The organism is Desulfovibrio sp. SGI.133 (assembly GCF_050313955.1).
Lineage (GTDB): Bacteria > Desulfobacterota > Desulfovibrionia > Desulfovibrionales > Desulfovibrionaceae > Desulfovibrio.
The window spans coordinates 115,344-162,862 of record NZ_JBNPMK010000005.1; the positions used below are offsets into that span (position 1 = coordinate 115,344).

Here is a 47,519-nt window from a genome sequence, read left to right on the forward strand (position 1 = left end):
TGCCTGCTCCGTGATCCTCGACGGCAAGGTCACCCGCGCCTGCATCGTCAAGATGCGTCGCGTGCCCGATCAGGCCCAGATCACCACCCTCGAAGGCGTGGGCACCCCCGCCAAACTGCATCCCCTCCAGGAATCCTGGATGTTCCACGGTGCGGCGCAGTGCGGCTTCTGCACGCCCGGCTTCATCGTGTCCGCCAAGGCCCTGCTGGACTCCAATCCCGCCCCCAGCCGTGAAGAAGTGCGCGACTGGTTCCAGAAACATCACAATATTTGCCGCTGCACCGGTTACAAGCCCCTGGTGGACGCCGTCATGGACGCCGCCGCCGTCATGCGCGGTGACAAGGATATCGAAGAGCTGCGCTACAAGCTGCCCGCCGACGGCCGCGCCTTCGGTTCGCGCCTGCCCCGTCCCAGCGCCCTGGTCAAGGTGACCGGTCTGGCCGAATACGGCGCCGACGCCGCCGTGCACATGCCACCCGACACCCTGCACCTGGCCCTGGCCCAGGCCAAGGTCTCCCATGCCATCATCAAGGGCATCGACACCTCCGAAGCCGAAAAGATGCCCGGCGTGGTCCGCGTGCTGACCCACAAGGACGTCAAGGGCAAAAACCGCATCACCGGCCTCATCACCTTTGCCGACAACAAGGGCGACGGCTGGGATCGTCCCATCCTCAACGACACCAAGGTGTTCCAGTACGGTGACGCCCTGGCCATCGTCTGCGCCGACAGCGAGGCCCACGCCCGCGCCGCCGCCGACAAGGTCAAGTTCGACCTGGAACTGCTGCCCGAATACATGAGCGCGCCCGAAGCCATGGCTCCCGACGCCATCGAGATCCATCCCGGCACGCCCAACATCTACTATGAGCCCCACATCGAAAAGGGCGAGGACACCAAGCCCTTCTTCGACGATCCCGAAAACGTGGTGGTGGAAGACAGCTTCTACACCCAGCGTCAGCCGCACCTGAACATCGAACCCGACGTGGGTTACGGCTACCTGAACGAGCAGGGCCAGCTGGTGATCCACTCCAAGTCCATCGGCCTGCACCTGCATGCCCTGATGATCGCCCCCGGTCTGGGCGTGAAATTCCCCGAAGAGCTGGTCATGGTGCAGAACACCACCGGCGGCACCTTCGGCTACAAGTTCAGCCCCACCATGGAAGCCCTCATTGGCGTGGCCGTGCTGGCCACCGGCCGTCCCTGCCACCTGCGCTACAACTACCAGCAGCAACAGCAGTACACCGGCAAGCGTTCGCCCTTCTGGACCAAGGTGCGCATGGCTGCCAACAAGAAGACCGGCAAGATCGTGGCCATGGAGACCGACTGGACCTGCGACCACGGTCCGTACTCCGAATTCGGCGACCTGCTGACCCTGCGCGGCGCCCAGTTCATCGGCGCCGGTTACGGCATCCCCAACATCCGTGGTGACGGCCGCACCGTGGCCACCAACCACGCCTGGGGCGCGGCTTTCCGCGGTTACGGCGGCCCCGAATCGGAATTCCCCTCCGAAGTGCTGATGGACGAACTGGCCGAAAAGCTGGGCATGGATCCCTTCGATCTGCGCGAGCTCAACTGCTACAAGGAAGGCGACACCACGCCTACCGGCCAGAAGCCCGAGGTCATGAACCTGCCCACCATGTTCAAGGCCCTGCGTCCCAAGTATGAGGCCGCCAAAGCCAAGGCCAAGGCGGAATCCACCGATGCCGTCAAGCGCGGCGTGGGCCTGGCCCTTGCCGTGTACGGTGCCGGTCTGGACGGCCCCGACTCCTCCGAAGCCTGGGCCGAGCTGAACCCCGACGGCTCCGTGACCATCGGCAGCTCCTGGGAAGATCACGGCCAGGGCGCCGACTCCGGCGCGCAGTGCACCGCCCATGAGGCCCTGCGTCCCATCGGCCTGCCTGTGGAAAAGATCCGCCTGGTCATGAACGACACCAGCAAGACCCCCAACTCCGGTCCTGCCGGCGGTTCCCGCTCCCAGGTGATGACCGGCAACGCCATCCGCGTGGCCTGCGAACAGCTGGTGGAAGCCATGCGCAAGCCTGACGGCGGCTTCTACACCTATGACGAAATGAAGGCCGAAGGCCGCGCCGTGCATCAGGACGGCAAGTGGACCGCCCCGGCCCGCGACTGCGGCAAGAACTGCCAGGGCGAACCCTTCTGCTGCTACATGTACGGTCTGTTCATGGCCGAAGTGGCCGTGGACGTGGCCACCGGCAAGACCAAGGTGGAAAAGATGACCATGGTGGCCGACATCGGCAAGGTGGTCAACCGCCTGCTCACCGACGGCCAGCTCTATGGCGGCCTTGCCCAGGGCATCGGTCTGGCCCTTACCGAAGACTACGAGGACATCAAGAAGCACAGCACCATGGCCGGTGCCGGTATCCCCACCATCAAGGATATCCCGGATGACATCGAGCTCATCTATGTGGAGACCCCGCGTCCTGACGGCCCCTTCGGCGCCTCCGGCACGGGCGAGATCCCGCTGTGCGGCCCGCATCCGGCCATCATCAACGCCATCTACAACGCCTGCGGCGCTCGCGTGACCCATCTGCCCGCGTACCCCGAAAAGGTGTTGGCGGCCATGCCCAAGAAGTAAATGGAACAATGACTGTCCGGGGGACCGGTTCGCCGGTCCCCCGTCAGATGCAGACAAGGCTGACGGCATCCTGCTGGAGGGATGCCGTCTTGCCCTGCACCGTTTTTTCTTCCCCGCCCGCCGCAGGCGTGCCGTGTGCCGTATCCGTTGCCTGCCTCCCTCATGGGGCATGACGATGCGGGGCCCCTGCCCGCTGGCATCCCGAGGTCCCCATGAGCATTTCCATGAACAGCCAGAGCGCCCTGCATGAAGTGGAATCCCGCTGCACGCAGGAGCGCCCGCCCCGTTGCCAGTCCCTGTGTCCGCTGGGGCTGGACGCGCGCGCCTTCCTCGGCCATGCCGCCGAAGGCCGCTGGAGCGACGCCCGCAAACAGCTGGAACGTTATCTGCCCCTGCCGGGCCTGCTGGCCCGCGTCTGCGACCATCCCTGCGAACAGGGCTGCCTGCGCGGCGATCTGGGGGGCGCCGTCAACCTGCACGGGCTGGAGATCTTCTGCACGGAACATCTGGGCGTGCAGACCCGTTCCCTGCCCATGCCGCGCAAACAAAAGCGTATCGCCGTCATCGGTGCCGGTCTGGCCGGTCTGGTCTGTGCCTGGGATCTGGCCGGCAAGGGCTATCCCGTGACCGTCTTCCATGAAGGCGATCCCAAAGCGCAACTGCTGTCCTGCTGGCCCGTGCTGGCCGGGGCAGGGGCCGCGGCCCTGGATGCCGAATGGGAGGCCCTGGGCCGCCGGGGCGTGCGCTTTGAGCAGGCCTCCACGGATGCGGCCTGCCTGCAACAGGCTGCCGGGGAGTACGACGGCGTCCTGCTGGATGCCGGTGCCCTGCCGGAGCTGGCGCCCGCCGAAGACGGCATGGACGCGCAGATCCTGCACTGGCGGGACAACATCTGCTGCGCGGGCTGGGCCAGCGTCACGCCCACGGGCCACCGTTTCGCATCCGCGTCGCGGCAGGCCGGGCAGGGCAGGAGTGCGGCCCGGACCCTGGAGCGGCTGGTGGCCGGCGTGTCCCTGACCGCGGCCCGCGATACGGACGAGCGCAGCCTGTTCACCGAGCTGGACGGCATCGCGCCGGTGGAGCGGGTCCTGCCCGTCGCGGAAGTCTATTCCGAGGCGGAGGCCCGGCAGGAGGCCGGACGCTGCCTGCAATGCCAATGCCTGGTCTGCGTCAAGGCCTGCGTCTATCTGCAAAAATACAAGGGTTATCCTCGCGTCTACGCCCGTCAGATGTACAACAATGCGGCCATCGTCAAAGGCCTGCATCTGGCCAACAACCTCATCAACGGTTGCGCCCTGTGCGGACAGTGTGAGGAATTGTGCCCCGAGAATTTCTCCATGGCCGAGCTTTGCCTGAGCGCGCGGCAGGATATGGTGGAGCGCGGCGTTATGCCGCCTTCGGCCCATGAATTTGCGCTGGAGGACATGGAAGCCGCCAGCGGCCCGGAATGCGCCCTGAGCATCAAGGGAGGGGAGGGCGGCTGGCTATTCTTCCCCGGCTGCCAGCTGGCGGCCTCGCGCGGGGAGCAGGTGGAAGCCCTCTATGCCTGGCTGCGTGACGCTCTGGCCGGGCAGGGTGAGTTCGCTCCCGGTCTGGAGCGCGGGCCAGTAAGTCTGTTGCTGCGCTGTTGCGGCATCCCGGCACGCTGGGGCGGCCGCGAAGAGCTTTTTGCCCAACAGGCGCAGGAGTTGCGGCAGCAATGGGAAGGACTGGGCAGGCCGCGGATCATGGCCGCCTGTTCGTCCTGCCTCTCCGTCCTGCGCGAGGTCCTGCCCGAGGCGCGGGCCCTTTCCCTCTGGGAGGTGCTGGATGCCCTGCCATGGCCCGAAGGCGCTCCCGGCGGTGCGGACAGGGGCACCCTGCTGACCATGCAGGATCCCTGCACGGCCCGGCATGATACGGCATGGCAGGACGCCGTGCGTTCGCTGGCGCGCAAGGCCGGCATGATCCCGGAAGAGCCGCCGCAGGGGCGCGACAGGACGGCCTGCTGCGGGTATGGCGGTCTGGTCTGGTGTGCCCAGCCGGAACTGGCAGATGCCATGGCCGGTCACCGGGCCGGAGGATTGCCGCATGCGGCCCTCAGTTCCTGCATCATGTGCCGTGACCGTCTGGCGGGCAGCGGCAAGCCCGGTCTGCATCTGCTGGACCTGCTGCCGCAGCTGGCCCCGCTGGCCCACGGTCTGGAGCCGGAAAAGGGCCCCGGCCTTTCGGAACGGCGTGCCCGTCGTGCGGCCTTGCGCCGTCGTCTGGCTCGTGTCTGGCTGGGGCAGGAGCCGGCCGAACCGGCCGCCGGACGGCTGGATCTTGTTCCCGGCCTGCTGGAAGAGCTTGAGCGTCGCCATATCCTGCTGGAGGACGTGGACGGGGCCGTGGCGGCCGTGGAAGCGGAAAAGGCTTATTTCGTGGATGCGGAGAGCGGTCATCGTCTGGGCGCGTGGCGGCCGCGCAACGTGACCTTCTGGGTGGAATACACGGAAGAAGACGGGCGCTGGCTGCTGCATGATGCCTGGTGCCACCGGATGCGCGTGCCGGGCAGCGGCGGCGTGCAGGAAAACGGCTGCTGCGGGGAGGCGTAAGATGAGTATCGGTCCCAATTATGAACCGGATGGCGGCAGCTGGACATGCGGCCGCTGCGGCTGCCCGCTGGAACAGGGCAAGGTGCAGGTCTTTTACCTCAACAGCGCTTTTGACGTCATGCTGCCGCGCTGTCCGCAATGCGGGCTGACCATGGTGCCCAAGTCACTGGCCGAGGGCAAGATGCTGGAAGTGGAAGCCCTGCTGGAAGACAAGTGAGCCAGCTCTACACACGGCCGGAATTCAGGCGCATCGCGGGCGAACACTGGCGGCCCGGCGGGACGGAGATCACGGACAGGCTTCTGGTCCTGGGGCGGCGCTGGCATGATGCCGGACCTGAGGCCCGCATCCTGGACGTGGGCTGCGGGCCCGGCGGCAGTGTTCGCCATCTGCGGCAGCAGGGGCGGCAGGTCTGGGGCCTGGATACCGTGCTGCGTCCCCAGTGGCGGACGAAAGTTCCGTCTGAGGCCGGGGAACGGCCGTATCTGGTGGCCGATGCCTGCGCCGGCCTGCCCCTGCGGGACGGCGTGCTGGATATGATATTGTGTGAATGCGTGCTGTCCGTATTGCCGGACCCCGCCGCCTTTCTGCAGGAGGCCCGGCGCGTCTTGCGGCCGGGCGGTCTGCTGGCGTGCAGTGATCTGTACCGGCGTGGAGAAGAGAGCGTCCTTGCGCCGCAGCCTTCCGGCTGTGCAGACGGGGCCCGCTCCCGTGTGGGCTGGACCGCGCTGTGCGAAGGGGCGGGCTTTACGGTCCGGCATTTCGAGGATGCCAGCCCGGCCCTGGCCCGTCTGGCCGCGGCGCTGGTCTGGTATGGCGACAAGCAGAGCCTGCGGGAATGGGGCCTGTGCGGTCCCGGCTGCGGCGGGGCGACGGCCCGGCCCGGTTATGCGCTCTGGATCGCGCAAAAGGAGGAATGATGCATCCCCTGATGATGGATCTTTTGCCGCTGGTGCGGCAGGGCTATTGTTGCAGCCAGCTGCTGGTACAGCTGCTGGTGCAGGCCCAGGGAAGGGAAGTGCCGGATCTGGTGCGGGCCCTGCACGGCCTTTGTCACGGCATCGGCCAGTCCGGCGGGCCCTGCGGCCTGCTTACGGGCGGTGCCTGTGTGCTGGCCCTGCTGGCGGGTAAGGGCGCGGAAGGCGAGGAGCCCCATCCCATGCTAACCCCTCTGCTCAATGACTACGCCGGCTGGTTCTATGAGCGCACGGCGGCCTACGGCGGCCACTCCTGCGAACAGGTGGCGCTGGGGCTGGGAGCGCGCACGGCAGAGAGCGCGGAGCCCGATCCCGTGGCCTGTGGGGACTTGCTGGCCGAATGCTGGGAAAAGATTTTGGAGCTGATCCAGAACTACGATCTGGATTTCATGGCCCATGCCTGAGGTGGACGTGGAGATATTGCACGAGACCCAGAGCCTGTGCCCTGTCTGCCTGCGACGGCTGGATGCCCGGTATGTGCGGCGGGGGCAGAGCATCCTGCTGGAACGTACCTGCCCGGAACACGGCACCTTTGCCGTGGACATCTGGCACGAACAGACGGAAGAGGGCGTCACGCCGCCGCGCTTCAACGGCTGGTCACGACCCAAAACGCCGTCGTACCCGCGTGAGCCGCGCACAGCTGTCCGGCACGGCTGCCCCTATGATTGTGGCCTGTGCCCGGCCCATGCCCAGCATACCTGCACGGGCCTGGTGGAAGTGACCCTGCGCTGCAACATGGCTTGTCCCATCTGCTATGCGGCAGCCGGCGGGGCCGTGCCCGACGATCCTTCGCCGGAGACCGTGGCCTTCCAGCTGGACAGCCTGCGCCGGGCCTCGCCGGGCTGCAATGTCCAGCTTTCCGGCGGCGAGCCTACCGTGCGCGACGATCTGCCCGCCATCATCCGTATGGCGCGGGAACGGGGCTTCGGCCTGTTGCAGGTCAACAGCAACGGTCTGCGCCTGGGCCTGGAAGCGGGATATGCCCGAAAGCTGCGCGAAGCCGGGCTGGATTCCGTCTACCTGCAATGGGACAGTCCCGATCTGGAGGGCTGTCTGCCTTTGCGGGGGACCGTGGCCCTGCCCGATGGGCTGGATCTGCTGGCGGTCAAGCGCCGGGCCGTGGAGCAGTGCACGGCCGCCGGTCTGGGCGTGGTGCTGGTGGCCACCGTGGCCCGGGGCGTCAATGATGACCGTCTGGGGGCCCTGCTGCGTCTGGCGCTGGAGCTGGGCCCCGGCGTGCGCGGCCTGCATATCCAGCCCGTGGCCCGTTTCGGCCGTTATCCCGGACGGCTGGAAGACGGCCTTCGCTTCACCCTCAGCGATGTGATGGCCGCCCTGTGCCGTCAGGTCCCGCAGTGGCTGCGCATGGAGCATTTCCACCCGCCGGGCTGCGAGCATTCCCTTTGCTCCTTCAGTTCGCTCTACGCGCGGGAAAAGGCGGCGGACGGCAGCCCCTCCCTGCGCTGGCTGCCTGATGCGGCCCGCTCCTGCTGCGGTCCTGCCGTGGATAAGGTGCCGGTCCCGGCGGCCGAAGGGGCGCGTAAATCCCGGCAGTTCGTGGCCAGTCACTGGCGCGGTGACGACAGCCCCCGGGACGAAGGCAAGGCGGCGCTGGCCGATGACTTCGGCCGCTTTCTGGCCCGTGCCGGGGCCGAACAGCGCTTCACCCTTTCCTGCATGGCCTTTCAGGATGCGCTCTCTCTGGACGTGGAGCGGGTGCGCGGCTGCTGCATTCATGTGGTGCGCCCCGATGGGCGCATGATCCCCTTCTGTCTCCATAACCTCACGTCCACGGAAGGTCGGATGCTCTACCCGCAGCGTCTGGCTTGCGGGGAGGAAGGTCATGACGGCATCTGACCCGCGTTCTCCGGCAACGGCACGGAGTATGAGGCAAGAGCCGTCGCTCCTGCCCCCGGCTGTCCGGCAGGCCCTGGAACATCCCGGGCCTTTCGCGCTGGGGCTGGATGCCTGGCTGGCGGCGGAATGCGGCGCGACGCGCCCCCAAGAACTGGCCGCCGCCGTGCGGGCACGCCAGCTGGAGCTGCTTAATGCCGATCTTTGCCACATGGCGCTGCACAGCCCCCTGTACCGGCAGCGTCTGGCCGGAGTCGGGCGCTGGTCCGCGGCGGGCCTGCGTCCTTTGCATGATCTTTCCGAACTGGCGGAACTGCCGTTCACCACGGCCGATGATCTGCGCCCCGGCGAGGCCCTGCTCTGTGTCTCGCGTGACGAGGTGGCGCGCATGGTCACGGTGAGCACCTCCGGCAGTACGGGTACGCCCAAGCGGCTGGCCTTCAGCGATGCCGAGCTGGCGCGCACGCGGGACTTTTTTGCCGTGGGCATGGCCCAGATGGTCACGGCAGGGCAGCACGTGGCCGTGCTGTTGCCGGGTGCCCACCGCCCGCGGGGCATCACGGATCTGCTGGCCGGGAGCCTGGCGCCGCAGGGCGTGCGCGTGACGGCCTGCATGGACCTGGCCGACCTGCTGCTGTGCGTACCGGAGCAGGCCCCGGAAGGGGCGGCGGTCCGTCTGGCGGCTGTCCGTGCCGCCTGGCAGGCGCTTGCGGCCACCGCTCCCGCAGGTCTGGGGCTCGTGCTGCTGCCCCGCCAGATGGAGTGCCTGTGGCGGGCCTTTCCCCAGACGCCGCCCGGTTTGTGCGCCGCCCTGTGCGCTGCCGACTGGCTGGATCCCGGTCTGCGCCGTCAGGTGGAGCAGGGCTGGGATTGCCTTGTGCTGGATCATTACGGCTCCACGGAGAGCGCCTTTGCCGGGGCCGTGCAGTGCCGCTGCCGTGAAGGGCGGCATGTGCGGGCCCTGGACCTGCTGCTGGAGATAGTCCATCCTGTGACGGGCAAGGTCCTGCCGGCGGGCGAGACCGGGGAGCTGGTCATCACCACCTTGCAGCGGCGGGCCATGCCCTTGTTGCGCTACCGTACGGGCGACATGGCCAGCCTGCTGGACGGGCCCTGTGCCTGCGGCAGCCCGTTGCCGCGTCTGGGGCCGGTGCTGGGGCGCATCGAGTATGCCGGACAGGGATTTCGAGTGACGCATCCCCGCAAAGGGGGAAGCGAGGAGAGGAGGTCATGCACCATTACGCTTTGATACTGGCTGCCGGTGCGGCGTCCCGCATGGGGCGGTGCAAGGCCCTGCTGCCGCTGCCCTTCCCGGACGGGGAGTGCTGTGCTCTGGAGCGTCTGGCCCGGATGTACGCTTTTTGCGGGCAGCGCTTCGTGGTCACCGGGCACCATGCGGGGTTGCTGGAGCCGGTGGCTCCCGGCTGGGGCCTGCGCGCTGTCCGTAATCCCCGCCCGGAAGACGGCATGTTTTCTTCCATCTGCGCGGGGCTCCAGGCCGTGCTGGAACGGGCCCGGGCGGATGACGTGGCACCGGAGCAGGGCGGCGTGTTCGTCCACCCTGTGGACGTGCCCCTGACCCGGCGCCTGACCCTGCTGGCCCTGCTGCGGACTGCGGACGCCGTGCCGGGGACAGCCCTGCAGGCGGCCTTCTGTGGCGAGCCGGGACATCCCGTCTATCTGCCCCTTTCCCTCGTGCCCGCCATCCTTGCCCATGACGGCCGTGAAGGCCTGCGTGGTGCGCTGGCGGCTGTTCCCTGCCGTCAGGTGCCGGTGGCCGATGCCGCCATGCTGCTGGATATGGATACTCCCGAACAGTACGCGGATCTGCAGGAGAGGGCAGCCTGTCACGATGCCCTGACGCGGGACGAGGCCGAAGGCCTGCTGCTCCAGGCCGGTGTACCGGAGCGGGGGCTGCGCCATGCGCTGGCCGTGGGCCGGGTGGCGGAAGCCCTGTGCGCGGCCCTGGCGGAGGCCCGGGGCGAGGCGGCTCCCGTGGAAACGGCGTTGGCGCTGGCCTCCGGGCTGACGCACGATATCTGCAAGGGCGTGCATGGCCATGAGGCCGCCGGAGGGCGGCTGCTGGCTCGTCTGGGGCTGGCCCGTATGGCTGCCATCGTGGCGGCCCACAGGGATCAGAGCGTCCCGGCGGAAAAAAAGCTGGGTGCGCACGAGCTGGTCTATCTGGCGGACAAATACTGCCGGGGCGGGATCTGGGTGCCGGTGGCGCAGCGTTTTGCCCAGAAACTGGAGGAGTTCGGTGCTGATCCGGGTGCCCGGGCCGGTATCGAGGGGCGGCGCGACCGGGCACTGGCCTTGGAACGGCGGCTGGCCGTGGAGCTGGGCCGTGACCCCGCCCGGCTGGTACGGGAAGTGCTGGATACGGCGGACATCGGTACGCGCGCGCAGATGCTGGATGCCCGGCGCGATCACTGGACGCCGCTGTGTCCGCTGGGAGAGGATGCCTGACATGGTCGGGCTCTGGCTGTTGCGTCACGGTTCTTTGCCGCCCAATCCTGAGCGGCGTTTCGTGGGCGCGCGCGACATCGCCCTGACCGCTGCGGGACGGGAGCAGATACGGCAGTCCGCCCGGGCCCTGCTGGCGGAATGCGGTGCGGCAAACGGACTGCCGCCCTCTGTTGCCGCAGCCACCGGGCAGGGCAGCCATGCGCGGACGGCAATGGCAGGGGCAGCGGAGAGAGGGGCGTTACGGGAAGGGGAGAGCGGCCGGTATGGGCCCTTCCTGCCCCGGCATATCATCTGTTCGGATCTGGGGCGCTGCCGCGAAAGCGCACGGCTGGTGCAGGAAGTTTTCCATGCCCGGGGCCATGCCATAGATATTTTCCCCGATGCGGGATTGCGCGAGATCTCGCTGGGGCTGTGGGAAGGGCTGACCGTGGCCGAAGTGGAAAGCCGCTGGCCTGGCAGCCATGCGGCACGCGGAGCAGACATGGCGGGCTTTGCGCCGCCGCAGGGAGAGAGCTTCGCCGCCGTGCAGGCCCGTGCCGTGGCCTGTGTGGAACGCTGGCAGGCCCGGTATCCTGATGAATGTTTGCTGCTGGTCAGCCACGCGGGCGTGCTGCGTAGCCTGTTGTGCCATTGGCTGGCCCTGCCGCTGGCCGAAGTGATGCGCGTCCCCCAGCACTATGCCTGCCGTATCTGGCTACCGGGGCAGGAATGTTAAGCGCGCGGGGCCCCCTGAAAGAAGCCCCGGTATGCCTTCCTAATCCAGGGTCAGGATGACGGACAGGGCCTTGAAGATGACCCAGACGCTGCTGCCCACCGGCGGGATGGGGCTTTCACCGCGCACATGAAGGGCGCAGGCCTGGCTGCCGTCAGGCAGGTTGACCAGGATCTCGGCCAGCATCTCGTCCTGGCGCACGCGTTCCACCGTGCCCCGGAAGCAGTTGCGTGTGGCCACGGGGGGCTTGTCCTGGCCCTGGTCGGGCTCGATGATGATCCAGGGGGCCTTGATGCTGGCGGTGACCAGCATGTCCTTGGAAAGCCCCAGGCTCTTGCAGCTTTCGTCCGTGATCATGGCCGTGACGCGCAGGCCGCCCGCCGTGCACAGGATCACGGTGACGATGATGCCCGAGGCCCGCAAGTGTTCGATGCGGCCGTGGAAGACGTTTCGGGCGCTGGTACGCAGGCCGCTGGTGCGCTGGACATGTTCACGCAGCAGGGTCTGCGCGGCCTTGAGGTTGTAGCGGATGCTGCCGGACTGCTGACGGCGGTTACGCCCGGCGAACATGTCGGCCACAGGGGCGGGCAGGCCCTGGCGGACCAGCTCGAGGATGCGGGTCTGGCGCAGGCTGCGGGCACTGAGCAGGCCCGCGGGCAGGCCGCAGGCATTGCCGCACTGTTGCAGGCTGCGGCGCACATAGCTGGCATCACAGTGGAGCAGGGCGCCGCTGGGCGTGAACAGGGCGGGGTCTTCCATCATCTGGCGCAGACGGCGGCAATGGGTGGCGGGCAGGGGGACCTGCCGGGCATGTTCCCCCTGGATGTGGATGATCCCGGCGCCCCAGTCCATGTGCCCGAGTTCCAGGGCAAGGGCCTCCACCAGGCGCAGACCGCCATAGCGCAAGAGCATGAAGATGCACCACAGGCGGGCATGGGCCCGGCGTGCCCGCATGCTGGTCGATTCGGCGTACTGCTGCCAGTACCAGGATTCGGCGGCCAGCAGTTCCTGATCGCTCAGGCCTTTTTCGTCACGCAGCAGGCTGGCAGTGTCCTGGCGCATGAGCTTCTGCTGCAGCCATTTCCTGTCTTCCGTCTCCAGACTGTGCAGTAAAGTGCTAAGTTTTTCACGTTTTTGCGCGGAAACCATAGAAAACCTCCCTGAAGCTTCCCTAAAATAACTTGTATCATAAGATGTTACAAGTTGTCGCGCTTTTTATATAATCCGTGTCTGCCTTGCCCCGCTCCTGAAGGCGCGTAAAGTGCATCATGACAAGAACATAAAAAAGCCAAGGAGGCTTGTATGTTGTTTGAACGAGTGCTTTCCGCCTGTATCAAAAGCGTGTCCCTGGCCGTGGCCGCCCTTGTCCTCGCCCTCGGCTGCGGGCAGGCCGTGACGGCGTCCGCCGGGGAGATGACCGTTTCCGCGGCGGCCAGCCTGACCAATGCCTTTGCCGAACTCAAGACCGCGTTTGAAAAGTCCCATCAGGGCCTGACCGTGCATACCAATTTTGCCGCCTCCAACCCGCTGCTCAAGCAGATGCAGGAAGGGGCCCCGGTGGACGTGTTCGCCTCCGCCGACCAGGAGACCATGGACAAGGCCCAGAAAGCCCAGCTCATCAAGCCTGAAAGCCGCAAGAATTTTGTCAGCAATACTGTGGTCCTCATCGTGCCCGCCCAGGGCAAGAAGTTCGGCAGCCTTGCCGAACTGAAGAAGGCCCAGCGCATCGCCGTGGGTTCGCCCGAAAGCGTGCCGGTGGGCCGTTATACGCGTGATGCCCTGAAGAGCGCCGGGCTCTGGGAGACCCTCCAGCCTTCCTTCATCTACGGCAACAGCGTGCGGCAGGTCCTGGATTATGTGGCCCGTGGTGAAGTCGATGCCGGCATCGTCTACGCCACTGACGCCAAGCAGCGCGCCGACAAGGTCGATGTCTGCCTGACGCTCACGGGCCATAAGCCTGTCACCTATCCCATTGCCGTAGCCACCACCGGCAGCAATGCTGCCATGGGCCAGGCTTTCGTGGATTTCGCCCTTTCCCCCGAAGGGCAGGCGATCCTGGCCCGTTACGGCTTTTCCAAGCCGTAGGATTCTGCTAGCGGCGGCGTTGCGGGCGCTGCCGCCCTGTTCCCACCGGGCCCGGACATGTCCCGACTCCTGCATGTCCGGGTCCGGCATCTTGCGCTGCATGTCTCCGGTCCGGCGGTATCGCCGACGGCCGGAGCCCAGGATGCTTCCCCCTGCCGGCGGTCGGGCTTGGTCCCCCGCCGGTATCGTTGCCCGGATACCGCATGGAATACCTTGTCCCTACCGATCTTGCCCGGCCGCTCCTTCTCTCGCTGCGGGTGGCGGGCATCGCGACAGCGCTCTCTTTTCTGGCCGCGCTTTTCGTGGCCTGGCGTCTGGCTCGTCGCCGCGGCCCCCTGCCGGCCCTGCTGGATGCCCTGTGCACGCTGCCCCTTGTTCTGCCGCCCACGGTGCTGGGCTATTACCTGATCCTCGTCGTAGGCCGTAACGGCCTGCTGGGCCCGGCGCTGCGGGATCTTGGCCTGCAGCTCATCTTTTCCTGGCAGGGGGCGGTGGTGGCCGCCACCGTGGTGGTCTTCCCGCTGCTCTACAAGTCCGCGCGGGCGGCCCTGGAACAGGTGGACCCGCATCTGGAGAACGCCGCACGCACTCTGGGCGCCTCGGAGCTGCGCATCCTGCTGACCGTTTCCCTGCCGCTGGCCTGGAAGGGCATCTTTGCCGGGCTCATGCTGGCCTTTGCCCGCGGCATGGGCGAGTTCGGCGCGACCCTGATGGTGGCGGGCAACATTCCCGGCAAGACGCAGACCCTGGCCCTGGCCATCTACGATGCCTTCCAGGCGGGCAACGACGCCCTGGCCACCCTGCTGGTGCTGGTAACGTCCGGGTTGTGCGTGACCCTGCTCATGGCCGCCGAAGTGCTGGTCAAATACAAAAGAAGGCGGCGCAGCGCATGATCTCTCTGGATATAAAAAAATCATTCGACGATCCCGGCAGGGAAGCCCCCTTCCATCTGGGCATCCATCTGGAGATGCCGGAGGACAGCCGGACCCTCGTTTTGTTCGGTGCTTCCGGTTCGGGCAAGACCCTGACCCTGCATTGCCTTGCCGGGCTGGTCCGGCCCGATGCCGGGCGCATCGTGGTGGACGGCAACGTCCTTTATGACAGCGAGCAGGGCCTTTGTGTGCCTGCCCGGCGGCGGCGCATCGGCTACATGTTCCAGGATTACGCCCTGTTCCCGCATCTGAGCGTGCTGCATAACGTGGCCTATGCCGGTTCGGGCCTGCTGCCCTGGCGCCTGAACAGGGAGCAGCGCGCTTGGGCCATGGATCTGCTGGAACGCCTGGGCATCGCCCATCTGGCCCGTCTGTACCCGGGCAACCTCTCCGGCGGGCAGAAGCAGCGTGTGGCGCTGGCACGGGCCCTGGGGACACGGCCGTCACTCCTTTTGCTGGACGAGCCCTTTTCCGCGCTCGATCCCCTGCTGCGTGAGCGTCTGCGCGGTGAGATACAGGAGATCCTTGCCGCATTCGCCATCCCGGCCGTCATCATCAGCCATGACCCGGAAGACGTGGATGCCTTTGCCGGGACCCTGGTCACCTACCACCGGGGACGGGCCCGCATGATCGCGGATTATGCTTCCCTGCGCCGGGAGTACGCATCGGCGGGTGACTGTTTGCGCCATCTGCAGCAGGAGATGCAGGCAGAGAGCGCCCGGGCCGCAGGGCGGTAGCCCGGGCGGGCCATCACGCAACGGCAGGATCCCCTACGTTTTTGCGACCTGGGCCCCGGTACTTGAGGTAACGGCCTGCCTGCATAGGAGACTTCTTGCTTGCCGCCATCCAGAAAAGAGGGACAGGACCTTGATGAAAAGCCTCCTTCGGGGGGCTTTTTTTGTTGCAGTACTGCATCCAAAGAGAGGTGGAAGGATGCAGGACTGCGCCACAGAAAAAGGGGAGGGAAGAATTTCTGCAAACTTGTCGCATGTTCTGCCGAAGGTACGGATTTTGCTTGTCATTTGCGAAAGATTTCTTTTGAATAGCCGTGGCGTCAGCCTGTGACGCCGGGGAGAAAAGATGACGGATACGGAACGATCCATACCGGGGACAGGGTCTGCGGCACGCCGCGTCTGGCAGAAGGGGCTGCCGCTGGCGCTTCTGACCCTGTTGTGCATGACCCTTTTTGCCCTCAATTCCATCCTGTGCCGCCTTGCCCTGCTGCATCACGGCATGGACCCGGTCAGTTATACGGCCATCCGCATGACGTCCGGCGCTTTGATGCTCTTTGCCCTGCACAGGTGGCGCCAGCGGCGTCACGGGCAGGTGCCGGACTGGCGGGGGCAGGGCAGCTGGGGCGCGGCTCTGGCGCTGTTCACCTACATGCTGGCGTTTTCCGTCGCCTATGTGAGCATGCCTACTGCGGCCGGGGCCCTGGTCATCGCCGTGGCCGTGCAGACCAGCATGATCGGTTACGGCATCCATGCGGGGCAGCGTCCCAATCTGGGGCAGACTCTGGGGATAGGTATGGCCATGGCCGGGCTCGTGGTCCTGCTGCTGCCCGGTCTGGAAGCGCCGCCCCTGCCGGCCGCCTGCGTGATGTTCGTGTCCGGCTCCGCCTGGGGGGCCTACAGCCTGTGCGGCCGCAAGTTCCGTCATGCGGCGGAGGCCACCACCGACAACTTCATCCGCTGCGTCCCCCTGGTCCTGGTGCTGATGCTGGCCCTGTGGTGGCGGCTCTCCCTGCCGGTGCAAGGGGTGGCGCTGGCCCTGTGCGCCGGGGCCCTGGCCTCCGCCCTGGGCTATATCCTCTGGTATGCGCTGGTGCCCTGCTACAGTATCGCGGCCGCTGCCGCCGCCCAGCTGAGCGTGCCCGTGATCACGGCCCTGGGGGCGGTGGTCTTCGTGGGCGAGGCCATCACTCTGCGCCTTGTCCTGTGTTCGGCCGCCATCCTCGGCGGTATCTTCATCGTGGCTTTGTGGGGGCAGCGTCACGCCGTGCCCCGGCCTGACGGCAACAGATGCGGACAATCGGCGGATACCGCCCCAAGGAGATGATCATGATGCAAGGACTGGAACTTTCCCGGCGTTATTTCGAGGCCTGCCTGCCCCTGTTGCAGGAACAGGCGGGCGACATCCTGCCCCTGTGCGCCGTGGGCCTGGCAGGGGAGGGCTCGGAATGCCTGGGCTTCGATGATGCCACGTCCCGGGATCACGACTGGGGACCGGGCTTCTGCATCTGGCTTTCGCGGGAAGACCTGGCTCGGCACAGACAGCGGCTGGAAGACGTCCTGCGCCTGCTGCCCGGGACCTTCGAGGGCTTTCCCTGCCGCATGACGCCGGAGCGGCGCATGGGGCGGACAGGGCCCATGGCCATGGAAGATTTTTATGCCCGCTTCACCGGCCGGGACACGCCGCCTTCCGACTGGCGTCACTGGCTGGGCATGCAGGAATGGGGACTGGCCACCTGCACCAATGGCGAGGTCTTTTTCGACGGGCCCGGCCGTTTCAGTGCCTGGCGCACGACCCTGCTGGATTATTTTCCCCGTGACCTGCATCTGAAAAAAATGGCCACGCGCTGCATGCAGATGGCGCAGGCCGGTCAGTACAACTTGCCGCGCTGCCTTGAGCGTGGGGACAGCATCGGCGCCATGCTGGCCCTGGGGCGCTTCAGCGAGGCGGCCCTTTCCCTGGCCTGCCTGCTGAACCGGCGGTATCTGCCGTTTTACAAATGGGCCTGGCGTACCGTGCAGGGCCTGCCCCGCCTGGGCGCCGATATGTGTGCGGCCCTGCAACAGGCCGCAGCGGCCCCCTTGACGACCGAGGAAGGCGGGCAGAAAGCCGTGGCGGCCGTGGAAGACATCAGCGCTCTTGTGGCAGCGGAGCTGCGGCGTCAGGGGCTGAGCGATGAGCAGGACAGCTGGCTGTGGCTGCACGGGCCGATAGTGATGCGGCAGGTGCGCACGGTGGAGATCCTGCGCATGGACCTGCTGCGGGATTAACGGGCAGGCCACAGCCGGAACAGCGGGCAGACGGTTGCGACCGGCTGCCCGTTTTGGCAACATGGGGCCAGCATGGCCGGACGTCTGCGCACACAGCCCGGCAGAAGAGATCTTTTCAGGAGTACGAACATGGATGCGAAAAGCTGGATCCAGGAGATCCGTGCCGCCGGCAAGCTGATGGCTGCCGGGGATCTTACCGGTGCTGAGAGCCGGTATCGCCAATTGCTGGACAAGGGGACGGACAATCCTCTGCACAAGGCTCTGGCCCTGGACGGGCTGGGGCGTGCCGTCTTCGAGCAGGGCCGTCAGGCCGAAGCCATCGAAGCCATTGAGGCGGCCGTGAGCCTGCTGCGTGAACGGCAGGGCGTGCAGGATCCCGCTACCTGTGGCGCCCTGCAGAATCTGGGGCGCCTGTACCTTGCTGCCGGACAGGTGGAAAAAAGCATCGCCGTGAGCCGCGAAGCCGTGGACGGCCTGCGTGCCGGTTTTGGGGAAGACCATCCGCTGGTGGCCGGGGCCATGATGCGCCTTTCGGCCTGCCTGTACATGCAGCGGGATCTGGATGGCGCCGAGGAGCTGCTGCTCAAGGCCCGGGACGTGTTCGAGAAGCAGAGCGGCGACGAGGCTCGCATGGATGTCTCCACCTGCCTGAACAATCTGGGACGTATCCACGAAGAGCGCGGTGATCTGGAACAGGGCATCGCCCTGCACCGCCAGGCCGTGGCCATCCGCAAGGAGCTGCTGGGCGACCATACGGAAACGGCCTTCTCCCTGGGCAACCTCGGCGTGGCCCTGGCAACGGCCGGCCAGTGGCAGGAAGCCGTGGATACCCTGCAGGAAGCCCTGGACTGCTATGCCCGTGCCGGACATACCACCGGGCCGGACATCGAAGGCTACCGCAAGAATCTTGAGATCTGCCGCCACGCCCTGAAGATGGTGGCTCCGGGGACGACGCCCCAGGTCAGCGACGACTAGCCGTCCGCATCTTTTTGAGGACGACATGAAACGGCAACGGGGAAATGCCTCATGGCATTTCCCCGTTTTTTTGCACAGGAAGGAAAGCTGTCGTAATGAGCCGATGTTTGCGCCTGACGGACAGCAGGTGACGGCACGAAGATGCAGACAGTGCTCCCGACGCGGCAGGGCGGGAGACCGCCTGACAGCTCCGGAGCCTTGGCGAAATTTGCCCGGCAGGGGCAAGTGCCTCAGCGGCGGCGCAGGGCAAAGGCCAGCACGAGGATGGCCAGGGCCAGGCCGCCGGCAGCCACGGGCAGGGCCTCCATGGCGTCCAGACTGTCGCCATACTGCTGCCGGACCAGGGCGGCCCCGGCAAAGATGACACCGGCAAGGATGGCCTTGAGCCCCACACCGCGCCATTGCCTCCGGCGCAGGGCCGTCCGGCTCCGGTACAGGCTGTCGCCGTGGCGCGCTTCATAGGCGGTCAGATCGAGGCCGCGGCGGGCCAGCTCCGCATCGAAAAGCTCGCGGGCCTGTTCGGTCAGCTTGTGGCGTTCCAGCGCGCACAGGCTTTCGTCATCCAGTTCCGCGTAGCGCTGTTGCAGCAAAGTCTTTTTTTCGTCGTTCGTCATGGCTGTACGGGAAGGGACGGTGTCGGGGCCTGCGGAGAGACCATTTCCGGCAGGAAGGTGATGCGCGGCAGGCCCCGTCCTTCCAGCGCACCGCGGACGCGCTGTTCAAACAGCTCCCTGCCCATGACCGGGCCGTCTTCCTGGCCGTCGAGCGTGACATGGGCTTCCAGCAGGGCCGGGCCGTAACTGTCCGGGGCCGTCTGGTAGCCGCTGGCTGTAGTGACGCTCAGCGGCGCGTGCATGAAATCGAGGCTCTGCATGAAGACCCGGAAGCGTACTTCGCTGGCGTTGTCGGGGCCTTCCCACAATTCCATGGCCAGGATAGTGCCGGGCGGCAGGGCATTGGGCGGAAAACCCGAAGCCTGCCAGTCGATGCCCAGCAGCGAGCCGATGGCCGCCAGGTTGTTGTCGTTGCCCACAAAGACGGCGCACCGGGCCTCGTTGAGGCGCGGGTCGGCATGCTGACTGTAAAGGGCAAGGGCCATGTCCCGCAGCAGGGGGCCGCCGTAGATGCCGGCGACCAGCGGCGTACGGTGCAGGGCATTGAAGATCTCGCTGCGGATGGGCAGGAGCTTGCGCAGGGCCGCGGCGTTGGCCTGGCCCCAGGCGGCATCCTGCTGCGGCCACTGGGCGTATTCCTGCACCAGCAGGTCCACCAGGGTCGATCCCAGACCAAGGCCGCCCCGTATCTCCACACGGCGGCCCATGTCCATGATGGAGATGGAGGGGACCATGTCGGACAGGCGGCAGCCGCCGGGCAGGTTGATGCTGTTGCAGGCTTCGGAGGACAGGGGGCCCGTGAGCTGATCCAGCAGGGACATGGGCTCGCCCAGGCTTTCCCAAAACTGGGAAAAGTCCCCATTGATGTGGTCCAGGACGGACAGGGCCGTCTCGGCCGGGTCGAAGATGGCCAGACCGGCCTGGACAGGCTCAAAGAGGGGATCAGGATCCAGGTTCACCACGGCATAGGAAGGCAGGGTGCCCGGCGTCAGGCCCCGCAACAGGGCCTCGGCACTGCCGCGGCTGCGCGGGGTGTTGTCCGCACGCACGAAGACCCGGGATTCGGTTTTTTGCACCGGCAGCAGGCCTGCCTCAAGATACAGGGCACGCAGGGAGGCCCACTGGGCCGTCAACAGCTGGGCGCCGCGCGGGGAGAGCTGGCCGGGCCCCACAGGCCATTGCGGCCAGGCTTTGCCGGTGATCCGGGGCAGCTGGTTATCGTCGGCCGGTGCCGCGACACCGTGACGTGTCAGCATGACGACCTTGCTGAGGTGATACGCGGATGGGGCAGCAGACACCGGACAGGGTATCAGGCCCAGGAGCAGGGCGAGCAATCCGGCGAGGCATGTCCAGGTTCGCATGAGGATCTCCTTTCTTGGTGGAAGCATAAGCGTAAACGATGCCGGGGGCAATGTCTTGCGCAGATGTGTCCGCAACCCCTCTGCGCGCGGATGTGACGTTCATGTTACAGGCGTTCGGGCATGGACAAAGCGGCCCGGCGCTGCTAGATTCCTGCTTTCCACCTGTAGAGGAACACGGCCTGAGGACAGGCCGACAGCCGCCGGGCGGCGCAGGCGGAGAGAGTTTCAGCAACGACCCGAAAGGGTGGAGCATGGCATGAGCAGACTGACCAATCGAGATTTTTTGAAGGAAACGGACTTTACTTCCGAAGACCTGATCTACTTGCTGGATCTGGCCGCCGCACTGAAAAAAGCCAAGCAGGAAAAGCGCGAGCCCAAGTTCCTGCTGGACAAGAATATCGTGCTATTGTTTGAGAAGGATTCCACCCGGACCCGTTGCTCTTTTGAAGTGGCGGCCCATGACCAGGGTGCCCACACCACCTATCTGGGTCCCTCCGGTTCCCAGATCGGCAAAAAGGAATCCATGGCCGATACGGCCCGCGTGCTGTCCGGCTTCTATGACGGCATCGAATATCGCGGCTTTGGCCAGAGCATCGTGGAAGAACTGGCCCGCTATGCCAGCGTGCCGGTATGGAACGGCCTGACCAATGAATGGCACCCCACCCAGATCCTGGCGGACTTTTTGACCATGCGCGAGCATTGCGACAAGCCCTACAAGGACCAGACCATGGCGTATATCGGTGATGCCCGTTACAATATGGGCAACTCCCTGATGATCGCCTCGGCCATGCTGGGCCTGGACTTCCGCAGCGTGGCGCCCCGGGCCCTGTGGACCTCCGACGAGATCTACGAACAGGCCTGCGCCATCGCCGAACGGACCGGTGCCCGCATCACCCGCACGGAAGATGTGGACAGCGGCGTCAAGGGCTGCGACTTCCTGTATTCCGACGTCTGGGTCTCCATGGGCGAGCCGGAAGATGTCTGGCAGGAACGCATCAACCTGCTGACCCCCTACCGCATCGACAGCGAGATGATGCGCAAGACCGGCAATGAGCGCTGCGCTTTCCTGCACTGCCTGCCCAGCTTCCACAACCGTGACACCATCATCGGTGAAAAGATGTACCAGCGTTTCGGTCTGGAATGCATGGAAGTGAGTGACGAAGTCTTCGAATCGCCCAACAGCCTCGTGTTTGCCGAGGCCGCCAACCGTATGCACACCATCAAGGCCGTCATGGTGGCCACGCTGGCCGACGTGCCGGACGATTTCGTGAAGCAGGGCAGCCTGTAGGTCGACCGCAGCGGCCCGAAGCTTTTCCGCCGTCATGTGAAAGCCCCTTTCTTTTCCGGGGCGCAGAGCTGGCGGGTCCGGTAGGGGCCGGACAACGACCTTGTTCACAAAAAGAGCGTGTATCCTGTCATGGATGCACGCTCTTTTATTTTTATGCGGCAACGACTGTTCCGTCATCCTGCGGGAGGAGTGCCGGCTCCTGCGGACGCAGGCCCGCAGGGCAGCAACGCTGTCCCATCCCGCGCCACATCGTCACTTTCCTAAATCATTTTGCCGGGTAGACCACGTCGTCCTTATGCTGTCTGTCCTGCACTCGGGGCATCTGGCTGCCGGGCCGGAATTTGAGGGGGGCTCCGCATAGTGCCCCCTCATCCGCAGCGGGGGACGGGAAGACGGGGCTGTCCTGTGCGCGCCATAAGTGTCACAGGGATCATGCAGCGGTTTTTGAAGGGTGAGGGGGAAAGGGGGAGAGGGGGACTTTTTTCCGCTGGAAAAAGTCCCCCTCTCCCCTGAAAATATGGATCGAAACTTCTGCGGCTAGCGGTATTCGCGACCGGACCAGAGCACGCGGCCGATGACGCGGAACTGTTCGGCGCAGTCGCCGCTCAGGTCAAGGGTCACGGGAGGATAGGCGGGGTTGGTGCTGTGCAGGACGATCTGGCCGGGCAGCAGGTCGATGCGCTTGATGTAGATGGCATCCTCAAAGCCGATGGCATAGAGGCGGCCGGAGACGATCTCGGTCTGGCCCTGATCCAGCAGGACGAGGTCGTTGTCCTGGATCTCGGGCACCATGCTGTCGCCCGAGACACGCATCAGCACCATGCGGCGGGGATTGCCCTTGCGGTGCAAAAAGTCGCTGCGGAAGGCATAGCCGCCTTCCTGTTCGCTGCTGACTTCCAGACTGCCGGAACCGGCGGACAGGCGGGCCACCACCAGGGGCACGGTGATCATGTCCACATCGTCGTCCACGTCTTCCAGCATGAGGCAGGCGGGCATGGCACCGGACTCCACCAGCGGGAGGCGCATGGGGCCACGGCCGAAGAAGAGCCAGTCGGCATTGCAGCCTGTTTCCGCGGCGCAGATGCGGACCCATTCGTCCGGGATCTGGCCTTTGTCCAGAGCCTGTTCCACATCCGCCACGGGCAAGCCCAGGGCCCGGGCCAGTTCAACAGCGGTATCCGCCTCCAGCGCCTGCATGAGGCGTTGCACGATTGTCGGATCGGAACGGGAATCGGTCATGGATGGTCTCCTCGGCACAGTATGGAAAACGCCATCATGCTAGCAGCAGGGCAGGGGGAAGGCAAGCAGCGGCAAGGCCCGGCGGGCGGAAACGACGGCACGGAAGGGGCGCCGGCCTGAGCGAAGGGGGAGGGATAAAGGCACGCTCCCGTGCAGACCGTGGTCCCCGGCTGCAGGCATCGGCATACCGGAAAAGGGACTGCCCGATCGGAGGCCGGACGCAGGACATGAAAAAAGCCCCGCCGGAGCGGGGCTTGCAAGACGATGTGCCGGATTAGGCAAGCAGTCCCTTGGAAGCCAGAACGCCCTTGAGGCGTTCCAGATGTTCGTCGGTCAGCGGACAGAGCGGCAGACGCATCTCGTCGGTCATGCGGCCCATGAGAGCCAGGGCGGTCTTGACCGGGATGGGGTTGCTTTCCATGAACATGGCCTGATGCAGGACGAAGAGGTCATGGTGGATGCCCATGGCGGTGGCGATATCGCCCTTGGCGAAGGCATTGTACATGGCAGCCACCTTGCCGGGGACGATATTGGAGGTCACGGAGATGACGCCGCTGCCGCCGATGGACATCAGAGGCAGGGCGGTGAAGTCGTCACCGGAAAGCAGGCTGAAGCCCTTGGGGCACTGTTCCATGATCAGGCTGCACTGACTCATGTCGCCGGTGGCTTCCTTCACGCCCACGATATTGGGGAACTCATGGGCCAGACGGCTGAGGGTGGCAGGCAGCAGGTTGGTGCCGGTACGGCCAGGAACGTTGTAGGGGACCAGAGGCATGTCGACAGCTTCGGCGATGGCTTTGAAGTGACGATACAGACCTTCCTGGGTGGGCTTGTTGTAGTAGGGGGTGATCAACAGCGCACCGTCGGCCCCGGCCTTCTGGGCGAAGCGGGTCAGGCGGATGGCTTCGATGGTATTGTTGGAACCGGCACCGGCCAGGACGGGCACACGTCCCTTGACCTGGTCGATACAGATCTCGATGACACGTTCATGCTCTTCGTGGGAGAGCGTGGCCGATTCGCCGGTGGTGCCGCAAGGCACAAGGCCGTGGATTCCCTCACTGATCTGGAATTCAATGAATTCGCGATAGGCGGCTTCATCAACGGCGCCGTTTTTGAACGGCGTGACGAGGGCGGTCAGGGCACCGAAAAATTGCATGGTCCACTCCTTGGAACTGAGCTAAATGGGACTGCGGTTACTGGTTGATATATTCCTTGAGCTCCTTCCCGGCACGGAAGAAGGGCAGGCGTTTGGGCACGACGGAGACGCTTTCGCCGGTTTTGGGATTACGTCCGGCATAGCCGCTGTATTCCTTGATCTTGAAGCTCCCGAATCCCCTGATCTCGATACGGTCGCCAGCGATGAGCGAATCCTTCATCGCATCAATGAAAGTGTTCACCACCAAGGACGCATCATCGAACGGAAGATTGCTTTCTTCTGCCAAGGCCTTGATGAGTTCGCTCTTGTTCATCGTTCCTCCTCGTCGGTGAAAGGAGAGCGTGGGTAAAAAGGATGCCAGTCGTTATGATAAGGAATCCTATCCTTTTTGCCGGACGAGGTAAAGTTGCAGGGCAGAAAATGGCAGGGAAATATGCCCGGAAAAGTGCGGAGCATGCCTGTTTTGCGGGGCAGGCGCACCTTTCCGGGCCGTGAAGACGCTCTTAGCGCTGCTGTTCGTGCCTGTAGAGCAGGTAGTCGTGCTGGAACTGGTCGATCTGGCCATCCAGGACGGCTTCCACGTCGCCGCATTCGCTGTTGGTCCGGTGGTCCTTGACCAGACGGTACGGCTGGAGGGTATAGGTGCGGATCTGGCTGCCGAAGGCGATGGCGTCCTTGCCCGCATACTGGGCGGCGCGCTCGGCTTCGCGCTTTTGCAGCTCAAGGTTGTACAGACGGGCCTTGAGGATGCACAGGGCCGCTTCCTTGTTGTGGTGCTGGGACTTCTCGTTCTGGCACTGGGCCGAGATGCCCGTGGGGATGTGGGTCACGCGCACGGCGGAGCTGGTGGTGTTCACGCTCTGGCCGCCGGGGCCGCTGGAGCGGAAGGTATCGAAGCGCAGATCCGTTTCCTTGATGTCCAGCTGGATGTCGTCGCCCACGTCGGGCATGACGTCCACGGAGGCGAAGGACGTATGGCGGCGGCCGGAAGCATCGAAGGGCGAGATGCGGATCAGGCGGTGGATGCCGCGTTCGCTCTTCAGGAAGCCGAAGGCGTGCGGGCCCGAGATGCGCAGGGTCACGCTCTTGATGCCGGCTTCATCACCGGGAAGATAGTCCAGCTCCTCCACGGTGAAGTGGCGCCGGGCAGCCCAGCGGGTGTACATGCGCAGCAGCATCTCCGCCCAGTCCTGGGATTCCGTGCCGCCCGCACCGGGGTGGATCTCCAGGATGGCGTCCTGGTTGTCCTCCTCGCCGGAAAGCAGCATGACCAGTTCCGTCTCGTCCAGCAGGGCGTCCAGGCTGTCCTGCTGTTTCGCCAGGGATTCCAGGGCCTCGTCCTCGCCGCTTTCCACAGCCAGTTCCAGCCACTCGTGCATGTCGTCATGGCAGGTCTTGAGGGCATTGAGGCGGGAGACCTCATCCTCCAGCTGGCGCTTTTCGCGCAGCAGGGGGGTCAGGGCCTCAGGATTATCCCAGGCATTGGGGCGGGAAAGTTCCGTTTCGATGGCGGCAAGACGCTGTTCGCTGGCCGCGACGTCAAAGACGCCCCCAAAGGTTGTCGAAACGCTGGTCGAGGGGCTGGCAACGGGCACGAAGATCACTGAGTTGCAACATGAGAACTATCGAGGGGTTGAAGGTGAGGGGCGACGCGTGCCCCAAAAAATGCCGAGCCAGAGCAGTCCGGCGGCCAGCGGCAGCCAGAGCCCAAGCTTGTGATAGATGGTGGCCCCCTGTTGCAGGCGCACACGCCCCCAGAGGGTATTTTCTTCGAACTGGCCCCCGCGGACGGTCACGCGGCCACGGGCGTCGATGATGGCGGAGATGCCGGTATTGGTGCCCCGCAGCAGCCAGCGCCCCTGTTCCACGGCGCGCAGGGAGGCGAGGTACAGATGCTGGAGCGCCGCTGGCGAGCGGCCGAACCAGCCGTCGTTGCTGATGTCCACCAGCACGTTGGCGCCGTGCTCCACGCGGGCCTGCGCCAGCCAGGGGAAGACGGCCTCGTAGCAGATGAGCATGCCCAGGCGAAGGTCTTCGTGCACCAGGGGCGCGGCGGAGCGGCCGGGGGTATAGACGCCCACTTCCTGGAGCAGGTCGGCAAGGAAGTTCCAGTTGAGCCACTCCGGCACATATTCGCCGAAGGGCACGAGATGTTCCTTGTCATAATGGCCCGCCGTGTTGCCCGAGGGATCGAGGAGCAGGGCTCGGTTGAAGACCTGCAGGTTGCCTGCCGCATCATACTGGAAGCCGGGCACGCCGGTCAGCAGGGGGCTCTGGGCCTGGCGGGCCAGATTGCGCACCAGTGTGGACAGGATGCCGTTGTTGTCGAAATTGAAGGGCAGGGCCGTTTCGGGCCAGACGATGAGGGGCTTTTCGCCGGGATGGCGCGCCAGCTCCGCCTGTGTCAGGCGCAGATAGGTCTCCACCGTGCGGCGCTGGTAGGCAGGCACCCACTTCTGGTTCTGGTCGATGTTGCCTTCGGCAAAAAGGACGGCCACGCTGTCCTCACCGCGGGGATCGTCCTCCAGCGGCGTGGTGTGCAGGCGCCAGGCACCGTAGCCCAGCAGCAGGGCGGCCAGCAGCAGCCCGGTGCACACGCAGGCAGGCCGGCGCCAGTGCCGCAGGCAAAGGATCACCGTGACCCACAGGCCGGCCAGCAGATAGGCGCCCGTCACGTCGGCAGCCTGTATCCACAGGGGCCAGGCCGCCAAGGCGCCCCCCAGGGGCAGCCAGGGAAAACCCGCCACCAGCGCGTAGACGTATTCCAGAAAATACCAGGCAAGGCCCAGCAGCCAGGCCTGTGCCAGCGGGCCGCGCCCGCGCAGGGCATGGGCCAGCAGGCTGAACAAGCCGCCGGCGCTGGCCAGACAGGTGGCCACCAACACGGCACAGACTGCCGCCAGGGCCATGGGCAGGTTGCCCACGGTGGCCATGGGGATGGTCAGCCAATAGAGCACGGCCGCCATGCCCACGATGGAGCTCAGCCAGCCGCGACGCAGGGCCGCGCCCGCCGAGGGCGCCGAATCGCCCAGCAGGGCCAGGCACAGGGGCAGCAGCAAGGCCAGCGGCGGCAGGGAGATCCAGCCGTTGGGGAACGCCAGCCACAACGCGGCAGCCCCCGCCAGGCCGAGGCCCAGGGGGGAGGAACGCAACCAGGCGTCACGCATTTCAGTCTTCCGTTTCAGAGGCGTCGGGCGTGTTTTCCCGGGCCGGTTCCATGCGCAGGTGGCGGATGAGCTTCTTGTCCGCATCCAGCACTTCGAAGCGCCAGCCGCGCAGGATGAAGACCTCGCCGGGAGCGGGCACATGGCCGGCTTCCATGCTCAGGTAGCCGCCGATGGTGTCTACTTCGTCGGAGCTGAGGTCCACGCCCAGTTCTTCAAGGTCTTCCAGCAGGGCACGGCCCGTGAGTTCATAGACATGGGCCCCCAGGGGACGGATGTCTTCCTCGCGGGGAGCGTCGTGTTCGTCCTCGATGTCGCCCACGATCTCTTCCAGCAGGTCTTCGATGGTGATCAGGCCCGAGGTGCCGCCGTATTCATCCAGCGCGATGGCGATGTGCTGCTTGCTGGCGCGGAATTCCTGCAGGAGGTTGCGGATGGGCTTGGTCTCGGGCACGAAGAACGGTTCGCGCATGATGGCACTGGCAGGCTGGTCAGCCATCTTGGGGTCCAGCAGGCAGCTCAGGATATCCTTGGCGTGGAGCATGCCGACCATGTTGTCTCGGGTGTCGCGGAAGACAGGGATGCGGGAATGGCCCGACTCCACGATGACCCTGGCCACTTCGGGCAGGAGCATGTCTTCGGGGACACAGTCGATGTCGGTGCGGGGCGTCATGGTGTCCTGCACCTGCAGGTCGTTGAAGCGCAGGATGCCCAGGAGCATGGACTCCTCGTCGGGCTCCACTTCGCCGTCGGCGCGGGCTTCGATGATGGCTTTTTCCAGGGATTCATCGTCTTCGCGTCCGAAAAAGCGGGTCAGACGCGACCAGATGGTGCCATTGCTACTATGACAGTCGGAACCACCGTCCAAAACAGCCTCCTAGAAGGGCTTTGCCTGCGCGCCGCACCGGCGCCGGGCAAAGGCATGTTGCCGTGCCGGGGCACGGGCTGGGGTGAGGGGGACGTCGCCGGGAACGCAGCCCACGAAGGCGGCGGGATGTGCAACCTTGTCGTGGATACGTCCGGGCGGACGCAGGAGCGGATGCCGCGTCCGGGGCAGGAAAACGCGGTCTGCCGCCGTGTGCGCAGCGTGGCCTCAAGGCTCACGCGTACAAAAGGCACCCGTCCTCTCAGGATAACGGGGAACATTCCCCAACGTCAACAGCGCATCCTCCTTTTGTCAGGCAAAGATGCGCGGCACAAAAAGGGGACCCGCGGCTGGGCCGCAGGTCCCGGGAAAGACATCAGAGGGACTGCCGCTTGCCGCGTAGCAGGCCCAGCTTGTGCAGGTGGATCTCCAGACAGCCTACGGCCGCCGGAGTCACGCCGGAGATGCGTCCGGCCTGGCCGAGGTTGCGGGGCCGCACGCGGTCCAGTTTTTCTTCCACCTCGCGGGAAAGGCCCGCCACTTGCCGGTAATCCAGATCGGCGGGCAGCTCCACGGATTCCAGACGCGCGGCACGGGCGATGAGCTCGCGCTGACGCTCCAGATAGCCCGCGTATTTGACGTCCACCTGGACGGTCTCCAGATCGCGCAGGTCGCGATCGGCCAGGGCCTCGGACAATGGGGCCGAGATGCGGGCCAGACGTTCCAGATCCATGTCGGGACGGCGCAGGGCCTCTTCCAGCGTCCGGCCGCGCAGCGCGGTACGCAGTTCCGTCTCTTCGGGAGATGCCGGAGCGGTCTGCGCCGCTTCGTCGCCGTCGGTCAGCTGGACGCGCACCTGCTGCAGCAGGCGGCGCACCGCATGGCCGTGTTCCATCTTGTCGTTGAAGAGACGCCACTGCTCCTCGCCCACCAGACCGATCTTGCGGCCCAGCGGGGTCAGGCGCACGTCGGCATTGTCCTCGCGCAGCAGCAGACGATGCTCCGCCCGCGAGGTGAACATGCGGTAGGGCTCCTCGGTGCCGGAGGTGACCAGGTCGTCCACCAGCACGGCCATGTACGAGGAGTCGCGTCCGGGCACGAAGGGATCGAGCTCCTTCTCCCGGCAGGCGATGTTCAGGGCCGCCCACAGTCCCTGGGCCGCGGCCTCTTCGTAACCGGAGGTGCCGTTGATCTGGCCCGCCAGCCACAGACCGGGCAGGGCCTTGGTCTCCAGCGTGCCGTGCAGCTGCACCGGGTTGGCGTAGTCATATTCGATGGCATAGCCGGGACGCACCATGACGGCATGTTCCAGACCGGGGATGGCGTGGATCATGGCCTGCTGCACGTCCAGCGGCAGGCTGGTGGAGATGCCGTTGGCGTAGACCTCCGGGCTGTCCAGGCCTTCGGGCTCCAGGAAGATCTGGTGCCGTTCGCGCTCGGGGAAGCGCGCCACCTTGTCCTCGATGGAGGGGCAGTAGCGGGCGCCCGTGCCCTGGATGACCCCGGTGAACAGGGGCGAGCGGTCGAAGCCGGAACGGATGGCCGCATGGGCGGCCTCGTTGGTCCAGGTGATGTGGCAGGGCACCTGCGGCAGCACCGGGCCGGGACCACGGAAGCTGAAGCGCGGCGGCGGGGTATCGCCGGGCTGTTCCTCCAGCTTGGAAAAGTCGATGGACGCCCGCAGCAGGCGCGGCGTGGTGCCGGTCTTGAGACGGCCCAGCGTGAGGCCCAGACGACGCAGGCTGTCGGAAAGGCCCGTGGCCGGGGCATCACCCAGACGGCCGCCGGGCAGATGCGTGAGGCCGATGTGGATGAGGCCGGCCAGGAACGTGCCGGTGGTGAGCAGCACATGCCGGGCATGGAAGGTCAGTCCCTGGGCCGTGCGCACGCCGGAGGCATGACCGTTCTCTTCCAGCACCTCGGTCACGGAATCCTGCCAGATGCGCAGGCCGGGCGTGGAGAACAGGGTCTTCTTGAGGACCTTCTGATAGGCCTCGCGGTCGATCTGGGCGCGGGTGGCGCGCACGGCCGGGCCCTTGCTCATGTTGAGGGTGCGGAACTGGATGCCCCCGGCATCGGCCCACAGGCCCATCATACCGCCCAGGGCGTCGATCTCGCGCACCATGTGGCCCTTGGCCAGGCCACCGATGGCAGGGTTGCAGGACAGGTAGCCCAGACGGTCCACATTGCCGGAGATCAGCAGCACGCTCAGGCCCAGACGGGCCAGGGCCACGGCGGCTTCGGAACCGGCATGGCCGCCGCCTGTCACGATACAGTCAAAACGGTTCTCAGCGCTGCATGAGCACATGGGCAAACACCTGGGCGTCCTTGAGGGTGGCGGTGATGGAAGAATGTTCGTCGGGCTGGTGGCAGGTGCTGTCGATGCAGCTCCACACGGCGGCGGGCAGGCCCTGCTGGCGCAGCAGGGCGGCCACGGTGGCGCCGCCGATGCCCACGGGACGGGCCTCCACCTGATAGATGTCCGTGACGGCACGGCGCAGGGCCGCGACCACGGGGCTGTCCGCAGCCGTTTCCGAGGCGCGCTGGCAGTGCTCGATGGCCACGTCGATGCGCACCCCGTGATGTTCGGCCACGGCCGTCAGGCGACGGCGGGCGGCGTCCAGCACATGTTCGGGCTCCACGCCGGGCAGCAAACGGCAGTCCACATAAAAAGTGTCATGCCCGGGCAGGATGTTGACGCTGGGCACGTTGGCATCGTGACGGCTGGGCACGAAGGTGGAGCAGGCCGGGTCGAACAGGGCGTCGCGACGGGGGAAATCCTTGTGCAGCTCCATGCAGGCCAGCACGGCGGCGGCTCCGGCCACGAAGGCGTTGCGGCCCTTGTGGGGCGTGGAGGCATGGCACTGCACGCCGCTGACGTCGACCTTGAGCCAGCACAGGCACTTTTCGGCCACTTCGATGTCTGCGCCCGTGGGGGAACCGGAGTCCGGCACGATGTAGAAATCATCGGCACGCAGGAAACGCTGCTCTTCGGGCAGAGCGGCGTGGCGTTCCAGCACATGGGCCAGGCCGTAGTCGTTGCCGCATTCCTCGTCGGCCATGAACACCAGGCCCAGGCTGAGTTCGGGGGTGATGTCGCAGGCATGCAGGGCTTCGGCCAGCAGCAGCATGCTCACCAGGCCCTGCTGGTTGTCCTCCACACCGCGCCCGACGAGCATGTCGCCCTGCCGGACCACCTGCCAGGGATCGGAATGCCACAGGGCCGGGTCACCGGGCGGTACCACGTCCATGTGGGCAAAAAGCCAGAGCGTCCGGGAGGAACGGCCGGGGATGCGGGCCACCACGTTGGGGCGCAGCCCGGAGTGCACGCGCGGATCGGCGGCATCCAGACGGCGGATGTCGCTCACCCCGCAGGCGCGCAGGCAGTCTTCGATATACAGGGCCTTGGCCAGCTCGCCCTCGCCGCCGTTTTCCGGGCCCAGGGCACGGAAGGCGGTCAGGTCGCCCTGAAGGGTCGCCACACGGTCCTGGCGCTGATCCAGCCAGCGCAGGAGGGGGGACAGGGCGCTGTCCTGCGAACTTGTGTTCATGCTGTTTTTCCTTGAAGCCGCCCGGGCCTGGAGGACCCTGCGGACAAATGACAAAAGGGAGGCTGTCGCGACAGCCTCCCCTGTGCAATGTGCCAGAAAATTGCAATCGGTGCGGGATGTTCGCGCCGGGCGCGTCCCGCATGCCGCGTATGGTCTAGCGACCCTTGGCGGCGCGCTTGGACGCCTTCAGGGGGTTGACCTTGGCAGCGGCGGCGACCTGCACCTTCACATGGGTAGCGAAGTTGCAGCGGCCACCGGACCACTTGCTGGCGGGGCTGGCGTAGCTGGAGCAGAAGTTTTCGCCTTCAAACTCGCGAATGCGGTCACAGCCTTCGCACTTGTCAATGATGGGGGAAACCACAAAACCGTTCACAACCACGCCTTCGGCGGTTTTCACGGCATTAAGCAGAGCAGCCATAACGATACCTCCATGCGCCGAAGCGCTTTCGTTTCAGTCTGAATGGGGCACTATAGACCAAAAAACAATGGTGTCAAGTCCCCCCGTGCAAGGGAACCCCGCCCGGACGGCTTTTCCGTTGCCGCAAGGGGGCCGTTCCGGCCCCGGCAGGCGCGGCCGTGACGGGAAGGGCTCCGGCTCAGGCCACCTGTTCGGGCAGGCCCAGACGGCGCAGGACGAAGCGCCGCATCTCGCGCACTTCCGCGCACAGGGCCGGGTAGTCAAAGCGGGTGAAGCGGCCGTCACGATACAGGACTTCGCCCGCCACCATGGTCAGGGCCACTTCCATGCCCGTGGCCGCATAGACGGCGTGGGAGGCCGCGTTGAACAGGGGTTGCATGTTGGGCGCGGAAAGATCCAGCGCGATGCAGTCCGCGGGACGTCCCACGGCAAGGACACCGCCGTCACTGGCCATGGCCGCCGCACCGCCGCGGGTGGCCATGTCGAGCACGGTCCGGGCGGGCATGGTCTCGGGATCGCCCGCCGCCTTGTGCAGCAGGGCGGCACGGCCCATCTCCGTGAACATGTTGAGGCGGTTGTTGCTGGCGGCGCCGTCGCTGCCCAGGGCCAGCCGTACGCCGGCATCCAGCATGGCGGGCACCGGGGCCACCCCGGAGGCCAGCTTCATGTTGGACGAGGGATTGTGGACCACGCTCACGCCGCGGCGGGCCAGCAGGGCGATCTCGTCAGCATCCACGTCCACCACATGGGCCAGGATGGTCCCGGGACGCAGCAAGCCCAGGCGGTCGGCATGGGCCACGGGACGCAGGCCGTGCTGTTCCAGGCTCAGGGCCGTTTCCTGACGGGTCTCGGCCAGATGGATATGCAGCGGCAGACCCATCTCGTCGGCCAGTTCGCGGCAGGCCGTGAGCTGCGCCGCCGTAGTGGTGTAGACGCTGTGGGGCATGACGGCCACATGCAGACGGTCATGACCGGCCCAGCGCTGCGCCATCTCCCGGGTGCAGGCCAGGGCCGCGTCGGCATCCGGGCAGCAGGCCGAGGGGAAATTGAACACGCCCTCACCGGCCAGGCAGCGCAGACCGGCCTTGTCCGCCGCTTCCAGCACGGCGGCTTCGAAGATGTACATATCCACGCAGGACGTGGTCCCGGTGCGCAGCATCTCGGCAAAGCCCAGCAGGCTGCCCAGGCGCACCAGATCGGGCGTCAGGCCCTGCTCCACGGGAAAGATCTTCTGCTGCAGCCAGTCCATGAGCGGCATGTCGTCGGCCAGGCCCCTCAGGAAGGTCATAGCCGCGTGGGTGTGGGCGTTGACAAGGCCGGGCATGACGAGCATGCCGGAAAGGTCGAGGATTTCACGTGCCTGCCATGCGGCTGTCACATCCTGGCTGTAGCCCAGGGCGACGATGCGCCCGCCATCAATGGCCAGGGCGGCGTTTTCGAGGACGCGCCGGTCATCGTCCTGGGTCAGCAGGACACCGGCGTGGAGAAGCGTGTCGCAGGTTTGCATGGATGCTCCTGACGGGTTAAGGTCTGCGGACGGGAAAAACAGGCGTAGTTGTATCCTCATGCTTCGGGGAGGGCAAGAATGGACGCGCTGCTGCTGCACGGTCTGGGGGGAGGGCCCGCTGATATGGATTCGCTGGCGCAAGGGCTGGCGACGATGGGCGTGGCGTGCCATGCGCCCTGTCTGCCGGGGCATGGCACCGGCTGGGAGGCGTTTGTGCACAGCCACTGGAACCAGTGGAGCGCGGCGGCCCATGAGGCCTACGCCGCCCTTGCGGGCCAAAGCCCGGAGCCGCCCCTGCTGGCGGGCTACTCCCTGGGCGGCCTGCTGGCTCTGGATACGCTTTTCTGGGCCCGGGAGAAAGGCCTGCCCGCGCCCCGCTGCCTGCTGGTCTTCGCCGCGCCGCTCTACTGGTCGTCCCGCCCCGGCCGTCTGGGCGAACGGGCCCTGCGCTGGCGGCTGGCCTGGAAAGCCTGGCGCCAGCCTGTGGAGATCTGCTCCCCGCGCAGTGAGGCCGCCCGGGAGACCGCGCCCTGGCAGGGACACGAGCGGGTGGTCTGCTGGCGGCATATGGCCGAGATCGCCCATGAGCAGCCCCGGCTGCGGGCCCTGCTGCCCGCCTGCGATGTCCCGGTTTGTTACGCCCAGCTCTGGCATGACAGCAGCTGCCCGCGCCGCAATGCCGTGGAATGGATCTGCACGGCGTCCCGCAGGGCCGAGACCCATGTGCTGCGCACGGTCAGCCGTCACGGCGGGCATCTGCCCCTGTCGCACAGGGAAAGCCGGGACGAGGTGGTGCGCATCGCCTGCAATTTCGCACGGGCCGTGCTGGAAAGCTGAGGTCCGTTCCGTACAAAGAGCCTTTTCGGGATACCGGGACTGCTCCCCAATGGTGGGGAAGGGGATGCTTCTTTCTTCTCTCCAGGCGGGTGGAGCAGAGGAGGGGCGATCCTTTCCGGAGGGCGCTTCGCAGGAACTTCGCTTTTGCGCCTGTCGTCTCTGTGCAGGACCTTCCCGGGCGGGATGGGGCGCAGGTACCGGGCTTTCCTTCTATTAAAGAAGCTGCCTCAGTCCCTGGTCGTTCAAATCGGCTCTGCAGCGGCGATTTTTTCTGAACGAAGAGCTCCTACTGTCATATTTTTTTATCGTCATCCCTGCCGCGCGGAGGACGTTTTTCCCGCTCAGGAGAAGGGCTTGCAAGTTTTTTTGCGGCAGGATATGCTTATGCGCTGAAAATTTGTTACCCCGGGCATCCCGCATAGAAAGCGGTCTGCCTACAGCATCCCTTTGGAGGTTCGTCTTGTTGTTTGAATCCGTTGCTTTCGCCATGGGTACCCCCCAGGCCGGCGGCGCCGCCCCCAGCGGCGGCGACATGCTGATGCAGTTTGTTCCCCTGATCCTGATGTTCGCCATCTTCTGGTTCCTGCTGATCCGTCCCCAGCAGAAGCGCGCCAAGGCCCACAAGCAGATGCTGGCCGAACTGAAGCGCGGTGACCACGTGATGACCAGCAGCGGCCTGATCGGTCGCATCATGGAAATCAGCGAAGAAGAAGTGGTCATCGAATGTGGCGATGCCAAGCTGCGCATGAGCCGCGGCGCCATCGGCGGCCTGATCGGCAAGAGCGCCGAAAAGGCTGAAGCCAAGGCCGAAGAAAAGAAGTAACATTCCGTTCTTGTTTCGGAATCGGTAATGGTTGCGGCTCCGGTGCCGCCCTGTTTGCAGGGAGGCGCCGGGCCGTGTCGGGCGGTTCTGGCTCCGGCCGGCCGCCTCTTTCCGTTTTTACGGACATCTCCATCAAGTGCGGAAGGTATCCCAATGATTGGTTTGCGCTCGCGCTTGGCCGTGGCCCTGCTCGTGTTCGGCCTGTGCCTTGTCTACGCGTTGCCCAGCGTGCCCTATATCGGGACGGCGCTGGAAAACGTCCTACCATCCAAAAAAATCAACCTTGGCCTGGACCTGAAGGGCGGCATCCACCTGACCCTGGGCGTTGACGTGGCCAAGGCTGTCAGCAACTCGCTGGCGCTGGCCGGGCAGGATATCCGCCGCCTTGCCAAGGACGAGAAGATCGTCGTGCTGCATCCCCGCGTGGTGGGCAATGACAAACTGGAATTTGCCCTGCCCCGTGTGGAGGATGAAGCCAAACTGCAGGAGATCCTGCAAAAGAATTTCCCCCAGCTGAATGTGGGCGAGCCCCGCCGTACGGAAGCCGGTCTGCGCTATGTGGCCGAGTTCCGTCCCGAAGAGATCAGCCGTATCGAGGACATGGCGCTGGATCAGGCCCTGCGGACCATCCGCAACCGTATCGACCAGTTCGGTGTGGCCGAGCCCGACATCCGCAAGCAGGAAGGTAACCGCATCCAGGTGCAGCTGCCCGGCCTTTCCGACCCGCGCCGTGCCGTGCAGATCCTGGGCCAGACCGCCCATCTGGAATTCCACCTTGTCCGTGACGACGTGGATCCCAACAAGGCCGTGCTGCCCAGCGGCGTCATGGCCCTGCCCCTGCTGGAAAAAGGCCACGACGGCAGCGAGACCGCCACGCGCCTGATCGCGGTGGAAAAGGACGCCATGCTCTCCGGTGAGGACGTGGCCGATGCCCAGCCCACCTTCGAGAAGAACCGTGCCAGCGTCAGCCTGAACTTCAACAGCCGCGGTGCCACCCTGTTCGAGAACGTCACCGGTGAAAACGTGGGCCGCCGCATGGCCATCGTGCTGGACGACAAGGTCTATTCCGCACCTGTGATCCAGCAGCGCATCGCCGGTGGCCGCGCCGTCATCACCGGCCAGTTCACCACGCAGGAGGCCACGGACCTGGCCATCGTGCTGCGTGCCGGTTCGCTGCCCGCGCCCGTGTCGGTGCTGGAAGAACGCACCGTCGGCCCTTCCCTGGGCCAGGAATCCATCGACAGCGGCATCAACGCCGCTCTGGTGGGTGCCGCCGCTGTGGTCGTGTTTATGGCCATCTACTACGGCATGAGCGGTGTCATCGCCGACGTCATGCTCTGCTTCACCATGCTCATCGTCATGGCGGGCATGGCCGGCTTCGGTGCCACCCTGACCCTGCCCGGCATCGCCGGTATCGTGCTGACCATCGGTATGGCCGTGGACGCCAACGTGCTGATCTACGAACGCATACGCGAGGAACTGCATCTGGGCCTCTCGCCCCTGGCGGCCGTCAAGGCCGGTTTCGAGCGCGCCACCATTTCCATCACCGACTCGAACCTGACCACCATCATCGCCACGGTGATCCTGTACCAGTTCGGTACGGGCCCCATCCGCGGTTTTGCGGTCACTCTGTCGCTGGGTATCGTGGCCTCCATGTTCACGGCCATTTTTGTGTCGCGGGCCATCTTTGAATACTGGGCGCGCAAGTGCGGCCCCAAGGGCATCAGCATCTAGGCTGGCCGGGAGAGAATCATGGCTTTCGCATTCATCAAGCATGACACCAAGATAGATTTTATCGGCAAGCGCCATATCGCCTACGCCATCTCGATCCTGCTGCTTCTGGTGGGTCTGGGCTCGGCGCTGTGGGGCAATGGCCTGCGCATGGGCATCGACTTCGCCGGCGGCGTCATCGTGCAGGTGCAGTTCGCCCAGCCTGTGGAAGACGAAGTACTGAAGAAGAGCCTGGATGTGCCCGAACTGCCGGGCATCAGCACCCAGCGCTTCGGTGAGGGCACGCGCGACTACCTGCTGCGCTTCTCCTCTGCCGAGAATACCGATGCCGCGGCGCTGCGCACCAACGTGCTGGCCGCTCTGGCCAAGGCCTTCCCCGGCAATGACGTGGAGATCCAGCGCCTTGAGATGGTGGGCCCCAAGGTCGGTGACGACCTGACCAACAAGGCCCTGGGCGCCCTGTATTACGCGACCCTGCTCATCGCCGTGTACATCTCCGGCCGCTTCGAACAGCGCTGGATGGCCGGTGTGGCCATGGCTGCCGTGCTTTGGGGCGGCATGTACCTGGCCGGCCTCACGGGGCTGAGCATGGGCTGGCTGGTGCTGGTGGCCCTGGGCATCACCCTGGTGGTCTGCTTTGTCCTCAAGCTCAACTTCGCTCTGGGCGCCCTGGTGGGCCTCATCCATGACGTTTTCATCACGGTGGGCTTGCTGTCGCTCATGGGCGTGGAGATCGACCTTAACGTCATGGCGGCCCTGCTGACCCTGGTGGGTTACTCGCTCAACGACACCATCATCGTCTATGACCGTCTGCGCGAAAACCTGCGTGCCGCGCCCAAGCTGCCCTTGGCCGCCCTCATCAACCGCAGCGTCAACCAGACCCTGTCCCGTACCATCCTGACCAGTGGTACCACCTTTGTGGCAACCCTGGCCCTGTACCTGCTGGGTGGCGGCGTGATCCACGACTTTGCCCTGACCATGCTCATCGGTGTGTTCGTGGGTACGGCGTCGTCCATCTATGTGTCCTCGGCCGTTCTGCTGGCCCTGGGCGACACGGAATTCTACGTGCACCAGCAGGAGCGCCCCGTGTACGAAAAGCCCGGTGAGCACGGCATCGTCTAGTTGCTCCAGCCACACCGGATGGTGATTCACGGCCGGGAGGGACGTTGGTCCTTCCCGGCTTTTTTTGTGCCTTCCGGCTGCCGGGCCTCGCCGCGAGACCACGGCCGGTCTGCACAGGAAGGCCCGTGCCGGACATGGCCCCGACCGTCTGGGACCTGGCCTTGTGCTGCGGGGCCGGGCAGGCCGCTGTGCCCCGGCCGGCCTGGCGCAGCGCCGAAGAATTTTTTGTGTGACGGTTTCTTGACGCCGGGCAAGGACGTCTTACCTATTGGCAAGAAGACCCGATTGGGGGAGAGCATCATGGCAGTAGAATACAAGGATTATTACAAACTTCTGGGCGTGGAGCGTTCCGCCGGTGCGGACGAGATCGCCAGAGCCTACAAGAAGCTGGCCCGCAAGTATCATCCGGACCTGAACCCGGGCAACAAGCAGGCCGAAGACAAATTCAAGGATATCAACGAAGCCTACGAAGTGCTCAAAGACCCTGAAAAGCGGCGTATGTACGATCAGCTCGGCCCCAACTGGCAGCATGGCCAGCAGTTCCAGGGCGCTCCGGGCTTTGAAAATATGCACTTCAACTTCAATGGCCAGAACTTCGACGGCGCGGGCTTCTCGGATTTTTTCGAGACCCTGTTCGGCGGGCGCGGCAGCCGTTTCGGCGGCGACCCGTTCGGCGGTTTCCGCCAGCAGCAGCCGCGTCGAGGCCGTGACGTGGAGGCCGAACTGCCTCTGACGCTGGAAGAGGTGGCCCGTGGCGGCCGCCGCAGCGTGAGCCTGCAGACGGCCTTTGGCCCCAAGACGCTGGAAGTGAACGTGCCTTCCGGCATCCGCGAAGGCGCCAAGCTGCGTCTGGGCGGACAGGGCGAGCCTGCTCCCGGCGGTGCGCCCGGCGACCTGTTCCTGCGGGTGCGCTATCTGCCGCATGCCGTGTTCAAGGTGGATGGCGACAACCTGCAATGCGACGTGATCCTGGCCCCGTGGGAAGCGGCCCTGGGCGCCCGTGTGCCCGTGCCCACCCTGGAAGGGCAGGTGGAGATGAACATCCCCGCCGGCTCGTCCTCGGGGCGCAAGTTCCGCCTGCGCGGCAAGGGGCTTGGTTCGGCACAGCATCGCGGCGATCTGCTGGCCCGCGTGATGATCCGGGTGCCTGAGCAGCTCTCGGATGAAGAGAAGGCCCTGTGGCAGCGGCTGGCGGACACGTCGTCCTTCCGGGCCCGCGGCTAGGATGGAGGTTGTGATATGAGCACGTCTGACAGAGACGACATGACCACCGTGGTCATGGCGTGCGAAGAATTCATGGCAAGCACCGGCATCGCGCCCGAGCGGCTGCGTGAGCTGCTGGCCCTGGGCTGGCTGGAAAGCCGCACGGAAGGCTCCGACCAGTTCTTCCGGGATGCGGACATCTACCGTGTGCGCAAACTGGAACGCATCTGCTGCGACTTTGAGCTGCCCGTGGTGGGCGGCACCATCATCGTGGACCTTCTGGAGCGCATCGACGCTCTGGAGCACAAGGTGCGCGAACTGCAGGGATTGGAAGACTGATCCCCTGTGCCGGGAAGCCCGCGGATACGGATCCGTCGCGGCGGCCCGCAGACCCCACCCGGCCTTGCGCCGCCGCCCGGACACTCCGGGTCCTCCGGAGCCCGCCTCCGTCCGCCTGCGCAGCCCGCGCACAAAAAAATCGATTTTGCTTACCTTCCGCCGTGGGGCGGCCCGTGTGCGCACGGGCCCCGTCCATAGCGGCATCGTGGAGGATATATGGACATCAACAAATTCACGGAAAAAGCCCGCGAGGCCGTGACCCAGGCGCAAAGCATCGCCGTGGGCATGGGCCATCAGGATATCGACAGCGAGCATCTGGCGCTGGCCCTGATCCGTCAGGAACAGGGCATCGTGCCCCGCATCCTGGATCAGATGGGCGTGCAGACCGCCGCTCTGGCCGTAGCCGTGGAGGAAAAACTGCGCAAGCGTCCCTCCGTCTCCGGCGGCGGCATGGACCCCAACCGCATCTCCATCACCCAGCGTCTGGCCAAGGTGCTAGGCGACGCCGAGAACGAATCCCGGCGCATGAAGGACGAATACGTCAGCGTGGACCATCTGTTCGCCGCGCTGGCCGAGAACGCGCCCGGCACGCCGCTGGGCGAGGTTTTCAAGGAATACAACATCAGCCGTGCCAGCTTCGGCCAGGCCATGGAGAGCCTGCGCGCCGGTGCGCGGGTGACCAGTCCCAACCCCGAAGACACGGTGGAGGCCCTGAGCAAGTACGCCCGCGACCTGGTGGAAGCCGCCCGTCAGGGCAAGATGGACCCGGTCATCGGCCGTGATGCCGAGATCCGCCGTGTGGTGCGCATCCTGTCCCGTCGTACCAAGAACAACCCCGTGCTCATCGGTGAGGCCGGGGTGGGCAAGACGGCCATCGTGGAAGGCCTGGCCTTCCGTATCGTCAAGGGCGACGTGCCCGAGGGCCTGCGCGGTCACAAGCTCTACGCCCTGGACATGGGCGCGCTGATCGCCGGTGCCAAGTACCGCGGCGAGTTCGAGGAACGCCTCAAGGCCGTGCTCAATGAAGTGGAGAAGAGCGAAGGCAAGATCATCCTCTTCATCGACGAGCTGCACACCATCGTGGGCGCTGGCAAGACCGAAGGCTCCATGGACGCGGGCAACCTGCTCAAGCCCATGCTGGCCCGTGGCGAACTGCACTGCATCGGCGCCACCACCCTGGACGAGTACCGCAAGTACATCGAAAAGGACCCGGCTCTGGAACGCCGTTTCCAGCCCGTGCTGGTGGACGAGCCCACGGTGGAGGACGCCATCTCCATCCTGCGTGGCCTGAAGGAACGCTTTGAGGTCCACCACGGCGTGCGTATCAGCGACTCCGCCATCGTGGAGGCCGTGACCCTGTCGCATCGCTACATCACGGACCGTCAGCTGCCGGACAAGGCCATCGACCTCATCGACGAGGCCGCGGCCCTGATCCGCACCGAGATCGACTCCCTGCCGTCCGACCTGGACGAAGTGAACCGCAAGGTCATGCAGCTGGAGATCGAGCGCGAGGCCCTGCGCCGCGAGACCGACGCCGCCTCCCGTGACCGCCTGGAAAAGCTGGAAAGCGAACTGGGCGAGCTGCGGGTGCAGCAGGGCGAATTGCGCCAGCAGTGGGAAAAGGAAAAGAATGCCATCGACAGCGTGCGCGGCATCAAGGAGAAGATCGAGCAGACCAAGCTGGCCATCGAGCAGGCCGAACGGGCCTATGACCTCAACAAGGCCGCCGAGCTCAAGTACTCCACCTTGCTGGCCCTGGAAAAGCAGCTGGCCGATGCTTCCGCTGCCGCCGGTGCCGACGGGCCGCGCCTGCTCAAGGAAGAAGTGCGTCCCGACGACGTGGCCGAGATCGTGGCCAAGTGGACCGGCATCCCGGTGACCCGGCTCATGGAATCCGAACGCGAAAAGCTGCTGCACCTGGCCGATCAGCTGCACAAGCGTGTGGTGGGCCAGGACGAAGCCGTGCAGGCCGTGGCCGATGCCGTGCTGCGTGCCCGTGCCGGTCTGTCCGACCCCTCGCGTCCCACGGGTTCGTTCATCTTCCTGGGCCCCACGGGCGTGGGCAAGACCGAGCTGTGCAAGACCCTGGCCGAGGCCCTGTTCGATACCGAGGACAACATGGTGCGTCTGGACATGAGCGAGTACATGGAAAAGCACTCCGTGTCCCGCCTCATCGGTGCGCCTCCAGGATATGTGGGGTATGACGAAGGCGGTCAGCTCACCGAGGCCGTGCGCCGCAAGCCGTACTCCGTGGTGCTGTTCGACGAGATCGAAAAGGCCCATCCCGACGTCTTCAACACCCTGCTGCAGCTGCTGGACGATGGCCGTCTGACCGACAGCCAGGGCCGTACCGTGGACTTCCGCAACTGCATCGTCATCATGACGTCCAACATCGGTTCGCCGCATCTGCTGGACGGCATCGGCGAGGACGGCAGCCTGAAGGAAGGCGCCCGTGATGCGGTGATGGAAGAGCTGCGCCGCCACTTCCGGCCGGAATTCCTGAACCGTGTGGACGAGACCGTGCTCTTCCTGCCCCTGCGGCGTGACCAGGTGACGCGCATCGTGGACCTGCAGATGGATCGCCTGCGCAAGCGTCTGGAAGAACGCAAGATCACGCTGGGCATCACGGATGCCGCTCGCGAGTTCATCGCCGGCGAAGCCTACGATCCCGTGTACGGCGCCCGTCCGCTCAAGCGCTACGTGCAGCAGTACGTGGAAACGCCTCTGGCCCGCGAGCTGGTCAGCGGCCGCATCCTGGATGGTCAGGCCGTCCAGATCGATGTGCGCGATGGCGAACTGGTCTTCCAGAACGCCTGAGCCTGAAAAAACTGCTCCGGCATGGCTGCCTGCCAGCCTGCCGGGATGATCCCGCACAGCAAAGGCGGCCCTTCGGGGCCGCCTTTTTCGTATCCTGCCCGGCTGTATGATCCACTAGGATGCCTCCAACGGGTCAGTGCTTCCTCCAAAGCATTGTCACACAATCAGCATAGCAACCTTCCTGCCGGGGGACCTGCGCCGCGTGTTTGCTTCTGGCCCTATCCCGTCTGCCATCCTCCAGAATAAAAGTTTTCGGGTAGGGAAGGGGGAGCACGAGGGGGAAGGGAAGGGCCTTTTTCAAAAGGGCCTCCCCTTCCCCCTCGTATCCATCATCTTGCCCTTTGCGGGCTGAGGGGCTATTTTCTTTCCATCTTTTTTGCAAGGAGCCACCATGTTGCAGACAGCCGCCCTTATTCTGGCCGCGGGCAAGGGCACCCGCATGCATTCCGACAAACCCAAAGTATTGCAGACCGTTCTGGGCGAACCCATGCTGCGTTACGTGCTGGAAGCCGTCCGCCCCGTGTTCGACGGGCGTGTGCTGGTGGTGGTGGGCCATCAGGCGGGCATGGTGGAGGCTGCCTTCCCGGACGCTTCCTTCGTGCATCAGGAACAGCAGCTGGGCACGGGCCATGCGCTGATGCAGGCCATGCCCGCGCTGGAAGGGCAGTGCGAGCGCGTGCTGGTGGTCAACGGCGATACGCCGCTGCTCTCCGAGGACGTGGTACGTCATTTCGTGGAGGCCTCGGAAGGGGCCGACCTGGCCTTTGCCACCATCGAGCTGGACGATCCCGCCGCCTATGGCCGGGTGGTGCGTGCCGCCGACGGCAGCGTGCGGGCCATCGTGGAGGCCAAGGACTATGATCCCGCGTTGTACGGGCCCGAACCGCATGAGGTCAACGCGGGCATGTACTGCGTGCGTCTGGATCTGGCTGCCCGTCTGCTGCCGCGCATCGGCAATGCCAACAAGAGCGGCGAATACTACATCACCGATCTCATTTCTCTGGCTGTGGCTGAAGGCTGCAAGGTGCAGGGTGTGCAGTGCGGCCGGGACGAGAGCCTGATGGGCGTCAATTCGCCTCTGGAACTTTCCCGCAGCGAAGAGTTCTTGCGTGAACGTGTGGTGGACGGCATGCTGCGTTCCGGCGTGATGCTGCATGCGCCCGCGCTGGTACGGATCAGCCCGCTGGCCACGGTGGAGCCGGGCGCGGAGATCACGGGCCCGTGCGAGATCTACGGCCGCAGCGTGGTGCGTCGGGGCGCCCGTATCGACTCCCATTGCGTGATGCGCGATACCGTCATCGAGGCCGGAGCGGAGATCCGTTCCTTCTGTCATTTCGAGGACGCCCATGTGGGCGAGGCCGCCCTGGTGGGGCCCTATGCCCGTCTGCGGCCCGGCGCCGTGCTGGAAGAAGCCTCGCATGTGGGCAACTTTGTGGAGCTCAAGAAATCCCGCTTGGGCAAGGGCGCCAAAGCCAATCACCTGACCTATCTGGGAGATTCCGAGATCGGTGCGGGCACCAATATCGGTGCGGGCACCATCACCTGCAACTATGACGGCAAGCACAAGTTCAAGACCACCATCGGCGAAAAGGCCTTCATCGGCAGCAATACGGCCCTGGTGGCGCCGGTGCGTGTGGGCGACGGCGCGCTGATCGGGGCCGGCTCGGTCATCACCAAGGATGTGCCTGATGGGGAGATGGGGATCGCCCGCGGCCGGCAGAAAAACCTGCCGCGCAAATCCGTCTAGCTCCTTGGGGAGCATGGAAAGCGCCACCAGAAACTTTCCTGCTGCAGGCAAGATTGCCCGGCCATGCCGTGGCATCAGTCAGGCTCTATCCGTCTGATTCTTCCTGGCCGGCGAGAGAGTTCCAGGCAAAAAATCCTTTGGGGGAGGCCCGGTGCCTCCCTCTTTTTTTCTGACGCGCAGGAAAAGTTTTTTCTTTTTCCAGAAAGGGAAATTTCGTTGAATGGCAAGGAAAAACAGTTGATTATCTTTGCATGAAATCGTGATTTGTCGCATGGGCCGCCTTGCCATCGGCATGGGGCAGTGCTATACCCAGAATCATGGAAGCACTAGAGCAACTTGAAACGCAGGTACTGGCCCTTTTGGAGCAGAAAGCCCAGCTTCTGGCGGAGACTCGTCGTCTTCACTCCGAACTTGAGGCCACTATCGCCGCGAAGATGTCTTTGGAAGAAGAAAACCGCGAACTGCGCGAGAACCTGAACAAAGAAGAGCAGGTGCGGGGCGATGCCATCAACCGCATGGATGCTCTGCTGAGACTTATTCAGGAGCATGAAAGCGCCGAGTAGGTTTTCGAGTGAGTCAAGAACACTTTAACCTTACCGTTCTTGGTACTGCGGTCACATTCCGCCACAGTGCCGATATGGAGCGTGTGCGTGAGGCCATCGCTCTTGTGGAAGAACGGTTTGCAGACCAGAAACTGAGGTCACACGGTATGCAGAGTAACAAAGATATTCTGCTGACTGTTCTGGCTCTTGGTCTGGCGGATGATTTGTTGCAATCGCAAAAAAAGCTGGACGATGTGCAGAATCGCATCGAGACCATGCTTTCAAAGATAAAAGAAGAGTCCGTTTAAGTCATCAATGACAGCATATTTCCCTGGAGTGTGCGTGATTTATGACTCGGTGCTGACCTTACAAGCATAAAATCGGGAGCTGTCCCTGCTTTTTGTGAGCACGCCCGTTTACGGGAAGCCTGTAGAAAAGTACACGGCCCCCCCCTGGGAAACCAGGTTCTGCATCGAAGTCATGACACGGCGCTCTGGGGATTTTTTTCTGTCCTGCACCGTACTCCTTGCACGCTTCGGCGTGGTCTTTGCCTGCAGCCATCCTTATGCCGTTTTTGCGGTCAGAAGCCAGCCCTCCGCCAGTAGACCTCGTGCGGAGGCTGGCTTCCGCCATTTATGATACCCGGGTGATTCCCGTTGATTATAGAGGATGGTTATGGATTTTATGGATATTGTATGGCTGGCCCTGGCCGCTGTGGTCGGCCTGCTGGTCGGTGCGCTGGTGCACAAAAGTGTGACCACCAAACGCATCGGCGATGCTGACGAGCTGGCCAAACGCATTGTGGAAGAAGCGCGCAAGGAGGCCCAGGCGCAAAAAAAGGAAATCCTCATCCAGGGGCAGGATGACCTTTTTAACCAGAAGCGAGAGCTGGAAAACGAATTCAAGGAGCGCGAGCGCGAAGTCAAACTGCGTGAACGCAAGCTTGAAGAGATGGGCGGCCGGCTGGAAGAAAAACTGGAAAAAGCCACCGCCAAGGAGCATGAGCTCCTCGCCGCTGAAAAGGATCTGGCCCGCAAGGAACGCCAGCTGGCCGAGTCGGAAGAGTTCCTGCAGACGCGCATCGATGAAGAAGAGCAGCGTCTTTCCGAGATCGCCGGCCTGACGGCGGAAGAAGCCAAGGCCCGTCTGTTTGCCGAGGTGGAGGCCAAGACCCGCCATGAATCGGCCAAGATGATCCGCCAGATCGAGACGGAAGCCAAGGAGACCGCCGACCGCAAGGCCAAGGAGATCCTGTGCAACGTCATCCAGCGTTATGCCGGTGACTACGTCAACGAGCAGACCGTCACGGCGGTTTCCCTGCCCAGCGAGGACATGAAAGGACGCATCATCGGTCGTGAAGGGCGCAACATTCGTGCGCTGGAAGCCGCGACCGGTGTGGACCTCATCATCGACGACACGCCGGAGACCGTCATCCTGTCCGCCTACAGCCCCCTGCGTCGTCAGGTGGCCAAGATGGCTCTGGAACGTCTGATCCAGGATGGCCGCATCCATCCCGCCCGCATTGAGGACATCGTCCAGAAATGCGAACAGGAACTGGATGCCCAGGTGCGCGAAGTGGGCGAACAGGCCACGTTCGATGCCGGGGTCCACGGCATCCATCCCGAGATCATCCGCCTGCTGGGGCAGCTGCGCTACCGTACGTCCTTCACCCAGAACGTGCTGCAGCACTCCTTGGAGGTCTCCGCCCTGTGCGGCATGATGGCTGCGGAACTGGGCATGGATGTCAAAAAGGCCAAGCGTGCCGGTCTGCTGCATGATATCGGCAAGGCCGTCGACCATGAGGTCGAAGGACCTCATGCCCTCATTGGCGCCGATATCGCCAAAAAGTACAACGAAGGCAAGGACATTGTTCATGCCATCGCCGCGCACCATGAGGATCAGCGCCCCTCGACGGCTCTGGCCGTGCTGGTGCAGGCGGCTGACTCCATCTCCGGTGCCCGTCCCGGCGCCCGCAAGGAGCTGCTGGAGAACTATGTCAAACGTCTGGAAGAACTGGAAGGCATCGCCACCAGCTTCGAGGGCGTGTCCAAGGCGTACGCTATCCAGGCGGGCCGCGAGATCCGTGTCATGGTCAATCCCGACAATGTGGATGACGATGCCACCTATCTGCTGTGCAAGGACATCGCGGAAAAGATCGAAAAGAATCTGACCTACCCGGGCCAGATCCGTGTGACGGTCATCCGCGAACGCCGTGCCATGGGCTTTGCCAAGTAGAGCAGAGCGAACAGGTGCATATTCAGGGCGGTCACTTCGGTGGCCGCCTTTTTTGTTGTACGGATAAATCCCTGTTTGGTGGCTGTCTGATGCTCGAGACTCTTCGCCCTCGGTATGGCGGCTTCTGTCCTGTGCTGCTGGAAGGATGCCGGGTTTCTGTGTTCTCTCCATACTGCAGGGCTGCTCCCCGGCAGCATACAAATCCCTTCTTTCTCAGAGTGAAAATCCCAAAAGAGATTCTTGTCGTGCCTTTCCTCGCAGGCTGGCCGTTCAAAGCTGTTGAAAGTCCTTGTTAGAGGGGATTAGCAGATTACGAGGGCCGCAGGGGAGGGCAAGCATCTCCTGCTGTTTCTGGCGCTGCACTGGAACACCAATGAAGTCTGGAGGCCAGCTAACTTCTTGGGAAAGCCATGCGGCCAGTGCCGTATGCCCTTGGCTTTTGAGTCACAGGAGAAAGTAGGGAAAACGGCAGGAAGCAGAGATTGTTAAAAGCAGACAGATCTGTGATTCCTTCCACTCTCAATGGGGAGGCCTTACACGCGAGGGAGACAGATAGCTTGCAAAGAAAATTCAAAACATTTTTCTGTGTCTTTTCGGTATGTTGATTGAATAATCAGTCAGTAGGGAGCAAAACTGCAAAATTTTTTGCGGGAAAACGCTTGACGGTGGGGTCGAAAAGGCGCATAAAGCCGTTCGCGCCAACGAGCTGGCCACGTCCGAAAGGACGACGGGAAAAGAAATTTTTCCGGATGGCAAAAAAGTTCTTGACGCGGGTTTGAAAATGAGG

The 47,519-nt window shown here is 64.8% G+C and carries 40 protein-coding genes and 1 other RNA gene (1 of these 41 only partly in view); 28 read left to right on the forward strand and 13 right to left on the reverse strand.

Translation table 11 applies throughout. The features are described from left to right. The 9 genes from ACQRBR_RS08275 to ACQRBR_RS08315 form a co-directional block, all read left to right on the forward strand. Positions 1–2,593, forward strand: partial view of a molybdopterin-dependent aldehyde oxidoreductase gene (locus ACQRBR_RS08275; RefSeq protein WP_278338611.1) — the 3' portion only. 137 nt of this gene lie to the left of the window's left edge; the window shows 2,593 of its 2,730 coding nt (coding positions 138–2,730); the start codon falls outside the window, past its left edge; it ends in the stop codon at positions 2,591–2,593. Between the two features lie 212 nt (positions 2,594–2,805). Then, positions 2,806–5,169, forward strand: a complete 2,364-nt coding sequence (locus ACQRBR_RS08280; protein WP_427812746.1) for a pyridine nucleotide-disulfide oxidoreductase/dicluster-binding protein — start codon at positions 2,806–2,808, stop codon at positions 5,167–5,169. Position 5,170: 1 nt separating this feature from the next. Continuing rightward, positions 5,171–5,386 (forward strand): DVU_1557 family redox protein, encoded by a 216-nt coding sequence (locus ACQRBR_RS08285; protein ID WP_040369047.1) that lies wholly within the window; start codon positions 5,171–5,173, stop codon positions 5,384–5,386. Next, a complete protein-coding gene (gene trsM / locus ACQRBR_RS08290; RefSeq protein ID WP_427812747.1) occupies positions 5,383–6,087 on the forward strand; it encodes a DVU_1556 family methyltransferase in 705 nt (234 codons plus the stop codon). The genes ACQRBR_RS08285 and trsM overlap by 4 nt, the downstream gene beginning before the upstream one ends. After that, positions 6,084–6,548: a DVU_1555 family C-GCAxxG-C-C protein gene (locus tag ACQRBR_RS08295; RefSeq protein ID WP_303878041.1), complete on the forward strand. Its 465-nt coding sequence runs from the start codon at positions 6,084–6,086 to the stop codon at positions 6,546–6,548. The genes trsM and ACQRBR_RS08295 overlap by 4 nt, the downstream gene beginning before the upstream one ends. Next, positions 6,541–8,001, forward strand: coding sequence for a radical SAM (seleno)protein TrsS (gene trsS, locus ACQRBR_RS08300; RefSeq protein ID WP_427812748.1), 1,461 nt, complete (start codon positions 6,541–6,543; stop codon positions 7,999–8,001). The genes ACQRBR_RS08295 and trsS overlap by 8 nt, the downstream gene beginning before the upstream one ends. A 28-nt stretch (positions 8,002–8,029) precedes the next feature. After that, positions 8,030–9,247, forward strand: coding sequence for a DVU_1553 family AMP-dependent CoA ligase (locus ACQRBR_RS08305; RefSeq protein ID WP_427812749.1), 1,218 nt, complete (start codon positions 8,030–8,032; stop codon positions 9,245–9,247). Continuing rightward, a complete protein-coding gene (locus tag ACQRBR_RS08310; protein ID WP_427812750.1) occupies positions 9,229–10,467 on the forward strand; it encodes a DVU_1551 family NTP transferase in 1,239 nt (412 codons plus the stop codon). Before ACQRBR_RS08305 ends, ACQRBR_RS08310 begins: the two co-directional genes overlap by 19 nt. Before the next feature lies 1 nt (position 10,468). Continuing rightward, the gene (locus tag ACQRBR_RS08315; protein WP_427812751.1) at positions 10,469–11,182 is read left to right on the forward strand and encodes a histidine phosphatase family protein; all 714 of its coding nucleotides are present in this window, start codon (positions 10,469–10,471) and stop codon (positions 11,180–11,182) included. A 39-nt stretch (positions 11,183–11,221) separates the two neighbouring features. Here ACQRBR_RS08315 and ACQRBR_RS08320 read toward each other — a convergent pair whose 3' ends face one another. Continuing rightward, entirely contained in the window at positions 11,222–12,241 is a 1,020-nt protein-coding gene (locus tag ACQRBR_RS08320) for a TOBE domain-containing protein (protein ID WP_427812752.1), read from the reverse strand. Positions 12,242–12,481: 240 nt separating this feature from the next. Here ACQRBR_RS08320 and modA point away from each other — a divergent pair, with 240 nt between their 5' ends. The 6 genes from modA to ACQRBR_RS08350 all read left to right on the forward strand — a co-directional run bounded on the left by modA (position 12,482) and on the right by ACQRBR_RS08350 (position 18,173). Continuing rightward, on the forward strand, positions 12,482–13,264 hold the full coding sequence (modA, locus tag ACQRBR_RS08325; protein ID WP_204625302.1) for a molybdate ABC transporter substrate-binding protein: 783 nt from the start codon (positions 12,482–12,484) through the stop codon (positions 13,262–13,264). A 203-nt stretch (positions 13,265–13,467) separates the two neighbouring features. Further along, on the forward strand, positions 13,468–14,157 hold the full coding sequence (gene modB / locus ACQRBR_RS08330) for a molybdate ABC transporter permease subunit (protein ID WP_168934864.1): 690 nt from the start codon (positions 13,468–13,470) through the stop codon (positions 14,155–14,157). Then, entirely contained in the window at positions 14,154–14,933 is a 780-nt protein-coding gene (locus ACQRBR_RS08335; protein WP_427812753.1) for an ATP-binding cassette domain-containing protein, read from the forward strand. Before modB ends, ACQRBR_RS08335 begins: the two co-directional genes overlap by 4 nt. A gap of 343 nt (positions 14,934–15,276) precedes the next feature. Then, entirely contained in the window at positions 15,277–16,254 is a 978-nt protein-coding gene (locus ACQRBR_RS08340) for a DMT family transporter (RefSeq protein ID WP_303878028.1), read from the forward strand. A 2-nt stretch (positions 16,255–16,256) separates the two neighbouring features. After that, a complete protein-coding gene (locus ACQRBR_RS08345) occupies positions 16,257–17,198 on the forward strand; it encodes a DUF4037 domain-containing protein (protein WP_427812754.1) in 942 nt (313 codons plus the stop codon). A 129-nt stretch (positions 17,199–17,327) separates the two neighbouring features. Then, complete coding sequence (locus ACQRBR_RS08350; protein ID WP_427812755.1) at positions 17,328–18,173, forward strand: tetratricopeptide repeat protein; 846 nt, start codon at positions 17,328–17,330, stop codon at positions 18,171–18,173. A gap of 230 nt (positions 18,174–18,403) precedes the next feature. On the opposite strand, the gene ACQRBR_RS08355 is transcribed toward ACQRBR_RS08350, so the two are convergent. Then, the gene (locus tag ACQRBR_RS08355) at positions 18,404–18,787 is read right to left on the reverse strand and encodes a hypothetical protein (RefSeq protein WP_427812756.1); all 384 of its coding nucleotides are present in this window, start codon (positions 18,785–18,787) and stop codon (positions 18,404–18,406) included. Then, positions 18,784–20,148 (reverse strand): histidine-type phosphatase, encoded by a 1,365-nt coding sequence (locus ACQRBR_RS08360; protein ID WP_303878023.1) that lies wholly within the window; start codon positions 20,146–20,148, stop codon positions 18,784–18,786. Before ACQRBR_RS08360 ends, ACQRBR_RS08355 begins: the two co-directional genes overlap by 4 nt. A 256-nt stretch (positions 20,149–20,404) precedes the next feature. Here ACQRBR_RS08360 and argF point away from each other — a divergent pair, with 256 nt between their 5' ends. Continuing rightward, entirely contained in the window at positions 20,405–21,436 is a 1,032-nt protein-coding gene (gene argF, locus ACQRBR_RS08365; protein WP_320854436.1) for an ornithine carbamoyltransferase, read from the forward strand. Positions 21,437–21,973: 537 nt separating this feature from the next. Here the strand turns inward: argF and ACQRBR_RS08370 are convergent. The 10 genes from ACQRBR_RS08370 to ACQRBR_RS08415 form a co-directional block, all read right to left on the reverse strand. Further along, positions 21,974–22,675: a LexA family transcriptional regulator gene (locus ACQRBR_RS08370; protein WP_303878021.1), complete on the reverse strand. Its 702-nt coding sequence runs from the start codon at positions 22,673–22,675 to the stop codon at positions 21,974–21,976. Between the two features lie 274 nt (positions 22,676–22,949). Next, the gene (gene dapA / locus ACQRBR_RS08375; protein ID WP_006004401.1) at positions 22,950–23,831 is read right to left on the reverse strand and encodes a 4-hydroxy-tetrahydrodipicolinate synthase; all 882 of its coding nucleotides are present in this window, start codon (positions 23,829–23,831) and stop codon (positions 22,950–22,952) included. Between the two features lie 37 nt (positions 23,832–23,868). Beyond that, complete coding sequence (locus tag ACQRBR_RS08380) at positions 23,869–24,144, reverse strand: HU family DNA-binding protein (protein ID WP_006004403.1); 276 nt, start codon at positions 24,142–24,144, stop codon at positions 23,869–23,871. Positions 24,145–24,334: 190 nt separating this feature from the next. Next, a protein-coding gene (gene prfB, locus ACQRBR_RS08385) for a peptide chain release factor 2 (RefSeq protein WP_204625293.1) occupies positions 24,335–25,448 on the reverse strand; the annotation gives its coding sequence in 2 pieces (ribosomal slippage) (positions 24,335–25,372 and positions 25,374–25,448; 1,113 coding nt in all). Positions 25,449–25,453: 5 nt separating this feature from the next. Continuing rightward, positions 25,454–26,998: an apolipoprotein N-acyltransferase gene (gene lnt / locus ACQRBR_RS08390; RefSeq protein WP_427812757.1), complete on the reverse strand. Its 1,545-nt coding sequence runs from the start codon at positions 26,996–26,998 to the stop codon at positions 25,454–25,456. A 1-nt stretch (position 26,999) separates the two neighbouring features. After that, positions 27,000–27,863 carry a hemolysin family protein gene (locus tag ACQRBR_RS08395; protein WP_168934875.1) on the reverse strand — a complete coding sequence of 288 codons (864 nt, stop codon included), beginning with the start codon at positions 27,861–27,863 and terminating at the stop codon, positions 27,000–27,002. Positions 27,864–28,236: 373 nt separating this feature from the next. After that, the gene (gene mnmG / locus ACQRBR_RS08400) at positions 28,237–30,168 is read right to left on the reverse strand and encodes a tRNA uridine-5-carboxymethylaminomethyl(34) synthesis enzyme MnmG (RefSeq protein WP_427812758.1); all 1,932 of its coding nucleotides are present in this window, start codon (positions 30,166–30,168) and stop codon (positions 28,237–28,239) included. After that, positions 30,149–31,411, reverse strand: a complete 1,263-nt coding sequence (locus ACQRBR_RS08405) for a M20 family metallo-hydrolase (RefSeq protein WP_427812759.1) — start codon at positions 31,409–31,411, stop codon at positions 30,149–30,151. The genes mnmG and ACQRBR_RS08405 overlap by 20 nt, the downstream gene beginning before the upstream one ends. Before the next feature lie 154 nt (positions 31,412–31,565). Beyond that, entirely contained in the window at positions 31,566–31,829 is a 264-nt protein-coding gene (locus ACQRBR_RS08410) for a PxxKW family cysteine-rich protein (RefSeq protein ID WP_006004419.1), read from the reverse strand. A 178-nt stretch (positions 31,830–32,007) separates the two neighbouring features. After that, positions 32,008–33,336, reverse strand: coding sequence for an amidohydrolase (locus ACQRBR_RS08415; protein ID WP_427812760.1), 1,329 nt, complete (start codon positions 33,334–33,336; stop codon positions 32,008–32,010). Positions 33,337–33,414: 78 nt separating this feature from the next. Between ACQRBR_RS08415 and ACQRBR_RS08420 the strand changes: the two genes are divergently transcribed. From ACQRBR_RS08420 to rny, 12 genes are all read left to right on the forward strand, one after another. Beyond that, entirely contained in the window at positions 33,415–34,173 is a 759-nt protein-coding gene (locus ACQRBR_RS08420) for an alpha/beta hydrolase (RefSeq protein ID WP_427812761.1), read from the forward strand. Positions 34,174–34,660: 487 nt separating this feature from the next. Next, positions 34,661–34,996: a preprotein translocase subunit YajC gene (gene yajC / locus ACQRBR_RS08425; protein ID WP_006004428.1), complete on the forward strand. Its 336-nt coding sequence runs from the start codon at positions 34,661–34,663 to the stop codon at positions 34,994–34,996. A gap of 153 nt (positions 34,997–35,149) precedes the next feature. Next, a complete protein-coding gene (gene secD, locus ACQRBR_RS08430) occupies positions 35,150–36,730 on the forward strand; it encodes a protein translocase subunit SecD (protein ID WP_427812762.1) in 1,581 nt (526 codons plus the stop codon). Positions 36,731–36,748: 18 nt separating this feature from the next. Continuing rightward, the gene (gene secF / locus ACQRBR_RS08435; protein ID WP_427812763.1) at positions 36,749–37,849 is read left to right on the forward strand and encodes a protein translocase subunit SecF; all 1,101 of its coding nucleotides are present in this window, start codon (positions 36,749–36,751) and stop codon (positions 37,847–37,849) included. A gap of 300 nt (positions 37,850–38,149) precedes the next feature. After that, positions 38,150–39,073: a J domain-containing protein gene (locus ACQRBR_RS08440; RefSeq protein WP_308598118.1), complete on the forward strand. Its 924-nt coding sequence runs from the start codon at positions 38,150–38,152 to the stop codon at positions 39,071–39,073. A gap of 15 nt (positions 39,074–39,088) precedes the next feature. Next, complete coding sequence (locus ACQRBR_RS08445) at positions 39,089–39,391, forward strand: chaperone modulator CbpM (protein ID WP_168934885.1); 303 nt, start codon at positions 39,089–39,091, stop codon at positions 39,389–39,391. A 216-nt stretch (positions 39,392–39,607) separates the two neighbouring features. Beyond that, positions 39,608–42,208 (forward strand): ATP-dependent chaperone ClpB, encoded by a 2,601-nt coding sequence (gene clpB, locus ACQRBR_RS08450; RefSeq protein ID WP_321031229.1) that lies wholly within the window; start codon positions 39,608–39,610, stop codon positions 42,206–42,208. Positions 42,209–42,599: 391 nt separating this feature from the next. Then, a complete protein-coding gene (gene glmU, locus ACQRBR_RS08455; RefSeq protein ID WP_427812764.1) occupies positions 42,600–43,955 on the forward strand; it encodes a bifunctional UDP-N-acetylglucosamine diphosphorylase/glucosamine-1-phosphate N-acetyltransferase GlmU in 1,356 nt (451 codons plus the stop codon). A 317-nt stretch (positions 43,956–44,272) separates the two neighbouring features. Then, complete coding sequence (locus ACQRBR_RS08460) at positions 44,273–44,518, forward strand: DUF904 domain-containing protein (protein ID WP_081446796.1); 246 nt, start codon at positions 44,273–44,275, stop codon at positions 44,516–44,518. Positions 44,519–44,526: 8 nt separating this feature from the next. Next, complete coding sequence (gene zapA, locus ACQRBR_RS08465) at positions 44,527–44,805, forward strand: cell division protein ZapA (protein ID WP_168934888.1); 279 nt, start codon at positions 44,527–44,529, stop codon at positions 44,803–44,805. A gap of 17 nt (positions 44,806–44,822) precedes the next feature. After that, positions 44,823–45,001: non-coding RNA, 6S RNA (gene ssrS / locus ACQRBR_RS08470), on the forward strand. A 171-nt stretch (positions 45,002–45,172) separates the two neighbouring features. Next, a complete protein-coding gene (gene rny / locus ACQRBR_RS08475) occupies positions 45,173–46,732 on the forward strand; it encodes a ribonuclease Y (protein WP_168934889.1) in 1,560 nt (519 codons plus the stop codon). Positions 46,733–47,519: the final 787 nt, after the last annotated feature.

Bases quoted from the DNA above. Each gene is read 5' to 3' on its own strand.
- ACQRBR_RS08335 (WP_427812753.1), top strand. From the start codon at position 14,154: ATGATCTCTCTGGATATAAAAAAATCATTCGACGATCCCGGCAGGGAA.
- lnt (WP_427812757.1), bottom strand. From the start codon at position 26,998: ATGCGTGACGCCTGGTTGCGTTCCTCCCCCCTGGGCCTCGGCCTGGCG.
- modB (WP_168934864.1), top strand. From the start codon at position 13,468: ATGGAATACCTTGTCCCTACCGATCTTGCCCGGCCGCTCCTTCTCTCG.
- ACQRBR_RS08285 (WP_040369047.1), top strand. From the start codon at position 5,171: ATGAGTATCGGTCCCAATTATGAACCGGATGGCGGCAGCTGGACATGC.
- ACQRBR_RS08315 (WP_427812751.1), top strand. From the start codon at position 10,469: ATGGTCGGGCTCTGGCTGTTGCGTCACGGTTCTTTGCCGCCCAATCCT.
- ACQRBR_RS08415 (WP_427812760.1), bottom strand. From the start codon at position 33,336: ATGCAAACCTGCGACACGCTTCTCCACGCCGGTGTCCTGCTGACCCAG.
- ACQRBR_RS08445 (WP_168934885.1), top strand. From the start codon at position 39,089: ATGAGCACGTCTGACAGAGACGACATGACCACCGTGGTCATGGCGTGC.
- secD (WP_427812762.1), top strand. From the start codon at position 35,150: ATGATTGGTTTGCGCTCGCGCTTGGCCGTGGCCCTGCTCGTGTTCGGC.
- trsS (WP_427812748.1), top strand. From the start codon at position 6,541: ATGCCTGAGGTGGACGTGGAGATATTGCACGAGACCCAGAGCCTGTGC.
- ACQRBR_RS08280 (WP_427812746.1), top strand. From the start codon at position 2,806: ATGAGCATTTCCATGAACAGCCAGAGCGCCCTGCATGAAGTGGAATCC.
- ACQRBR_RS08405 (WP_427812759.1), bottom strand. From the start codon at position 31,411: ATGAACACAAGTTCGCAGGACAGCGCCCTGTCCCCCCTCCTGCGCTGG.
- ACQRBR_RS08345 (WP_427812754.1), top strand. From the start codon at position 16,257: ATGATGCAAGGACTGGAACTTTCCCGGCGTTATTTCGAGGCCTGCCTG.
- ACQRBR_RS08295 (WP_303878041.1), top strand. From the start codon at position 6,084: ATGATGCATCCCCTGATGATGGATCTTTTGCCGCTGGTGCGGCAGGGC.
- argF (WP_320854436.1), top strand. From the start codon at position 20,405: ATGAGCAGACTGACCAATCGAGATTTTTTGAAGGAAACGGACTTTACT.
- modA (WP_204625302.1), top strand. From the start codon at position 12,482: ATGTTGTTTGAACGAGTGCTTTCCGCCTGTATCAAAAGCGTGTCCCTG.
- glmU (WP_427812764.1), top strand. From the start codon at position 42,600: ATGTTGCAGACAGCCGCCCTTATTCTGGCCGCGGGCAAGGGCACCCGC.
- dapA (WP_006004401.1), bottom strand. From the start codon at position 23,831: ATGCAATTTTTCGGTGCCCTGACCGCCCTCGTCACGCCGTTCAAAAAC.
- ACQRBR_RS08440 (WP_308598118.1), top strand. From the start codon at position 38,150: ATGGCAGTAGAATACAAGGATTATTACAAACTTCTGGGCGTGGAGCGT.
- rny (WP_168934889.1), top strand. From the start codon at position 45,173: ATGGATTTTATGGATATTGTATGGCTGGCCCTGGCCGCTGTGGTCGGC.
- ACQRBR_RS08370 (WP_303878021.1), bottom strand. From the start codon at position 22,675: ATGACCGATTCCCGTTCCGATCCGACAATCGTGCAACGCCTCATGCAG.
- ACQRBR_RS08420 (WP_427812761.1), top strand. From the start codon at position 33,415: ATGGACGCGCTGCTGCTGCACGGTCTGGGGGGAGGGCCCGCTGATATG.
- ACQRBR_RS08410 (WP_006004419.1), bottom strand. From the start codon at position 31,829: ATGGCTGCTCTGCTTAATGCCGTGAAAACCGCCGAAGGCGTGGTTGTG.
- ACQRBR_RS08305 (WP_427812749.1), top strand. From the start codon at position 8,030: ATGAGGCAAGAGCCGTCGCTCCTGCCCCCGGCTGTCCGGCAGGCCCTG.
- ACQRBR_RS08310 (WP_427812750.1), top strand. From the start codon at position 9,229: ATGCACCATTACGCTTTGATACTGGCTGCCGGTGCGGCGTCCCGCATG.
- ACQRBR_RS08355 (WP_427812756.1), bottom strand. From the start codon at position 18,787: ATGACGAACGACGAAAAAAAGACTTTGCTGCAACAGCGCTACGCGGAA.
- ACQRBR_RS08350 (WP_427812755.1), top strand. From the start codon at position 17,328: ATGGATGCGAAAAGCTGGATCCAGGAGATCCGTGCCGCCGGCAAGCTG.
- secF (WP_427812763.1), top strand. From the start codon at position 36,749: ATGGCTTTCGCATTCATCAAGCATGACACCAAGATAGATTTTATCGGC.
- yajC (WP_006004428.1), top strand. From the start codon at position 34,661: ATGGGTACCCCCCAGGCCGGCGGCGCCGCCCCCAGCGGCGGCGACATG.
- ACQRBR_RS08380 (WP_006004403.1), bottom strand. From the start codon at position 24,144: ATGAACAAGAGCGAACTCATCAAGGCCTTGGCAGAAGAAAGCAATCTT.
- ACQRBR_RS08460 (WP_081446796.1), top strand. From the start codon at position 44,273: ATGGAAGCACTAGAGCAACTTGAAACGCAGGTACTGGCCCTTTTGGAG.
- ACQRBR_RS08320 (WP_427812752.1), bottom strand. From the start codon at position 12,241: ATGCGCCAGGACACTGCCAGCCTGCTGCGTGACGAAAAAGGCCTGAGC.
- mnmG (WP_427812758.1), bottom strand. From the start codon at position 30,168: ATGTGCTCATGCAGCGCTGAGAACCGTTTTGACTGTATCGTGACAGGC.
- clpB (WP_321031229.1), top strand. From the start codon at position 39,608: ATGGACATCAACAAATTCACGGAAAAAGCCCGCGAGGCCGTGACCCAG.
- ACQRBR_RS08360 (WP_303878023.1), bottom strand. From the start codon at position 20,148: ATGCGAACCTGGACATGCCTCGCCGGATTGCTCGCCCTGCTCCTGGGC.
- ACQRBR_RS08340 (WP_303878028.1), top strand. From the start codon at position 15,277: ATGACGGATACGGAACGATCCATACCGGGGACAGGGTCTGCGGCACGC.